Source organism: Paracoccus indicus, assembly GCF_003056335.1.
GTDB classification, from domain to species: domain Bacteria; phylum Pseudomonadota; class Alphaproteobacteria; order Rhodobacterales; family Rhodobacteraceae; genus Paracoccus; species Paracoccus indicus.
In genome coordinates, this window is the sequence record NZ_PYWA01000005.1 from 54,931 (window position 1) to 112,601 (window position 57,671).

General features: G+C 64.7%; 47 protein-coding genes and 4 tRNA genes (2 of these 51 only partly in view). 21 read left to right on the plus strand and 30 right to left on the minus strand.

Annotation, left to right across the window (positions count from 1 at the left end; genetic code table 11):
* On the minus strand, positions 1-376 hold the 5' portion of the coding sequence (locus tag DDE75_RS09450) for a hypothetical protein (RefSeq protein ID WP_108502147.1). 98 nt of this gene lie to the left of the window's left edge; the window shows 376 of its 474 coding nt (coding positions 1-376); the start codon lies at positions 374-376; its stop codon lies beyond the left edge, outside the window.
* A gap of 822 nt (positions 377-1,198) precedes the next feature.
* Here DDE75_RS09450 and DDE75_RS09455 point away from each other — a divergent pair.
* Positions 1,199-1,282: transfer RNA gene (locus tag DDE75_RS09455), tRNA-Leu, on the plus strand.
* Between the two features lie 35 nt (positions 1,283-1,317).
* On the opposite strand, the gene DDE75_RS09460 is transcribed toward DDE75_RS09455, so the two are convergent.
* The 3 genes from DDE75_RS09460 to DDE75_RS09470 all read right to left on the minus strand — a co-directional run bounded on the left by DDE75_RS09460 (position 1,318) and on the right by DDE75_RS09470 (position 4,155).
* Complete coding sequence (locus tag DDE75_RS09460; protein ID WP_245894699.1) at positions 1,318-2,046, minus strand: COG3904 family protein; 729 nt, start codon at positions 2,044-2,046, stop codon at positions 1,318-1,320.
* A gap of 7 nt (positions 2,047-2,053) precedes the next feature.
* A complete protein-coding gene (locus DDE75_RS09465; RefSeq protein ID WP_108502149.1) occupies positions 2,054-3,316 on the minus strand; it encodes a hypothetical protein in 1,263 nt (420 codons plus the stop codon).
* Positions 3,317-3,396: 80 nt separating this feature from the next.
* Positions 3,397-4,155 (minus strand): Crp/Fnr family transcriptional regulator, encoded by a 759-nt coding sequence (locus DDE75_RS09470; protein WP_211659323.1) that lies wholly within the window; start codon positions 4,153-4,155, stop codon positions 3,397-3,399.
* A gap of 775 nt (positions 4,156-4,930) precedes the next feature.
* Here DDE75_RS09470 and DDE75_RS09480 point away from each other — a divergent pair.
* Genes DDE75_RS09480 through DDE75_RS09490 form a run of 4 tightly spaced genes read left to right on the plus strand, consistent with a single transcriptional unit; the run spans position 4,931 to position 11,340 of the window.
* Positions 4,931-6,598: an IucA/IucC family protein gene (locus tag DDE75_RS09480; RefSeq protein WP_108502152.1), complete on the plus strand. Its 1,668-nt coding sequence runs from the start codon at positions 4,931-4,933 to the stop codon at positions 6,596-6,598.
* Positions 6,588-9,314 (plus strand): IucA/IucC family protein, encoded by a 2,727-nt coding sequence (locus DDE75_RS09485; RefSeq protein ID WP_108502153.1) that lies wholly within the window; start codon positions 6,588-6,590, stop codon positions 9,312-9,314. The genes DDE75_RS09480 and DDE75_RS09485 overlap by 11 nt, the downstream gene beginning before the upstream one ends.
* Entirely contained in the window at positions 9,311-10,540 is a 1,230-nt protein-coding gene (locus DDE75_RS17270; protein ID WP_162798968.1) for a DUF6005 family protein, read from the plus strand. The genes DDE75_RS09485 and DDE75_RS17270 overlap by 4 nt, the downstream gene beginning before the upstream one ends.
* Positions 10,510-11,340, plus strand: a complete 831-nt coding sequence (locus DDE75_RS09490; RefSeq protein ID WP_211659324.1) for a sugar phosphate isomerase/epimerase family protein — start codon at positions 10,510-10,512, stop codon at positions 11,338-11,340. The genes DDE75_RS17270 and DDE75_RS09490 overlap by 31 nt, the downstream gene beginning before the upstream one ends.
* Before the next feature lie 54 nt (positions 11,341-11,394).
* Here DDE75_RS09490 and DDE75_RS09495 read toward each other — a convergent pair whose 3' ends face one another.
* The 7 genes from DDE75_RS09495 to DDE75_RS09525 all read right to left on the minus strand — a co-directional run bounded on the left by DDE75_RS09495 (position 11,395) and on the right by DDE75_RS09525 (position 19,760).
* Positions 11,395-13,320 carry a TonB-dependent receptor domain-containing protein gene (locus DDE75_RS09495; protein WP_162798970.1) on the minus strand — a complete coding sequence of 642 codons (1,926 nt, stop codon included), beginning with the start codon at positions 13,318-13,320 and terminating at the stop codon, positions 11,395-11,397.
* A gap of 147 nt (positions 13,321-13,467) precedes the next feature.
* A complete protein-coding gene (locus tag DDE75_RS09500; RefSeq protein WP_108502155.1) occupies positions 13,468-14,400 on the minus strand; it encodes an MYG1 family protein in 933 nt (310 codons plus the stop codon).
* 115 nt (positions 14,401-14,515) lie between these two features.
* Positions 14,516-15,268 (minus strand): ABC transporter ATP-binding protein, encoded by a 753-nt coding sequence (locus DDE75_RS09505; RefSeq protein ID WP_108502156.1) that lies wholly within the window; start codon positions 15,266-15,268, stop codon positions 14,516-14,518.
* 3 nt (positions 15,269-15,271) lie between these two features.
* Entirely contained in the window at positions 15,272-16,159 is an 888-nt protein-coding gene (locus DDE75_RS09510; RefSeq protein ID WP_108502157.1) for an ABC transporter ATP-binding protein, read from the minus strand.
* Complete coding sequence (nikC, locus tag DDE75_RS09515; RefSeq protein ID WP_108502158.1) at positions 16,156-17,067, minus strand: nickel transporter permease; 912 nt, start codon at positions 17,065-17,067, stop codon at positions 16,156-16,158. Before nikC ends, DDE75_RS09510 begins: the two co-directional genes overlap by 4 nt.
* Positions 17,064-18,152 (minus strand): ABC transporter permease, encoded by a 1,089-nt coding sequence (locus DDE75_RS09520; RefSeq protein ID WP_108502159.1) that lies wholly within the window; start codon positions 18,150-18,152, stop codon positions 17,064-17,066. Before DDE75_RS09520 ends, nikC begins: the two co-directional genes overlap by 4 nt.
* Positions 18,153-18,161: 9 nt before the next feature.
* Positions 18,162-19,760 carry an ABC transporter substrate-binding protein gene (locus DDE75_RS09525; RefSeq protein WP_108502160.1) on the minus strand — a complete coding sequence of 533 codons (1,599 nt, stop codon included), beginning with the start codon at positions 19,758-19,760 and terminating at the stop codon, positions 18,162-18,164.
* 301 nt (positions 19,761-20,061) lie between these two features.
* Here DDE75_RS09525 and DDE75_RS17760 point away from each other — a divergent pair, with 301 nt between their 5' ends.
* Positions 20,062-21,918, plus strand: coding sequence for a Hint domain-containing protein (locus DDE75_RS17760; protein ID WP_108502161.1), 1,857 nt, complete (start codon positions 20,062-20,064; stop codon positions 21,916-21,918).
* Here the strand turns inward: DDE75_RS17760 and DDE75_RS09535 are convergent.
* The 5 genes from DDE75_RS09535 to modA all read right to left on the minus strand — a co-directional run bounded on the left by DDE75_RS09535 (position 21,915) and on the right by modA (position 26,630).
* The gene (locus DDE75_RS09535) at positions 21,915-22,790 is read right to left on the minus strand and encodes a helix-turn-helix domain-containing protein (RefSeq protein WP_108502162.1); all 876 of its coding nucleotides are present in this window, start codon (positions 22,788-22,790) and stop codon (positions 21,915-21,917) included. The two genes, DDE75_RS17760 and DDE75_RS09535, sit on opposite strands and share 4 nt — an antisense overlap.
* Before the next feature lie 1,108 nt (positions 22,791-23,898).
* Positions 23,899-23,988 (minus strand) — tRNA-Ser (locus DDE75_RS09540).
* 107 nt (positions 23,989-24,095) lie between these two features.
* Positions 24,096-25,169, minus strand: coding sequence for a molybdenum ABC transporter ATP-binding protein (gene modC / locus DDE75_RS09545; RefSeq protein ID WP_108502163.1), 1,074 nt, complete (start codon positions 25,167-25,169; stop codon positions 24,096-24,098).
* Entirely contained in the window at positions 25,166-25,870 is a 705-nt protein-coding gene (gene modB, locus DDE75_RS09550) for a molybdate ABC transporter permease subunit (protein ID WP_108502164.1), read from the minus strand. The genes modC and modB overlap by 4 nt, the downstream gene beginning before the upstream one ends.
* Positions 25,863-26,630, minus strand: coding sequence for a molybdate ABC transporter substrate-binding protein (gene modA / locus DDE75_RS09555; RefSeq protein ID WP_245894683.1), 768 nt, complete (start codon positions 26,628-26,630; stop codon positions 25,863-25,865). The genes modB and modA overlap by 8 nt, the downstream gene beginning before the upstream one ends.
* Before the next feature lie 329 nt (positions 26,631-26,959).
* Between modA and DDE75_RS09560 the strand changes: the two genes are divergently transcribed.
* The gene (locus tag DDE75_RS09560) at positions 26,960-29,407 is read left to right on the plus strand and encodes a glucose/quinate/shikimate family membrane-bound PQQ-dependent dehydrogenase (protein ID WP_108502166.1); all 2,448 of its coding nucleotides are present in this window, start codon (positions 26,960-26,962) and stop codon (positions 29,405-29,407) included.
* A gap of 66 nt (positions 29,408-29,473) precedes the next feature.
* Here the strand turns inward: DDE75_RS09560 and DDE75_RS09565 are convergent, their stop codons facing one another.
* On the minus strand, positions 29,474-30,355 hold the full coding sequence (locus tag DDE75_RS09565) for a LysR family transcriptional regulator (protein ID WP_108502167.1): 882 nt from the start codon (positions 30,353-30,355) through the stop codon (positions 29,474-29,476).
* A 93-nt stretch (positions 30,356-30,448) separates the two neighbouring features.
* On the opposite strand from DDE75_RS09565, the gene DDE75_RS09570 reads away from it, so the two are divergent.
* On the plus strand, positions 30,449-31,627 hold the full coding sequence (locus DDE75_RS09570) for an MFS transporter (RefSeq protein ID WP_108502168.1): 1,179 nt from the start codon (positions 30,449-30,451) through the stop codon (positions 31,625-31,627).
* A gap of 44 nt (positions 31,628-31,671) precedes the next feature.
* Here DDE75_RS09570 and DDE75_RS09575 read toward each other — a convergent pair whose 3' ends face one another.
* Positions 31,672-32,415, minus strand: coding sequence for an SDR family NAD(P)-dependent oxidoreductase (locus tag DDE75_RS09575; protein WP_108502380.1), 744 nt, complete (start codon positions 32,413-32,415; stop codon positions 31,672-31,674).
* Between the two features lie 206 nt (positions 32,416-32,621).
* Here DDE75_RS09575 and DDE75_RS09580 point away from each other — a divergent pair, with 206 nt between their 5' ends.
* The 4 genes from DDE75_RS09580 to DDE75_RS09595 all read left to right on the plus strand — a co-directional run bounded on the left by DDE75_RS09580 (position 32,622) and on the right by DDE75_RS09595 (position 36,316).
* Positions 32,622-33,317: a GntR family transcriptional regulator gene (locus tag DDE75_RS09580; protein ID WP_245894684.1), complete on the plus strand. Its 696-nt coding sequence runs from the start codon at positions 32,622-32,624 to the stop codon at positions 33,315-33,317.
* Positions 33,318-33,453: 136 nt separating this feature from the next.
* Positions 33,454-34,440, plus strand: coding sequence for a TRAP transporter substrate-binding protein (locus tag DDE75_RS09585; RefSeq protein ID WP_108502169.1), 987 nt, complete (start codon positions 33,454-33,456; stop codon positions 34,438-34,440).
* A 53-nt stretch (positions 34,441-34,493) separates the two neighbouring features.
* Positions 34,494-35,033: a TRAP transporter small permease gene (locus DDE75_RS09590; protein WP_108502382.1), complete on the plus strand. Its 540-nt coding sequence runs from the start codon at positions 34,494-34,496 to the stop codon at positions 35,031-35,033.
* The gene (locus tag DDE75_RS09595; RefSeq protein ID WP_108502170.1) at positions 35,033-36,316 is read left to right on the plus strand and encodes a TRAP transporter large permease; all 1,284 of its coding nucleotides are present in this window, start codon (positions 35,033-35,035) and stop codon (positions 36,314-36,316) included. The genes DDE75_RS09590 and DDE75_RS09595 overlap by 1 nt, the downstream gene beginning before the upstream one ends.
* Here DDE75_RS09595 and DDE75_RS09600 read toward each other — a convergent pair.
* Positions 36,268-36,852: a TetR/AcrR family transcriptional regulator gene (locus DDE75_RS09600; RefSeq protein WP_245894685.1), complete on the minus strand. Its 585-nt coding sequence runs from the start codon at positions 36,850-36,852 to the stop codon at positions 36,268-36,270. The two genes, DDE75_RS09595 and DDE75_RS09600, sit on opposite strands and share 49 nt — an antisense overlap.
* A gap of 182 nt (positions 36,853-37,034) precedes the next feature.
* Between DDE75_RS09600 and DDE75_RS09605 the strand changes: the two genes are divergently transcribed.
* A complete protein-coding gene (locus DDE75_RS09605; protein ID WP_108502171.1) occupies positions 37,035-37,598 on the plus strand; it encodes a carboxymuconolactone decarboxylase family protein in 564 nt (187 codons plus the stop codon).
* A gap of 143 nt (positions 37,599-37,741) precedes the next feature.
* On the opposite strand, the gene DDE75_RS09610 is transcribed toward DDE75_RS09605, so the two are convergent.
* From DDE75_RS09610 to DDE75_RS09625, 4 genes are all read right to left on the minus strand, one after another.
* Positions 37,742-40,006 (minus strand): adenosylcobalamin-dependent ribonucleoside-diphosphate reductase, encoded by a 2,265-nt coding sequence (locus DDE75_RS09610; RefSeq protein ID WP_108502172.1) that lies wholly within the window; start codon positions 40,004-40,006, stop codon positions 37,742-37,744.
* 103 nt (positions 40,007-40,109) lie between these two features.
* Positions 40,110-40,934: a lyso-ornithine lipid O-acyltransferase gene (olsA, locus tag DDE75_RS09615; RefSeq protein ID WP_108502173.1), complete on the minus strand. Its 825-nt coding sequence runs from the start codon at positions 40,932-40,934 to the stop codon at positions 40,110-40,112.
* Positions 40,931-41,716, minus strand: a complete 786-nt coding sequence (gene olsB, locus DDE75_RS09620) for an L-ornithine N(alpha)-acyltransferase (protein WP_472462635.1) — start codon at positions 41,714-41,716, stop codon at positions 40,931-40,933. Before olsB ends, olsA begins: the two co-directional genes overlap by 4 nt.
* Positions 41,717-41,859: 143 nt before the next feature.
* The gene (locus DDE75_RS09625; protein WP_108502174.1) at positions 41,860-42,039 is read right to left on the minus strand and encodes a DUF3553 domain-containing protein; all 180 of its coding nucleotides are present in this window, start codon (positions 42,037-42,039) and stop codon (positions 41,860-41,862) included.
* A 38-nt stretch (positions 42,040-42,077) separates the two neighbouring features.
* Here DDE75_RS09625 and DDE75_RS09630 point away from each other — a divergent pair, with 38 nt between their 5' ends.
* Positions 42,078-42,701 carry a histidine phosphotransferase family protein gene (locus DDE75_RS09630; protein ID WP_108502175.1) on the plus strand — a complete coding sequence of 208 codons (624 nt, stop codon included), beginning with the start codon at positions 42,078-42,080 and terminating at the stop codon, positions 42,699-42,701.
* A 15-nt stretch (positions 42,702-42,716) separates the two neighbouring features.
* Here DDE75_RS09630 and DDE75_RS09635 read toward each other — a convergent pair whose 3' ends face one another.
* From DDE75_RS09635 to DDE75_RS09655, 5 genes are all read right to left on the minus strand, one after another.
* The gene (locus DDE75_RS09635) at positions 42,717-43,982 is read right to left on the minus strand and encodes a glutamate-5-semialdehyde dehydrogenase (RefSeq protein ID WP_418304182.1); all 1,266 of its coding nucleotides are present in this window, start codon (positions 43,980-43,982) and stop codon (positions 42,717-42,719) included.
* A gap of 109 nt (positions 43,983-44,091) precedes the next feature.
* Positions 44,092-44,168, minus strand: a tRNA-Asp gene (locus DDE75_RS09640).
* Between the two features lie 27 nt (positions 44,169-44,195).
* A tRNA-Asp gene (locus DDE75_RS09645) sits at positions 44,196-44,272 on the minus strand.
* A gap of 145 nt (positions 44,273-44,417) precedes the next feature.
* Entirely contained in the window at positions 44,418-45,794 is a 1,377-nt protein-coding gene (locus DDE75_RS09650; RefSeq protein ID WP_162798971.1) for a PRC-barrel domain-containing protein, read from the minus strand.
* Positions 45,795-45,865: 71 nt separating this feature from the next.
* The gene (locus DDE75_RS09655; RefSeq protein ID WP_108502178.1) at positions 45,866-46,963 is read right to left on the minus strand and encodes an anhydro-N-acetylmuramic acid kinase; all 1,098 of its coding nucleotides are present in this window, start codon (positions 46,961-46,963) and stop codon (positions 45,866-45,868) included.
* Between the two features lie 60 nt (positions 46,964-47,023).
* Between DDE75_RS09655 and tyrS the strand changes: the two genes are divergently transcribed.
* From tyrS to glgX, 7 genes are all read left to right on the plus strand, one after another.
* Positions 47,024-48,280, plus strand: coding sequence for a tyrosine--tRNA ligase (tyrS, locus tag DDE75_RS09660; RefSeq protein ID WP_108502385.1), 1,257 nt, complete (start codon positions 47,024-47,026; stop codon positions 48,278-48,280).
* 113 nt (positions 48,281-48,393) lie between these two features.
* The gene (locus DDE75_RS17275) at positions 48,394-48,546 is read left to right on the plus strand and encodes a hypothetical protein (protein ID WP_162798972.1); all 153 of its coding nucleotides are present in this window, start codon (positions 48,394-48,396) and stop codon (positions 48,544-48,546) included.
* A gap of 163 nt (positions 48,547-48,709) precedes the next feature.
* A complete protein-coding gene (locus DDE75_RS09665; RefSeq protein WP_108502179.1) occupies positions 48,710-49,111 on the plus strand; it encodes a hypothetical protein in 402 nt (133 codons plus the stop codon).
* Between the two features lie 74 nt (positions 49,112-49,185).
* On the plus strand, positions 49,186-50,934 hold the full coding sequence (treZ, locus tag DDE75_RS09670; RefSeq protein WP_245894687.1) for a malto-oligosyltrehalose trehalohydrolase: 1,749 nt from the start codon (positions 49,186-49,188) through the stop codon (positions 50,932-50,934).
* The gene (gene treY / locus DDE75_RS09675; protein ID WP_108502181.1) at positions 50,888-53,128 is read left to right on the plus strand and encodes a malto-oligosyltrehalose synthase; all 2,241 of its coding nucleotides are present in this window, start codon (positions 50,888-50,890) and stop codon (positions 53,126-53,128) included. Before treZ ends, treY begins: the two co-directional genes overlap by 47 nt.
* Positions 53,129-53,255: 127 nt before the next feature.
* Positions 53,256-54,425: a sugar phosphate nucleotidyltransferase gene (locus DDE75_RS09680; RefSeq protein ID WP_245894688.1), complete on the plus strand. Its 1,170-nt coding sequence runs from the start codon at positions 53,256-53,258 to the stop codon at positions 54,423-54,425.
* The gene (glgX, locus tag DDE75_RS09685) at positions 54,418-56,484 is read left to right on the plus strand and encodes a glycogen debranching protein GlgX (RefSeq protein ID WP_108502183.1); all 2,067 of its coding nucleotides are present in this window, start codon (positions 54,418-54,420) and stop codon (positions 56,482-56,484) included. The genes DDE75_RS09680 and glgX overlap by 8 nt, the downstream gene beginning before the upstream one ends.
* Before the next feature lie 34 nt (positions 56,485-56,518).
* Here the strand turns inward: glgX and DDE75_RS09690 are convergent, their stop codons facing one another.
* Together DDE75_RS09690 and DDE75_RS09695 are read right to left on the minus strand one after the other, a co-directional pair.
* Complete coding sequence (locus DDE75_RS09690; RefSeq protein ID WP_108502184.1) at positions 56,519-57,586, minus strand: DUF1513 domain-containing protein; 1,068 nt, start codon at positions 57,584-57,586, stop codon at positions 56,519-56,521.
* Positions 57,586-57,671 carry the 3' end of an imelysin family protein gene (locus DDE75_RS09695; protein WP_108502185.1) on the minus strand. The gene runs 874 nt beyond the window's last position, so only the last 86 of its 960 coding nucleotides appear in the window; its start codon lies beyond the right edge, outside the window; its stop codon occupies positions 57,586-57,588. Before DDE75_RS09695 ends, DDE75_RS09690 begins: the two co-directional genes overlap by 1 nt.

A 57,671-nucleotide genomic window follows, 5' to 3' on the forward strand; every position in this document is an offset into this window, starting at 1 on the left:
CCGGGGTCAGATTACGGGTCGCGATGGCCATTCCCAACAACCCGGCCGCAAGTGGCAGTGTCCCGACGAACAGCTGAACATCTGCAGGCTTGCCGCGAAGCGATCGCAACCAGACCGCTTCGGCAATGGTCAGAAGAATGCCGCCGATGAGCAATATCGCAGACATCCTCTGCAGCTTGTCGCAGCGGCAAAGCCATCCGCCGATCAACACGGCGGGAATGCCAGAGAGTTCTCGTAGCGCCATGACAGCATCATACCGTCGACCCGTAAGGACATTGAAATAATTGCTAGCGACATAGGCCAGGACAATCAGCAACGAAGCACCGAACAGCAGTCCCTGAGCCTTGCTGTCTCGATAGGTATTAACGACCAGCAAAGCTATGATCAGGGATGTCAGATACCATAGATGAAAGTGACTGCCCCTCAGTATGGTCTAGAGGTTGATGTTTTCAGCACCCGACGTGGCAACCAAATGGGGCAGAAATAAAACGCTCGCCGCCACATAGGCATGCAGAGGCACTGAAAGCCTGTCGATGGTTATCTTCCCCTCATCTGCCAGATAATAGCCTGTCAGCATTAAGAAAGACGGAACGCACCATCGAAAGCAGCTGTTGATGATATCGCCACCGTCTGAGACAGCTCGGGGTATGGGCCCACATGCAGGCCTATGACCCCGATGGCCGCGATGAGCCTGAGCGCATCGACATTGCCATCACGGCCGCCGCCATGGGGCGCGGTGTGAAGCGGGGTAGTGTTGTTCAGCAAGGCAACTCCTGAAGCCGCCGCCCTTGTGGGAGGTCAACCGAACAGAACAATACTGCGCCGAGAATGAAGAACACCTGAACGCAAGTCGCGAATGACTCTCATACATAGGATGGCACGAATGCATAAGCCAAATCCGAGCTTGTGTGAATTCTCGATCGCAATCGGCCCCAGGATCCGCCAACCCACCATGAAGCTGCTTGGTTGAAGTGCAGACCGCTGGTGGCAGCGTCAGATCGCCATATGCTGGTGGACCCTTAGCCTCAGATATATGCTTTTGTGAAAACCGCCTTTGTAACTACCCATGTGTCTAAATTTGGTGACAGGGATCCGGGACCGCAGAACCGGGCCGCCACGCGCAAATTCCGCTAGCGGTGCCGAAAACTCTGTGCTAGGGCGTCCAAAGTACTGTGATGATTGATCAAAACAGTCGCGTGCGGGTGTGGCGGAACTGGTAGACGCACCAGATTTAGGTTCTGGCGCCTTTGGCGTGGGGGTTCGAGTCCCTTCACCCGCACCATCATCCCGACAGTCACATGACACCGTCTTGGGCCTTCAGCCTGCCGCAGGGGTCACCATGTTCAGCTCGCTCAGCTGGTCCGGGGTCAGGATGTTGATTTCGTCCGGCGGGGTGCGCAGGGCCAGCGGCATCAGGCGCAGATCGACGCCCATGTCGTCAAGGTAATCCATGACGCTGGCCTGCGCCCGCTGGACATCCGCCACCGCCATGAAGGCGGGCAGGATGGTGTTCTTGCCGAAGTAATGCTGGTGCACGCCCACGACCCCGCCATCCTCGACCCGACGCGGATCGCCGCCTGCCAGCACATAGGGGCATGCCGACAGGCAGACCGCGCCATCCCTGATCGTCGTCGACAGCCGAAGCGAGCGGATGCTGCGCCCGATCGCCAAGGCATCCGAGACCGAACCGCCCGAGCTGTCCAGCGCCACCTGCGTCGCCTGTGGGCGCGTCTGTTCCAGCCAGGCGACAAAGCGGTCGCCGTCGCCTGGCGCGATCTGGCCGGTGATGGTGATCAGGTCATCGTCCTCGGCAAACTCCAGCTGATCGGGCATCGGGCGCATGGCGGGCGCACCCGGTTTCGCGGGGTCCGATGGCCGCAGATCGGGGCGATAGGGGCGCACGCTCGGGCCGTCGGTCGATGGCGCGAACAGCCCCGGCGCGGCAGCCCCCTGAGACCGCCACATGTCGATGCCCACGATGGCCGCCCCCATCAGCACCTGCGACACCAGCACGGCCCGGATGACCCTCTGGGGCGAGGAGAACATCCCCACCTCAGCCCTCCTCGCGACGGGGGGGATCGTCGCGCAAGGGAGGCATGGCATCGGCGCGGTGCAGCAGATCCTGTGCGGCAAGGGCGGCGCGCAGCTCTCCGACGGTCATGCGGTCGTCGCTGTGACCCTCGCCCCGGCCCGAGCGGATGGCGGCCTGCACGACCATGATGATGAAAACCAGCACCGCGGGCAGCAGGTCAATGGAAATCGCCCCCGCCCAAGCCGGAACGAAGTTCCCCGCATAGGCGATGACCGCATCGGCGGCCGACATGGGGGTATAGAGCGCCTCGTCCGGGGCGGGCAGCGCGATGACCGCGCCCGCCGCATCGTTCAGTGTCTGCGCCCGCTGCGACACCAGGGTCAGGACCGAATTGATGGTGCTGGACTGCCCTGCCCGCATCTCGGCGGTCGAGCCGTCCAGTTCCGGCAGCACGACCGCATCGGCCAGATCCTGCGCCGCCCGCGACACGAGGGGCGCGGGGTTCAGCTGGCGCAGCTGAGTGATCATCCCCGCCAGTTCGACCGCATCTTCGGAAAAACGGACGGTGCGATCCTCCAGCGGGCCAGGCTCGACCGAGATGCCACGCATCTGGGACAGGATCGTGTTGCCTTGGCTGAAGGTGGTCTCGATGGGGTCGGCGGCCTGATCCAGCTGGGCTTCCAGCGCCTGCAGTTCGGCGCTTTTCTGGGTCAGGACGCGAAAGACCGCGCCGCGCCCCGAAAAGCCCGACAGGGTGCCGCCGGCTTCCTGCTCGGACAGATCCTGGAAGGATTGCCGTACGCGGGCCACGTCGCGGGCCAGCGATTGCCCCGCGACCGCGTTGGCATGCGCGCGCTCCAGCGAGGTCTGATAGTGCTGCACGGTGGTCGCCATATGCGTCTCGACCGCCGCGCCGCCTGCCAAGGCCGCTGCGTTCAGCCAGGATGACATGGCCACGATGGCGACCGATCCAAGCGCCATCGTCAGAAGCAGCCCCACGCGCGATGCCGCCGAACGCACCGTGGGCAGCAGGCGCAGCAGATAGGACCAGAAGACGAAGATCCCCACCGAGACCGCGATGGAATAGGCCAGCGCCGCAAAGGTCGTCCACATGCCCGGATCGTCCAGCAGCGTGCGCACCCCCAGGTAGGTGTAGATGCCCGAGGCCGCCGAAAGCACCCCAAGCGCCGTCGAGGTAAAGCTGTCCAGCCAGTCCAGATGGCGCTCCAGCTCTCGGGCATAGCGGTCACCGGCGCGATCAGGGGAAGGGCTTGGGGTTGGCATGCGCGCTCCGATGCTGGGGGTTCCGTGCCAGTTAAGCGAAATGCGGGCGATCTCTCAGCCCCCCGTCGCTCACTTCTGCGTCAGACGGCCTGATCGCGGGCGCAAATCGTCACGCCCTCCAGGATCACCTGATCGCCACCGGGGCGCGTCAGTCCAAGGCGTTCCCGGTCCAGAACCCGTATGGTGCCACGCTGCATGGCGACCACACCCTCGGCCCGCAGTTGCGCCAACGTGCGGTTCACGGTCTGGCGCGAACAGCCCGCAAAGCCCGCCAGTTCGTTCTGGCTGATCTGGACGGTGGGGCTCTGGTCGCTGGTCATGCCCAGCAGGTGGATGCGGACGCGATCCTCGGCGGCATAGAACATCGCCACGGATTGCTGTCGGTTGTCGCGGGTCAGACGGTCGTGGAAGATGCCCGCGAAATTGGAGAGGATCAGGTCGGCCGGCATGTGCTTCAGCACCAGCGCCGCATCGAACAGCATCACGGTCGTGTCGGGCAGGGTCGTACAGGTCGCGGCGCAGGTCAGGCCCGAAAACTGCTCGACCTCGCCCAGGACCTCTCCGACGCGGGCCAGATGGGCAAGAATGCGGTTGCCGTTGACGTCGATGAAGCTGACCTCGATGCGACCGCGCAGGATCAAATAGCCCCATCTTGCAGGTTCACCCTGCCTCAGGATCTCGGTCGGACGCGGAAGATGCTGGATCACGGTTTCAGACATCAGCAGCGCCATCTGCTGACGCGTCAGCCCCTTGAACAGGGCCAGAGGCGCATCGTCGAAATGATCCAGCCAGGCAGATGTATCGTGAGTGCGCCGCCCGACCGGGACGGGCGACGCCAAATCATGATGTTTGACCGCCTCGCGCACGCGTGGTCCCCTGTCTACAACCTTGCTGGAACGATTATAGCCCCGATGCCTGCCTGGATTGCAAGCTGTTGCCACAACGTTCCAACCGACAGGCGGTCAAACCACGCACCGATCGAGGCCAAAAACAGGTACGGGAGACAAATCGCAAACGTCCCGATCGGTGCTATACCCTTGTATAGCGACACTATCCCCATGAATGTCGGCTACGCGACATTCCGCCGAGAATATGTACAAATGGTTAACCAAATATTGCCGCTTTTGCCCGGACTGGCCGGATAAAAGGCAAGATCCTTGCGAATCGGCGCGGTATGAACCCACTTGGTAGCATTTTTAATGGCATGCACCAAGCGCGATGATCTGGAAAAGCAGTGATAGCGGACAGCTGTTCCCTCGTCGTCATCAGACTTCGTAAAATCGTGGTCACCCGTCTGGCCTGCGGGCAAGCGTTGGGCATCGAGATCCTGGGATCGATGTATCAGGGTTCACAAGATCCGCCTTTTTGAACAGGCTGTTCCCGGCCGCGATCCTTATTGTGGGTCGCGAGGGACAGCTGGGCTGAACCCCTGACGATCGGGAACGACCGCCGAAGCTAGTGGTGAAGATCGATGCAATTTCTGCGACTCCCATCAGGCATCTGATCCATCCAGCCCTACCTGTTCTGACACATTGCCCTTTTCTCGTCCGGGTTTTAGTTGACTATAATACTAAAGAATATTACCCCGCCCTCAAGCCAGCACCAGCCAGCCTCATGACGTCACTGCGGCACGCGCCGCACGAAACCGCCGAGGCTGAGATGCTGCATTCCGATCCCTGCGACCATGACGATCCCGAACGATTGGCCGATCTGGCCAGCCTGCGCGCCTTGCTGATCTGCGCAATCCGGGAATTGGGTGTGGACCCCGATGACATTGCCACCCCGCAGGGCCGACTGCAGATCCGCCAGCAACGCCACATGACGACCGGACTGGGCCGCCTGCAGTCGCTGACGCTGTATGGCTCGGCGGGTGCACGCGCCATTGATGCGGGTGATGCGCTGTCGCTGATGCTGGACTGGCTGGCCAAAACCCATGGCAGGGCTGCCAAACAGCTGATCGCGCGCATCATCAACAGCCGCGACCGGATTGCCGCGATGCTGCCCGCTCGCATGGCGGACCCGCAGGCCGCGTCCGACTTCCTGACGGCAGAGCAGGCGCTGATCTTCGGCCATTGGATGCACCCATGCCCCAAGGCCCTGACCGGCATGACCCCGCCCGAGGATCGCGCCATGACCCCCGACTGGCATGGTCAGTTTCGGCTGCATGCGCTTTCGGTCCGCTCCGATCTGATCGAGGCGACCGATCCCGACATTGCCCGTGATCTGCCCGGCATGCCGGCAGCGGCCGATCCCGGGCGGATCATCCTGCCGGCGCATCCGCTGACTTGGGACCGGGCGCGGAAGGACCCGCAGATCGCCGCGCTGCTGGCGCAAGGCGACATCCTCGACCTTGGGCCGATGGGGGATGGCTGGTGGGCGACCTCCTCGGTCAGGACGCTGTGGCGCGGGGATTGCCGCTGGCAGGTCAAGGTCTCGCTGCCGGTTACGATCACCAATTCGCAACGGGTGAACAAACGCCACGAGCTGCTGGCGGGCGCTGCGATGTCGCGGCGCATCGCGGCGCTGATGTCGCGCTTTGGTCCCATGCGGCTGATCGGCGATCCGCATTGGATGACCCTGCGCCTGCCGGGCCGTCCCGAATCCGGGCTGGAGGTGATCTTCCGCGACAACCCTTGGCAGGGCGGCCAAGTTCTGCAGGTCGCGGGGCTGGTGGCCGAGCCTCTGCCCGGGCGGGCATCGCTGCTGGCGCAGGTGACGGCGGGCCATGACGCGGGGCGCTGGTTCGACGCCTATCTGGCCTGCGCGGTCGCGCCCCTGGTCCGCATGTACGACGCCACCGGCATCGCCGTCGAGGCGCATCAGCAGAACGCCCTGCTGGACCTGTCCCACGGGCTGCCACGCCGCTGCGACATCCGCGACAACCAGGGCTTCTACGTGGCCGAGCCGATGGCCGACGACGAACTGCGCGCCATTCCTCAGCTGGTCTATCCCCGGTCCGAGGCCGAGGATGCGCTTGGCTATACCCTGATCGTCAACCAGGTCTTCGGCGTCATCCACCGCATGGCACTGGACGGCATCATGTCCGAGGCCGAGGCCCTTCACCGGCTGGCCGTACATCTGCGGGGACTGTGCGATCTGCCGGGGCATGGCGGACGGCTGGCAGGGCGCTGGCTGTCGGATGCCACGCTACCCGCCAAGGGCAACATGCTAACCCAGCTTGGCGGCACGGACGAGCTGCTGATCCCGGGCGAGCGTGCGCCGATGATCCGCGTGCCGAACCCTCTGCCTCATCACGCGGGGGTGCTTGCCGATGTCGCCTGAAGCCCGCACCCTGCGCCAGACCGTCGAGGCCTTGGCCTTCGAGGGCATCCTGACGCCCCACCCCGGCGGTTGGACCCTTGGCCGGTTGCCGATCCTTGCGCCCCATCGGGTGCAGATGACGGGCCGCGTCAGACTGCTGGCGGATCCGCTGGACGGTCGGGGGCTCCCGCTGACGCTGGACTATCTGGAACAGGCGCTGCGGCAGGCGGGCCATGATCCGGCGGCGCTGCTGAACGCCGCCCGGCGCAGTGCGCATTTCCTGACCGCCGCAGGAGCCCTGCCCAAGGGTCGCACGGACCTGCGCGCCCTGTCGCTGGAGGCTGCACTGTCCGAAGGCCACCCCTATCACCCCGGCTTCAAGGCCCGCATCGGGTTCTCGGACGCTGACAACACGGCCTATGCGCCCGAGTTCGGCGCGGTGATCCGCCCGCTGTGGCTGGGGGTCGATCCCGCCCTGATCACCCGAAGCGGCTCCGATATCGCCGCTGGTTTCGCCCCGGAAGGTGCGATGCCCGTCCACCCTTGGCAATGGGCGCGGCTGCGCGACGATCCTCAGGTCCGGCAATGGCTGGATCAGGGCCGCATCCGGGTGCTGGACCACCACGGCCCCGACATGCAGGCCACGGCATCACTGCGCACGCTGGCCGACCGTGACGGCGGCGACCACCTGAAACTGGCGCTTGGGGTCGGGGTCACATCCTCGGTCCGCGATCTGGTGCCTTGGTCGGTGGGCGTCGCGCCCGCGATCTCGGGGTGGCTGATGCGGGTGGTGGAAAGCGACCCGGCGCTGGCGGATCTGACCATCCTGCCCGAACATGGCGCGGCCATCGTGGGGCGTGACGTGATCGGCGGGCGTCTTGCCGCCATCCGCCGCAGCCCGCCGCCCGAAGATGCCGTGCCACTGTCGATGCTGTCGCTGCGCGACCCCGATGGCCGCGCGGTCATAGCGCCTTGGCTGGAACGCCACGAAGCGCGGGCCTGGGTCGCGCAGCTGCTGGCCGTTCTGCGCCCCCTTTGGCACCTGATGACCCATCACGGCATCGCGCTGGAGGCGCATGGCCAGAACATGCTGATCCGGCAGGACGACGGCTGGCCCACGGGCCTCGTCGCCCGCGATTTCAGCGAAAGCCTAGAATACGTCCCGCATCTGCTGGCCCGCCCCGACCTGATGCCGGATCTTGCCGCGATCGAGCCTGCGATGGCCGACGCCCCTGACGGCACCTATCACCGCATGGGCGCTGCCACCGATCTGCGCGATCTGGTGATGGATTGCCTCGTCACGCATGTGCTGTCCGATCTGTCGGACCTGCTGCACCGCGACGGCACCCTGCCCGAGGCCGACTTCTGGGCCATGGCACGCCTCGTCCTGCGCCCTGCGCCGGGCTTTGGCACCGACGATCACACCTATCCCGCCGAAAGCCTTGCCGCGCGCCTGCTGGGCGTGACGGCGACCCACCCTGCCCCCAACCCGCTGAGGACTGCTGAACCGATGGCCGATCTCTTTTACCTGGACGACCGACCTGTGGACCCGAAGGATCCCGCCCTGCCCGATCTGATGCAGGGCCGCGACCCCGAACGCAGCCGGATCGCGCTGCATATGTCGAACAAGGCCACATGCCTGTCGCACATCCTGCGGCTGCGGGATGCCGGGGCATCCTGCTATCCGGTCCACCCCGAGACGCCCGCCGAACAGGCCCGCCAGCTGGCATTGCGGGCGGGCTGCAATGCCATCGCCGATGATGCGGGCATCTCCGATCTGGGGCAGGATGCGCCCCATGTTCCCGGTGGCGTCCTGATCCAGACCAGCAGCGGCACCACCGGCACCCCCAAGGTCATCGCTCGCAGCTGGGCCGCCATCCGCACCGAGATCGAGGCCTATATCGCCGCCTTCCCGCAGGCCGCCGACATGACGCCGGTCATCGCCGCGCCGATAACCCATTCCTATGGGCTGATCGCGGGGGTAATGGTGGCGCAGGCCCGCGGGCATCGGCCCGTGGTTCTGGACAGCGCCAACCCCAAGGCCATCCTGCGCCACCTGAAAGCGGTGGACCGCCCCCTGCTCTATGCCGCGCCGCCGCTGCTGCACATCCTGTCGCGCTTTGCGGGCAAGGGCGGGCTGCATGCAGTCATGTCCTCGGGGACGGTGTTGCCGCAGGGGTGGTTCGACGACATCAAGAACGCCTGCGGCCACCTGTTCCAGCAATACGGCTGCTCCGAGGCAGGCTGCGTCGCCATCGCCGCCGCCCCCGTCAGCCCGCAGGACATGGGCCACCCTTTGCCGCATGTGCGGATCACGGCGGGGCAGGACAGCCCCGGTCCGGTGGTCATCGAAGGCACGGGCGATGACATCGCCACCGGCGATCTGGGCATCATCGACGACCGTGGCCACCTGATCTATGCGGGCCGCGCCGCCGAGGTGATCGACGTGGCGGGCGTCAACGTCTATCCCGACCAGATCGAGGCCGCCGCCATGGCCCTGCCCGCCGTCCGCGACGCCGTGGCCTTCGCCATCCCCGACCCGACCGCCACGCAGCGTCCGGCGCTGGCCTTCGTCGGCGAGATCACCCCCGAGGCGCTGGACGCCCATCTGGCGGCGACCCTCTCGCCCCGCCAGCGCCCCGCACGCCTGATCCCGATGGACCGCCTGCCGCGCGGCGCGAACGGCAAGATCGCCCGCCGCGATCTGGCCGCCACATTGACCGAGGTGCCCGCATGAACCAGCCCGCCCGCATCGCCTCGCCCGAGGCCGTCCTGAGCACCATCAAAGGCATCCTTGCAGGTCCCATGGCCAACCCCCGCATGGCCGCCTTCGGCCCCGAGGCGCGTCTTGGCCACGATCTGGGGCTGGATTCCGTCGCCCTGATGACGCTGATGCTGCATCTGGACGAAGCCGGGATCGAGATGGCCGAGGATACCTTCGACCGCGCCCCCGGCATGACGGTCCTGGCGCTGGCGCAGGCCTTGGCTGGCGTCGCCCCGGCCGAGGAAGAGCCGCTGGACATCAAGGTTCACTGCGTCGTCAGCTGCCTCTCGCAGGCGTTGAAGGACAAGGGCGGCATCGATCACCGGCCGCTCTATATCGGGCTGTGGGACGGGCAGGTCGTCGTCGATGACCGGATGCGCCTGTCCTATCACGCGCAGGACATCGACCACGGCTTCTATCTGGACTGGGCACAGCGGCTGTTCGGGCTGCGGGTGACGCGGTGGTATGACGATGCCGCCCCCAAGGCCGACAATCTGATGCGCCTTCAGGATCTGCTGGCCGATTGGCGGCCCGGCACCTATGTCATGCCGATGGTGGACATGTTCCTGCTGCCGACCCGCGACAACAAGTTCGCCCAGGACCCCTTCCCCCATTACGCCCTGCTTGAACCGACCGCCGATCCCGCCACCTTGATGATGCGCGACCCCGATTTTCGGTGGGAGGGTCCGGTCCCCGCCACCGACCTGCGCGCGGCCTTCCTGCGCGACAGCGTCGCGGGGGGCTATGTCTTCGACAATGCCGATGCCCATCCCGCCAGCGACGCCGATATTCAGGCCATCTTCGCGGCGACCTTCGATCCCGATACCGTCCCGCTGATCGAGGCGATGCGCCGGATCGTGCAGGCGCATGCCACCTTCCTGCCCCGCGCCGACCTTGAAAGCGCGCTGCGCGAACTGCCGGTCATCGCAATCCGCAAATACGCCTATGAACATGCGCTGGCGATCTTCGGCGATATCGAGGGTGCGGATTACGACGCCTTCGAGGAATGCTGCGACCGGATCGCGGCGCTGCACGGTGGGTTGAACGCCGCCCATCTGCGGGCCGTCGCCTATGCCCGTGGCGGCAGCGCCGAGGATCTGGCCCGCGTCATGGCCGATCTGGACGCGCTGAGCACGCTGGAACGCGGCATCAAGGCCACCGTGGCCGAATGGCACGCCCGCTGGCGGGACGGCCTGTGATGCGGGTCCACGCCTGTTCCGTCGCGCTGAGGCATACCGAGGTCTCGGCGCAGGATCTGGCCCAACAGGTGCTGGGCGCGGGCTTCGACGGGGTCGAGATCTGGGCACCCCATGCTGAGCGCATGGCCGATGACTGGGCCGCCCTGCCGCTGCGCCCCGTCGTGCCGATGCTGTCGGGCTATCTGCCGTTGGGCACCCCTGCCTTCGACCGCGATCAGGCACGACGGCTGGTCGCGCTGACGGCCCGCTGGAAGGCTCCGCGCCTGCGGCTGTTCGCGGGAGGCCTTGGGTCGGCGGATGCCAGCGCCGATGATCGCAGCGCCATCCTGCGCGATCTGCGCGCGGTGGCCGATATGGCGCAGGACCACGGCATCCGCATTGCGATCGAGACGCATCCCGGGACGCTGGCCGACAGGCTGCCCGCGACGCTGGCGCTGATGGAACAGATGGACCACCCCGCCATCGGGCTGAACGTCGATATCCTGCATGTCTGGGAGGGCGGCGCCGACCCCTTGGCCGCCCTGCCCGCACTGGTGCCCCATCTGTTGCATCTGCACCTGAAGAACGTGACGGGCCGCGACAGGCTTGGGGTCTTTGCACCGGGCAATATCCACGACCCGCAAGGCAGCCGCGACGGCATCTGTCCGTTGTTCGACGGCGTGCTGGATTACGATGCTATCCTGCGCGCCCTGCCCGGTGATGCCGATGCCTCGCTGGAGTGGTTCGGACCTGCGCCCATGGCAGTGATGCGGGCCGATCTGGCACGGATCAGGCAGAGGATGACCCGCAAAGCTGCCTGAAAAACAAAGGGGCCCGGCAAACCGCCGGGCCCCCTTTCGCTTGCATGCCGTCTTTCAGAAACGAACCTGCGCGGACAGGCCGATGCTGCGGCCCGGCTCTTTCTGACCCAGCACTTCCGCAAAATCGCCGCCATAGCTGGCGCGATCGATGTAGTCGCGGTCGAAGAGGTTGTTGACCTCGGCCCGCAGCGTCAGGTTGTCGTATTGCGCAGGCTCGTATTCGGCGAAGACGTCGACGACGGTATATCCCGGCCAATCGGCCGAGGCATCGACCCCCACGCCGTCCTCGTCCAGCGTGTGCTGGATGACGCCGCCCAGTTCCAGACCGGCCATGACCTGATGGCGCGCCTCCAGCGTCAGGATGCGGCCCGGCACGGTGCCGAGGTCCAGCAGGTCATAGGTGGTCGCATCGCCGCCATCGACCTCTACATCGGTGTCACTATAGCGCAACGTGGCATAGCCGCCGACCCAGTCCTGACGCGCCGACAGACGGAAGCCCTTGGATTCGACGTCATGCACGGCCAGCTTCTTGCGGGCGTCGTTCAGGCGGGTGCGGAACAGCTCGGCTCCCAAGGTCGTGTCGCCGGTGGTCCATTCGGCCCCCAGGACGACGTTGTGGGCGCGAGTGTGGCGCAGGTCGTCGTAGGCATCAGCCGTTTCGTAAGCCTCATAGAGGTCATAGACCGCGGCCAGCGGAGTGCCCCCGAAGACGGTAGAATAGGCGGCGTTCAAGGCCAGCGCGTCGGTGGCGTGCCATGTAAGGGCGGCATTGGCGCTGGCGCCCTCGGTGTCGACGGACTGACCGCCTGCGCCGGTGAAGCGGTTCCAGTCATAGCGCAGACCGGCGCTGTAATCGAACTGGCCATGCGTGCCACGCGCCTGCGCGAAGGCACCGGTATTGGTCACATCCTCGCGGAAGCTGCCTGCGGCCCCACGGAAGACGCCCTCGTAGGTCGCCTTGCTGCGGGCATGATCCAGACCCGCCGTGACATCCATCGTGCCAAGGGCAAAGTGGTTCTGCGCCTTGATGGTCAGCGTGTCGGCATCGCCCTGGTTGAAATCGCCAGAATAGCTGCCGTCGGTGTTCAGATCATAGGTGTCCAGATCGCTGCGGGACTGGGTGACAAGAAACTCGGGGTCGAACAGCCCGTCGGCAGACAGGCGGCGCAGGTTCAGGGTTTGGGTCGTCTGCTTCAGCGCATAGCGGCGCGCCTCGTTCGTGCGACCGACCACTCCGCCAAGGTTGGCGCGATAGGGGCGCAGGGCGTCGTCCTGCACCTGAAGGGCGCCGAATTCGGCCCGCCAGTCGCCCATCTCGGCGCCCAGCTTCAGGGCATAGCTGTTCAGATCCGCGCCGGTGTGATCGACATTGTCGCCCGCGCCGTCCTCATAGTCATTGCCCGTGGCGCGCTTGGCATAGACCAGCGCATCGATCGGACCCTGACGACCATAGAGCGTCACCGACCCCTCGGTCGTATCGCCGTTCGAGGCATAGCCGGTGCTGACCTGTCCGCCATAGGTCTGGCCGTCCTCCAGCATGTCCAGCGCGGATTTCGTCTCGTAGGCGATACTGCCCGCCAGGGCGCCAAAGCCCGCATCCGCAGGGGCCACGCCCGCATCGACGCGGGCGGCCTTCAGCAGGCCCGGGTCGATGACATTGGTGCCGGTGTGGTGGAACATGCGGTTGTTCTGCGCGGCGCCATCGACGGTCACGGCCAGCTGCTGCTGATCGATGCCGTTGACGAAGACGCGTTCGGTCAATGCGATGCCACCGCCGACGATGACACTGGGTTCGGCACGAAAGACATCCTTCATGGTGCCATTGCGGGCATCCTCCAGCTGATCGGCCGTGACGGCGACCTGGCTGGCGGCATCCGCATCGGCCTGAAGCACGATGGGCTTCAGGACGACGGGGTCGGTCGCGGTCTGCGCGGTTGCGATTGCGGGAAGGAAGGCAGTGCCAAGCAAAAGCGCTGCCATGCTGTGTCTGGGCATGGGTCGTCTCCATCGGGGTGCGGGAACGGCTGGCGATGGCGACGAGGCGCGCGGGCTTGCTGATAGGATCGTCTTAGTGGCAATGCCCCGCTGTGTTAAGTGCATTTTTGCAGGTGGCCGATCTTGCAGACCCTAGACCATGGCGGCCTCGGCTTCGGCCACGGCCAGATCCGCCAGCTGCATGATCGCCTCGCGGGTTTCGGCCACGGCGATGAAGCGACCGTTGTGGCAGAACTTGGCGCCCTTGACGCCCGAGGCTTCCTCCAGCGCCTCGTCGGTCAGGCCGGCCCATGCGGCGGGCAGATCGGCGCGCAGGTCGAAACCGTCCTCGGCCAGGCGGATGCCGGTCAGGGTCCACCCGTCCGAGCGCGGCGTCGCCACGAACAGCAGGTGATCCGCCCCGGCCTTCAGCACCGCCGAGCGGAAGGGCATGCCCATCGGCAGCTCCAGCACCCTGCCCTCGCCCGCGGCCTCGATGGCGGCCATCACCATGGATTCCGCGCGCAGCTTGGAGGCCTTGCGGTGAATGCGGGCCTCGACGAAGGCGCGGGCGATCTGAAGGGCTGCGTGGAAGGCGCGGTCGTCGGCGTCGGGCGACTGGTCGTCGAAGACGGGCTTCAGGCTTTCCAGCAGCGCGGGCAGCGTCAGGTCCGACAGCATCGGCCCCGCGGTGGATGTGGCCAGTACGCCGTTGTCGACCAAGTCGATGGGCAGCACGAAGCCCTGATCGAAGGACCGGAAAACATCGGCGCGGTGATCCTCGGGGATGTCCAGCGCGGCCAGGTAATCCATGCCGAAGTGGCGCCAGACCAGCCCGAAGGAGCTGAGCGGCTGACCATCCTCGCGCAGCGGCGCGTCGGGCTGGTGGTGGTCGAAGATCATGCGGTCGGCATCATGGTCGCGGCCCACGTCATAGATGACGCGCCCCTCGGCCGGGGTGGTCAGGTCGCGGTCGCGGGTGCGGATCACCGCAGCCTCGGGGAACAGCCGGGTCAGGATGACGCTGGACAGCAGTTCATCGGCATGAAACGCGCCGGAGTGGGTGACAAGCTGAGTGACGGTCATGGGATCGGTCTTTCGGGTCTGGCGCGTGGGCGCGATGAAACGGCATCACCGCCCGGACCTTCAGGACCGGACGGCGTTTGCGCGGCTCTTAGCGCGAAACGGAGGGTGATCTCAATCAGGCAGGCTGATAGCCGCCTGAGGCGCGGATCAGGTGGCGGGTGTAATCCTCTTCGCCCGCACCCCGGCGCAGGGCATCGACCGACATCACCTCGACGATGCGACCGTGCTGCATGACCGCCAGACGGTCGCACATATGCCCCACGACCGACAGATCGTGGCTGACCATTACATAGGTCAGACCATGTTCGGCCCGCAGATCGGCCAGCAGGTTGAGGATCTCCGCCTGAACGCTGACATCCAGCGCGCTGGTCGGTTCGTCCAGCAGCAGCAGGCGCGGTTCGGCGGCCAAGGCCCGCGCGATGGCCACGCGCTGGCGCTGACCGCCCGACAGCTGGTGCGGATAGCGGAATCGGAAGCCCTTGCCCAAGCCGACATCGTCCAGCAGCTTGGTGATCCGCTTGTCGATATTGTCCATGCCTTGCAGGCGCAACGTTTCTGCCAGCACGGCGTCCACGGAATGGCGCGGGTGCAGGCTGGCATAGGGGTCCTGAAAGACCATCTGCACCGTCTTGAAGAAGGCGCGGTCGCGGCGGTCGGCCTTCAGCGGCTTGCCGTCCACCGCGATGTCGCCCGACCATGTCGGAATCAGCCCTGCGATCGCCCGCAGGATCGTCGATTTCCCGGACCCCGATTCCCCGACCAGGCCAAAGCTTTCGCCTTGACGGACCGAAAATTCGGCCCCTTTGACCGCGTCGACGCGCTCGGGCGGCTGACCGAACCAGACGTTCAGATCCTTGACGTTCAGCATGGCTTACAGCCCTCCGGGCAAGTCGGTGTCGGCATGGGGCATCAGGGTTTCCCCGTCGCGCCAGCTGTCCTGACGCTGCAGCACCGGCAGGCGATCCACCGGCGCCTCCAGCCGCGGCAGGCTCGACAGCAGCCCTTGCGTATAGGGGTGACGCGCCTTGTGCAGATCGCGCGCCGCCAGCGTTTCAACGATGCGCCCGGCATACATGATCAGCACGCGGTCGCAGAACTGTGCCACAAGGTTCAGGTCGTGGCTGACGAAGATCAGCCCCATGCCCCGGTCGCGCACCAGCCGGTCCATGATGTTCAACACCTCGGTCCGGACCGAGACGTCCAAGGCGCTGGTCGGTTCGTCCGCGATCAGGATGCGCGGATCGGGGGCCAGCATCATGGCGATCATAATGCGCTGACCCATGCCGCCCGATACCTCGTGCGGATAGGCGTTCATGACGCGTTCGGGGTCGCGGATCTGCACGGCCTCCAGCATTTCCAGCGCCTTCTGGCGGGCGGCGTCGCGGGGGGCCTTGGCGTGCAGGCGATAGGCTTCGATGATCTGCTGGCCGACGGTCATCACGGGGTTCAGGCTGAACTTGGGATCCTGCATGACCATGCTGATGCGCCCGCCGCGGATCTGGCGCATCTGTCGGTCGGGCAGGTTCAGGATCGACTGCCCCTCCAGCGTCATCGAGGTCGCGGTGACCTGACCGGGGGGGCGGACCAGGCCCAGGATGGCGCGGCCCGTCATCGACTTGCCGCTGCCGGATTCACCCACCACGCCTAGGCGTTCGCGGCCCAGATCGAAGCTGACCCCGCGCACGGCCTGAAAGCTGCCCTGACGGGTCGGGAAGGTCACGCGCAGGTCGCGCACCGACAGAAGGGGGGCGTCGGTCATGACTTGTCTCCTTTCGGATCAAGGACGTCACGCAGCCCGTCGCCCAGCAGGTTGAAAGCGATCGAGACGGTGAAGATCGCCAGGCCCGGCATGGCCGCGACCCACCAGAAATCCAGGATATAGGTCCGCCCGTCCGAGATCATCGCCCCCCATTCCGGCATCGGCGGCTGCGCGCCAAGGCCCAGAAAGCCCAGCCCCGCGGCCGAGAGGATGATCCCTGCCATATCCAGCGCCACCCGCACGATCAGCGAACTGACGCAAAGGGGCCAGATATGCCGGATCAGTAGGCGCAGGCGACCGGCCCCCTGCAGGCGTGCGGCGGCGATGAAATCGGCGTGGCGGATGGTCAGTGTCTCGGCCCTTGCCAGACGGGCATAGGGGGGCCAGGCGGTCAGCGCCAGCGCCAGCACCGCGTTGCCGATGCTGGGACCAAGTGCCGCCACGAAGGCCAGCGCCAGAATCAACTTGGGAAAGGCCAGGAAGATGTCGGTCACGCGCATCAGCACCTGATCGACCCAACCGCCTGCAAAGCCTGCGACGGTGCCGATGAACAGCCCGATGATCGGCGCGATCAGCGCCACGGTGCCCACGATGAAGAGCGTAATCCGCGACCCGTGGATCAGGCGGGACATGATATCGCGCCCAAGCCCGTCGGTGCCCAGCCAATGGGCCGCCGATGGGGGCTGCAACCGCGCGCCCAGATCCTGCGCATAGGGGCTCTGCGGCGCCAGCAGCGGTGCAAAGATCGCCATGCCGATCAGCAGGACCAGGATGATCAGCCCCACCATGGCCAGCTTGTTCGACCGGAAGGTCAGCCAGCCCTGATAGATGGCCCCAAGACGCGCCTGCCTGCGGGTTTGGGGGGCGTCCGACAGCAGCCAGTCGCGACGGGATATGGTGTTGCTCATTTCGACCTCGGGTCAAGGACGCGGTACAGCAGGTCGCTGAAGAGGTTCAGGACGACGAAGCAGACGCCGACGACGACGGTGCCACCCAGGACCGCGTTCATGTCGCCGGACAGAAGCCCGCGGGTGATATAGCTGCCAAGACCGGGCCAGCTGAAGATGATCTCGGTCAGGACAGATCCTTCCAGCAGCGATCCGAAGGACAGGGCGATGACCGTGGTCAGCGGAATGGCGATGTTGCGGAAGGCGTGACGCCAGATGACGGCGCTTTCGGACATGCCCTTGACGCGGGCGGTGATAACATATTCCGCCGACAACTGCTCCAGCATGAAGCTGCGCGTCATGCGGCTGATATAGGCAAGGCTGTAGTATCCCAGCAGGCTGGCCGGCAGGATGATGTGACTGAAGGCGTCGCGGAAGGCCGCCCAATCGCCCGCCAGCAAGCTGTCGACCAGAATCATGCCGGTGACGCTTGGCACCATGCCGTCATAGATGATGCCCTGACGCCCCGGCCCCCCGACCCAGCCAAGGATGCCATAGAAGATCAGCAGGCCCATCAGGCCCAGCCAGAAGATCGGCATGGAATACCCGACCAGCGCCACGACGCGGGCCACCTGATCGATGATGCCACCCTTGCGCGCAGCGGCGATGACGCCCAGGGGGACGCCTACGAAGATGCCGATCAGCGTTCCCAAAGTCGCCAGTTCGAATGTGGCGGGGAAGACGCGCTTGATATCGTCGGCCACGGGTTGGCCGGTCGATATGGACCTGCCGAAATCGCCGGTCAGCACATCGCCGATATAGCCGAAGAATTGTACCACCAGCGGGCGATCCAGCCCCATGGCGACATAGGCGGCGTCATATTGCGCCTGCGTGGCGCGGTCGCCCACGACCTTCAGCACCGGATCGATGGGCATGACACGGCCGATGATGAAGGTCACCAGCAACAGGCCCAGCAATGTCAGCGACAGCGACAGCAGTGTCCCCGCGATGCTGCGGGCGCGGCGGCGGCGCAGGGCGTTGCGGGCCGAGGGGTCGGGACGGCTTGCGCCGGGGGTGTTGCCCCCGGCGCCCGTGTTTTCGGTCATGGCCAAGGCTTATTCGCCCTTCGTCACCTGACGGTAGATGACCGAGGTCACCGCGCCGCCGCTGAACCAGTTTTCGACATTGTCCTGCAGGCCCGCCTGCTCGATCCGTTGGAACAGCGGGATGATCGGAGCCTCGGCCTGGTATTGCGCCTGGATGTCCTTGTACATCTGGGCGCGCTTCTCGGCGTCCTTTTCAAGGGTGGCGGCGACGGTGGCCTCGTTCATCTCCTCGGGGACGGCGTATGCGTTGCGCCAAGCCAGAAGACCGACGGCCTTTGCCTCGTCGCTGTTGTCGGGGTTGAAGGCGAAGGTCGCGGCATTGGTGTTCGGGTCGGAGTAATCCGGACCCCATTCACCGATGAAGATCGGCACTTCGCGCGCGCGATAGGCGTCCAGAACCTGCGCCCCGGTCATTTGCTCGATCTCGAGCGTCAGGCCGGCCTGCGCCATGGATGCCTGCAAAGTCTGCGCGACGTCGATATATTCGCGCAAGTCGCGGATGCGGGTGGTGATGGTGCCCCCCTCGATGCCGGCATCGGCCAGGATCTGCTTGGCCTTTTCGACGTCATAGGTCCAGGGCTGATCCTCCAGCACGCCCAGATAGCCAAGCGGCAGGAAGGCCTGATGGGTGGTGAACTGGCCCTTCAGGAAGCTGCCGGTGATGCCTTCGTAATCGACCAGATATTTCATCGCCTCGATCACGGCGGGGTTGGACAGCAGTTCGTTCTTCTGGTTCAGACCCATGTACATCATGCGCCCGCGCGGTTCGTCCTGGATCTTGACGCCCTCGACCGAGCCGATGCTTTCGACATCGGTGGGCGTCAGGTTGCGGGCGACGTCGATGTCGCCCTGTTCCAGCAGCAGACGTTGCGCGCTGGATTCTGCCACGTTGCGCACGATCACGCGCTTCATTGCGGGCGCGCCCTGCCAATAGTCTTCGTAGGCGGCCAGCTGCACCGCCTCGTTCGGGCGCCATGCGGCCAGGGTATAGGCACCCGAGCCTGCCTCGTTGGTGTTCAGCCAGCCGTTGCCCATGTCGCCGTCCTGTTCATTGGCAAGGACGGTCTCCTTGTCGATGATGCTGGCGATATTGGCGGTCAGGCAGTTCAGAACGAAGGACGGCGCATAGGGCTTGTCCAGGGTCAGCGTCAGCTTGTTGCCGTCGGCGGAGATCTTCTCTTCGGCGTTGGCGGCGGTGAAGCCGAACTGCGTCAGGATGAAGGCCGGCGTCTTGTCCAGCTTGACGGCGCGCTGCAGCGACCATGCGGCATCCTCTGCCCGAACGGGATTGCCGGAATGGAAGGTCACGCCCTCGCGCATGGTGAAGGTGATGGACAGGCCGTCTTCGGACACCTCCCAGCTTTCGGCAAGGCTGGGCTTGAAGCCCGCGTCCATGTCCAGCGGATCGAAGTCGACCAGCCGGTCGTAGGTGTTGTTGTTCACATCGTTGCCCGAGAACTCGAAGGTCTGGGCCGGATCAAGGCTGATGATGTCGTCGATGGTATGGGCGACGACCAGCGTATCGGCAGGCGTCTCGGCATAGGCGGCGGGCGACAGTGCAAGGGCGGATGCCAGCAGCACGGCGCGCGTGGTCATTTTCAATGTCATGATTGTTTCCCTGAAGGTCGTGTTTGCGTCCCGCTTCGGGCGGGCTTCATGACGTGCAGGTTGGCGCAAGGTCACCTGCCTTGCAAGTGTCCTGCACGATCCGCGGGCAGCGCGTCCAACCGAAGCCGACACAACCCTTAATTGTTCATACATATAATGGGTTACGCATGCGGCATCGTCGAAAAACCGCCACGGGGCCTGCGGAAATTCTTGATCGATGCAGGCATCCGAACCAACATGGCCTGGTTAATGGTGATCTTGCGAATGGTAAAATGTCTGCTCAAATCTGGGAAATTTGCAAATGGCACTGACCATCGTTGATCCCGCTACGGTTGAACTGGAACATCTTGCTGCCGTGGATGTGAAATTCTCGGGGGCGCATATCGGCGGGGGGATATATTTCAGCGCCAACCACGATCCTGCCCCCGGAGGAGGCAGCAAGGCCATTCCGCAGCGCAGCCTTGACGGCGAGGTTGAAGAGCACAAGACCAACGAGTTTGAATTCACCCTGCGCGGCGGCACCGCCCCCTGGGACGATTATCGCGACGACACCGACGGCGACGGCACCCTCGATTATGTCAAGGCCGGCTTCGACATCGGCCTGCAGGTCGGCCACAGGCTGGAATCGACCGGCCTTTTCTATGATGGACCGGCGGCGCCGCTGCTGATCGCCAATGATCCGAACGATCTTGTGGGGACCGTCACCATCACCGGCTATCCGGCGGCAAGCGTATCGCAGAACGGCCAGGACGGCGTGCTGCATCAGACCAGCGGCGATCTGCTGCCCGGCGGCTATACCGAACAGGACGTCGGCGGAGACATCGGCGGTTATTTCACCATCCTCGGCGCCGAGGCCGCGGGCGGCATGAGCGGATCGGGCAACTACCTGGATTTCGATCCCGACGGCGACGGGCAGTCGCAAACCTATCTGATCGGCGCCGTGGCGCGCGCGGGCACGGCCACGCTGCCGGACGGAGAAACGCTGTCGCTGGTGCAATCGACGTCGTTTTCCCCCCATTACGAGGATCTGGCCCAATCCATCCTGTCGCTGACCGGCACCAATATCCGTGTCGCCGATGATTTCCCGCGCATGACCTTGCTGTCGGCACAATCGTTAGGGGCCACCACGACCACGGTTCAGGGCCAGTTCTTCAACGAGGATATCTATGGCGGCGTCAATGACGACACGCTGTCGGGCGGGGATGGCGACGATTTCCTGACGGGCGCGGGCGGCGACGACCTGCTGGACGGCGGCAACGGGGAAGACACGCTGCAAGGCGGCGCCGGATCGGATACCTTGACGGGCGGCGGAGGAGCGGATGTGTTCCGCGTCGCCGCCGGGGGTCAGAGCATGATCACCGACCTGTCCAGCACGGATGGTGACGTCATCGACCTCAGTCCGCATTTCGATACCCTGGACGCGGTCATCGCCGCAGCGACCGAAAACGACGACGGATCGCTGGTCATCGCCCTGCCCACCTTATCGGGTGGCGGCAGCCTGATGCTGCCGGATATGACCATTGCCGGTCTGAACGACATCAACATCAATGTGGTCTGCTTCTGCGCCGACACCATGATCCTGACCCCGCAAGGCCCCCGCGCCATCCAGACTTTGCGCCCGGGCGATCTGATCACGACCCATGACGGGACGGCACGACGCCTGCGGGCCATGCACAGCCGCACCCTTGGCGCATCCGAGGTGGCGCTGCGCCCGAACCTCTGGCCGGTGCGGATCGCCGCGGGCAGCCTGGGGTCCGGGGTGCCTGCGCGGGATCTTGTCGTCTCGCCCCAGCATCGCATCCTGATCGACAGCCCCATCGCGCGGCGCATGACGGGTGATGCGACCCTGATCCCGGCCAAGGCGCTGCTGGCGATGGTGGGCATCGAACAGCCACGCCCTGTCGGACCGGTCACCTACCTGCACCTGGTCTTCGACGATCATCAGGTCGTCTGCGCCAATGGCTGCTGGTCCGAAAGCTTCTATCCCGGGAAGCAGGCGATGGGTTCCCTGCCCGACAGCTTGCGGCATGAATACGCGATGATCTTCCGATCGGACGAAAGCCGCCGCGCCGCGCATCGCCTGACGCAAGGCGCCAAGGCCAAACGGATGGTGGCGCGTCACATTGCCAACAACCGGGCCATGCAGGCCCGGGCCTAGGGCCAGGAGGCGAAGGTGTTGTCCGGGCTCTGCGGGCCGGGGTCGCGTCGTTGGCGGTTCGGGGAATACCCGGTCATCCGCTTGTAGAAGCGGCTGAAATAGGCGGGATCGGAAAAGCCCAGGTTCTTGGCGATATCGGCGATCTGCATGCCTGAATTCGTCAGAAGGACATTGGCCTCCTGGATGATTCGGGCGTGGATCAGCGCCAAAGGGGCCCGTTCGGTCGTCTTGCGCAAGATCGCACTCAGACGCTCGGGCGAGATCTGCAACTCCTCGGCATAGCGGGCAATGGGCCATTGCGCGCGAAGGTTCCGTTCGACCATCTGCAGAAAGCGCGTCGTGATCATGCGGTCGGAGGACTGCGCCGATTGATCCAGGGGCCGCGTCAACCGCCAGATGTCGATGCTGAGCACGGCGGTCAGATGGCGCACCACGTCGATGTGACCGGGCTGTTCGGCCTCCAACTCGGCGTGCAGACGCTCGAGGCAGCGGTGAAAGCGGTCCGCCTCGTCCGGCTCCAACCGGCTGGAAACGAATGGCAGGCTGACGATGGACCGCAGGCTGTCGGCCATGGGCCCGACGGCGATGGCCTGGGCAAGAGCCACTTCCGAAAGCGACAGGATCACGCCGCGGGTTCCTGCCTGCATGGTGATCGCAGTGCCGGCATCGGCAGGAAGCCAGATCATGCACGGAGCATCGAAGGGGACCGGACCCGATTGCAGGTGGACCATCCCCTGCCCCGACCGCAGCGAGATGGCCCGATGTCGCTTGTCACGGAAGGACCTTGCGCCGGAAGTCAGCTGGCTGTGGATCGGCAGAACCTCGACTTCGGGTGATACGGCCGTGCCGTTCAGTTCAGCGTTGTTGATCATGCCCTATGGTCGCCCCGGTCCAATGTCTGTTTCAATTCGGCCTTCGCGCGTGACGAAACGCGCAAGCAAGGCGACCGCAACGCGACCGCGCCATCTTGCCGATGCCTCCAATGCCCCCGCTGGATTCCCTGCACACTGCGGGGAATCGCTGCAAGTAGTTACTAATATGTATGCACCAAAATCAATGTATCGCCCCATCACGAGCGATCACACCTGATGAAAAAGACAGTCACGCGCGGCATCATGTCGGATCGACATCTGGTCACCGCCATGTCCGACAGGTCGTAAATCCCATGGAAGGGTGACGGCGCCTTGCGGTACGGTTCGGCCCTGGCTGAGTTTGCCGCCCGCTGATCGGCGGGACGACGGTATTCGGATATCTATCAAGCTATGCGTTAGGCGCCGCATATTCCATGCTGCAAAACGATTGCCGGTTACACCGCTTCAAGCTTCGGTTCATCTTATAGCGTCAAGATGCAGCGGCAATCCTACTGGGCTGTGTCCGAAGTGCCGCCAAGTTGAAACGATTGTCAGATGCTCCGTTTCACCCATGATTTACAGTAAAGGTTCTGTACAGCGCAGACTTCCAAGCACAGGGTGTCAACGTAGCATTGTCTTTCCCTAAGCTTGAGCCAACTTCCTAAAATCATGTGCTGGAACAAGTTTCCACCGAACGAGAGCTAGCTATCTGTCCAAGGCAGCACCTCGCCACCGTAACACCTCAGATCTTACGCCATATTGTTCGCGCAGCATCGAATCCCCTTGGTCGATACGAATTGGTCTACGCAGGTCGCCTGCAAAGCGGGCGATAAATTTTGTAGACAGCTGATACGTCAAACGAGTTTTCCGAGTTTGCTGCGACACGAAGTTTGCTACTCGTGGCAAAGAAAGTCACCTGTCTGTGAGACAACCTGACATCAAACGAACCATTGGGGTTTCTACTCGCCAAGGAAGTAGCATGCGCCTTGCATACCCCTGCGGTCATTGCGGGAAATGAAAAACCGAGGAAGATCGAGGAATTGCGCCATCGCCGAAGCGACACGGTTCGCAATTCAAACGCACCAGAGGCCGCAAACAACTCTCAGTGCCTATCGATACAGATGTTGGGTGGCGGAGACGAAGGGATTCGAACCCTCGAGACCCTTTCGGGCCTGCACCCTTAGCAGGGGTGTGCCTTCGACCACTCGGCCACGTCTCCGCTGATCCGTATATGGATGTCGCCAAGGGGTGACAAGGGCATTTTTGGCATATTTCCAATCTCTTTCGCCAGTTTTTCAGGCAAGCCTTGCGTACTGTCCGATCTACCTAGCCGCGGTCTGTCACGGCCACCGATTTGACGACGGCGTGCACGGCGATGCCAGGGGCCAGCGCCAGTGCCTTGGCCGATCGCGCGGTGATCCTTGCCAGAAGGTGATCCTGGCCGACGGCCAGTCGAACCAACACGTCGGGGCCGGTTCCCGGCGCTACGCTTCGGACATTTGCCGACAGGACGTTCAGGGCCGAGATCCCCTGCGGCCTTGTCAGGGACAGCATCACGTCACGGGCATGGATGCGCAGGCGCAGCGTATGGCCGGGCGCTGCATCCAGATGAGGCACCAGCAGTTCGCCCAAGGGGGTCGAAAGACGTGTCAGGCCGTCCGCGTCATGCGCTTGGACCCGGGCAGCGATGACCGAGCCTGCCTGCCCCTCGCCCAGATGGGCCGCAGTGTCCGGGTCCGACATCAGGCCTTCCAATTGCCCGGCCTGCATCACCTTGCCGTCCCGCAGGATGACCAGCGTGGTGGCCAGGCGGGCGACCTCGGGCATGGCATGGCTGACATAGAGGATGGGAATCCGCGTCTGATCGCGCAGGCGTTCCAGATAGGGCAGGATCTCGGACTTGCGGGCCTCGTCTAGGGCCGCCAGCGGTTCGTCCATCAGCAGCATGCGCGGGCGCGACAGCAACGCGCGACCGATGGCGACGCGTTGCTTTTCGCCCCCCGACAAGGCGCCGGGGCGACGCTGCAGAAGATCGCCGATCCCCAGGAGCGAGACGACATCCTCGAAGCCGATCCTGTCACCGTGGCTCGCGAACCAGCGGCCATAGAGCAGGTTCTGCCGCACGCTCAGATGCGGAAACAGACGGCTGTCCTGAAAGACATAGCCCAGCCCGCGCCGATGCGGCGGCAGGAAGCGGCCGGTAGCGCTGTCCATCAGATCGCGCCCGTCCAAGGTGATCCGTCCCGCTTCTGGTCGCAAGAGCCCCGCAACCGCATTGATGACCGATGTCTTGCCCGACCCCGAACGCCCGAACAGCGCCGTGACGCCCGCCTGCGCCTGAAAGTCGACGTCGAGCGTGAAGCCCGGAAAACGGTGACGGAGTGCGACAGACAGGCTCATGTCCCCGCGATCCTTCTGGCGATGGCACGCGCGACCCATTCGGACAGCAGCAGCGCGATCATGGCGATGGCCACGGCGATGGCGACAAGGCGCAGGGCGGACGCCTCTCCGCCCGGGACCTGCAGGAAAGAATAGATGGCCGAGGGCAGGGTCTGGGTCTGGCCGGGAATGTTGCTGACGAAGGTGATGGTGGCGCCGAATTCGCCCATCGCCTTGGCAAAGGCCAGAATGGCCCCGGCGATGATGCCGGGCAGGATCAGCGGCAAGGTTACCGTCAGAAAGACCCAGAGGCAGTTGGCACCCAAGGTGCCGGCAACCTGTTCCAGCCGGGGATCGACCGCCTCGATCGCCAGGCGGATGGCGCGGACCATCAGCGGAAAGGCCATGATCGCCGCCGCCAGCGCCGCCCCCGTCCAGCGAAACGCCAGCACGATGCCGCAGCAGTCGTCCAGAAACCCGCCAATGGGACCGCGCCTTCCAAAGCCCGCCAGCAACAGGTACCCCGTGACCACGGGCGGCAGGATCAGCGGCAGATGGACCAGCCCGTTCAGCAGTTGCTTGCCCCAGAATTGCCGACGCGCCAGCAGATAGGCCACCGCGATGCCAAACGGCAGGCTGACGACCGTCGCCCAAAGCGACACCTTGAGCGACAGGGCAACCGCCTGCCATTCCTGCAATGTCAGGCCAAGGGTATCATTCATCCCGGTCGATCAGGGTGAAGCCCTGTTTCTTGAAGACCAGCCCCGCATCGCGGCCCATCAGGTGGTCCAGAAACGCTTGCGCCTGCGGATGGCCGCCTGCGACAAGGGCTGCGGGATAGATGATGGGGTCGTGGGTGTCGTCGGGAAAGCGTCCGAGGACGGCGACCTGCGGCTCGGCTGCGGCATCGGTGGCATAGACCACGCCCAATGGCGCCTCCTGGCTGGCCACCAGCGCCAGCGCAGCGCGAACATTGTCGGCTTGCGCGACCTTGGCCGCCACGCCATCCCAAAGGCCCAGTGATTCCAACGCCTGTTTGCCATAGACACCCGCAGGGACGGAATCGACCAGTGCCATCGCCAGCTTGCCCTGACCCAGCAGCCCGGCAAGATCGAACCCCGGCCCCAGATCGACCGGGTCGGCCCCCTGCCCGCCGATCAGCACCAGGCTGTTGCCCAGCAGATCGACGCGACTGTCGGCGGCGATCAGGTCCTGATCCTGCAGCAGGTCCATCCAATCCACCGCTGCCGAGATGAAGATGTCTGCCGGTGCCCCCTTCTGGATCTGCTTGGCCAGCGCCGAACTGCCCGCATAGGACACCACGACCTGATCCTGAGCCCCCGCGTTCCAGTCGTCTGCAACACGGTCCAGTGCTGTCTTCAGGCTGGCCGCCGCGAAGACGGTGATCTGTTCGGCACGAAGGGGCGCGGCGAACGCCAGGGCGGTGATGAGCCCGAAGGCCAGTTTCGTCGCAAGGGGCATCGGCATTCCTGTCGGCGTTATGTTCCGGCGACCATAACACTCGATCGCGTGTCGGGTTGCAATCCGTTCCCCACCGGAACCGAAGCTCACGCAACCGTGTTGAAACCAAGGCACCCAGACCTGCCATGAGGCGCCTTCCGGCCATGACGGGGCGGGGCCGATTGATTGCGTTACATATCCATGAGGTTTAACAGGCCCGCAGGTTCGGCATGCAACGGTACATCATCGCGGCGTGATCCGGACCTTTTCTGATTTTCATGAATCGCATCCGGCACCCCTCCTCCTCTTTTCGTGCCCGATGCCGATATGGACAAAAAAGGAAGATCATCATGATGGTCTCATTCATGTCCTGCATTCTTGGATTGCTTGGTTTGGCGCTGGCCGTTGGCGGCACGAAACTGGCAATGCTGGGAGGCAGTCTCTACTATGTCATCACGGGGGTCGCGCTGCTGGTCACCGCCCTTCTGATGTTCTGCCGCAAGGCGGCCGCGCTGTGGCTTTACGCGGCCATCGTCGTGGGAACCCTGGCTTGGGCGGTCTGGGAAGTCGGCTTCGACTGGTGGCAACTGGCCCCGCGTGGCGGCATCCTGGTGCTGATCGCACTGATCCTGTGCCTGCCGGTCTTCCGCCGCGGCCTTGGCGAACGCACCGAGGTTGGCGCGCCGCGTGCGGCATCAGCCCTGCCCGTGGCCGCAGCATCGGTCGTGTCGATCGTGGTTGCTGGCTATTCTCTGTTCCAGGAACCCAGCCGCATCATCGGCGGGCTGCCGACCGAGAAGCTGACCACCGAGGCTAATACCGGCAACCCGATGGAAGACGGCGAATGGCACCAGTACGGCCGCAGCAACTATGGCCAGCGCTGGTCGCCGCTGGAACAGATCACGCCCGCGAACGTGGCCGATCTGGAACTGGCGTGGCAATATCAGACCGGCGACGTCAAGCGTCCCGACGACGTGGGCGAGACCACCTATCAGGTCACCCCGCTGAAGGTCGGCGACAGCCTCTATGTCTGCACGCCGCATAACATCGCCATCTCGATCGACGCGAAGACCGGCAAGGAAAACTGGCGCTTTGACGCGAATTCGGGGATGAACCCGGATCGTCAGCACCAGACCTGCCGCGGTGTCACCTATTGGCAGGCCCCCGAAGTTGCGGCCTCCCCCACCCCGGCGGAACAGCAGCCTGGCACTGATGATGCGGCAACCCCTGCCGATGCGGACCAACAGGACGCACCCAGCGACGATACCGCGATGCGGGCCGCTGCCGCTGCGGAATGTCTGCGCCGCGTCTATCTGCCCACCGCCGATGCCCGCCTGATCGCGCTGAATGCCGACAACGGTGAGGTCTGCAGCTTCTTCGGTGAAGACGGTACCCTGCGTCTGGAACGCGGGATGGAATACAACCCGGCGGGCTACTACTATTCGACCTCGCCCCCGGTTGCGGTCGATGGCAAGCTGATCATCGGCGGCGCCGTCAACGACAACTTCTCGACCAAGTCGCAGTCGGGCGTCATCCGCGCCTTCGACATCGACACGGGCGAGCTGCTGTGGAACTGGGACAGCGGCGCCCCCGAGGACACCACCCCCATCGATATCGAGGGTGGCGAGCGTTACACCACCAATTCGCCCAACAGCTGGTCGGTGTTTTCCGCCGATGAGGAGTTGGGCCTTGTCTATATCCCCACCGGCAACCAGGTTCCCGACCAGCTGGGCATGAACCGCACCCCGGAAGTCGAGGCGCGTTCCTCGGCCATCGTGGCGCTGGACATCGCGACGGGTCAGGAACAGTGGATTCGCCAGACCGTGCATCACGACCTGTGGGACATGGACGTTCCCGCCCAGCCGGTGCTGATCGACCTGACGCGCGACGGCGAGAGCGTTCCCGCCCTTGTCGGCCCCACCAAGCAGGGCGACATCTGGATCCTGGATCGCCGCACCGGCGAGCCGCTGAGCCCGCGCGACGAACTGCCCGCGGCACCCAGCAAGATCCCCGGCGAGGATGCTTCCCCCACGCAGCCCATCTCGGCGCTGACCTTCCGTCCCGACCGTCTGACGGGCGCGGACATGTGGGGCGGCACGATGATCGACCAGATGATGTGCCGCATCCAGTTCCACGGGTTGGACTACGAAGGGCAGTACACGCCGCCCTCGCTGAACGGCACGCTGGTCTATCCGGGCAACTTCGGGACCTTCAACTGGGGTTCGGTGGCTGTCGATCCCGAACGCCAGGTGATGTTCGGCATGCCGACCTATCTGCCCTTCACCTCGCGGCTGGTTCCGGCCAGCGAAATCCCCCCGAAGGGCGCGGATGAGAAGGCCAGCGAACAGGGGTTGAACCGCAACGAGGGCGCTGCCTACGGCGTCTTCATGGGTCCCTTCCTCAGCCCGCTTGGCGTGCCCTGCACGGCCCCGCCCTGGGGCTTTGTCGCCGGTGCCGATCTGAACAGCGAAAGTGTTGTCTGGAAGCACAAGAACGGCACGATCCAGGACATGACGCCCCTGCCCCTGAAGATCAAGCTGGGCGTTCCGGGCATCGGCGGTCCGATGATCACCCGTGGCGGCGTCGCCTTCCTGGGCGCGGCGGTGGACGACTATCTGCGCGCCTATGATCTGACGACCGGCGATCAGTTGTGGGAAACCCGTCTGCCCGCAGGCGGTCAGTCCACGCCCATGACCTATGAGCAGGATGGCGAACAATATGTCGTCATCGTGGCCGGTGGTCACGGCTCGGTCGGCACCAAGCCGGGCGATTACATCATGGCCTACAAGCTGCCCTGATTTCCCCGCACTGAAAACCCGAAATGCCCGGTCGAAGGACCGGGCATTTTTCATGTCGGGCTGTCGTCAGACGATACCCTCCAGCCAGTCCAGGAAAACGGCCAAACGCCGCAGTCCCGAGCAGCGCGTCAGGTAAAGCGCGGTGACATCCAAGGGATCGGCCAGCAGATCGTCGGTGAACAAGGGGACCAGCCGACCCGCCTCCAGATCCTCGGCGACCATGAACTGCGAAAAGCGGGCCACGCCCATGCCGCCCAGCACCAGTTGCCGCACCGCCTCGCCGTTGCCTGCGGTGACGGCGGTGCGCAGGATCACCGGCTCGGGCAGACCACGAAAGCGCAGGGTATTGATGTGATCGGGGGACTGGAATCGCACCTGATCCAGCCGGGCCAGATCGGTGGGCGCCTTTGGCCAGCCCATACGATCCAGATAGGCAGGCGCCGCCACCAGCCGCCATGGCGCGCGCCCCAGCCTGCGTTGCAGCATGGCACTGTCGGGCAGCGGGCCGAAGCGGATCGCGACATCGGCATGGGCGCCGATCAGATCGACCGGTGTGTCGGTCATTTCCAGCGTCAGATCGACCTGTGGATAGGCCCGGCGGAACTGCTCAAGACGCGGTGCCAGCACGTGCAGCACGAAGGGCACCGGCGCATTCACCCGCAACGGCCCCTGCGGGCTGCGGCTGTTCGACGCCAGCTCGGCCAGGGCTTCGGTGCGTTCCAGGATGTCGCGCGCAGCCTCCAGCAGGTCGCGGCCCTCGGGGGTCATCTCGATCAGCCGCGTCGTACGGCGCAGCAGGGCCACGCCCAGCTGCCCCTCCAGCCGCGTCACCGTCCGGCTGAGCGTCGATGGCGCCACCCCAAGCCGCCGCCCCGCTTCGGCAAAGCCACCGTCCTGAACCACGGCGACGAAGGCGGCAAGATCGCGTGTCTGGGGCAATTCGTGCATCTGGCGCAATGATCCTTTGCCAAGCTGTCCGTTCACGCAAAAGCCTAGCGCTGCCATCTGGGTCGGGAAAGAGAAAACCCACAGGAGTGTCCCATGCCCCTTGCCCTTCTGGCGCTGACCATCAGCGCCTTCGCCGTCGGCACGACCGAATTCGTGATCGTCGGCCTGATCCCCACCATTGCCGCCGATCTAGGTGTCTCGCTGCCCTCGGCGGGGCTGCTGGTCAGCCTCTATGCGCTTGGCGTGACCATCGGCGCGCCCGTTCTGACCGCATTGGCCGGGCGCATGCCCCGCAAGCGGCTGCTGCTGTCGCTGCTGATGCTGTTCATTGCGGGCAACGCCTTTGCGGCCTTCGCGCCGGGTTACGAGAGCCTGATCGTCGCCCGCTTCCTGACCGGCTTGGCGCATGGCGTCTTCTTCGCCATCGCATCGACCATCGCCACCAGCCTTGTGGCGCGTGATAAGGAAAGCTCGGCCATCGCGCTGGTCTTTCTGGGCCTGACCGTGGCACTGGTGACCGGCGTGCCCCTGGGCACCTGGATCGGCCAAAGCTTCGGCTGGCAATCGACCTTCCTTGGCGTCGTGGTTCTGGGCCTGATCGGGCTGATCGCCTCGGCCCTGCTGATCCCCGGCGATCTGAGCCAAGGCACGGCCCCGGGCCTGAGGGCGCAGATGCGCGTCCTGACCTCGCCCCGCTTGCTGCTGGTCTATCTGATCACCGCTGTCGGATACGGCGGAAACTTCATCGCCTTCACCTATCTGGCCCCGATGCTGACGCAGGTGACGGGCTTTGACGCAGGCGCGGTCAGCCTGGTGATCCTGCTTTACGGAGCCTCGGTCGCCATCGGCAACGTGGTTGGCGGCAAGCTGGCAGATCGCATGGGCGCAGTGCCTGCGCTGACGGTGATCTTCGTCGGACTGACGGCCGTCCTGCTGGCGCTTGGACTGACGCTGACATCCCCGGTCGGTGCCGTTGCCGCCATCGCGATCTGGGGTGGCTTCGCCTTCGCCAATGTGCCGCCCCTGCAAGCCTATACCGTGCAGATCGCGCGGCAGGTGGCCCCCGACGCGGTCGATGTCGCATCGGGGCTGAACATCGGCGCCTTCAACCTCGGGATTGCCTTCGGAGCCTGGGCGGGCGGCATCGCGGTCGAGGGCATCGGCCTTGCCGCGACCCCCTTCCTTGCCGCCGGGGTCGTCGCAGTCGCCGTCATGTTGATCCGGCTGGCGGGGCAGCTTGACCGCGCCCCTAACCCTTTACCGACCCGGTAACCAAACGGCCCTTGCCCTGCCAGCGTATGGCAGGGCTTCGGCGCTTAGCTGAACAGCATTCCGCCATTGATGTCGATATTGACGCCCGTCATGAAGGCGCTGTCTTCCGATGCCAGGAAGGCCACCGCATTGGCAATATCGTCAGGAACCCCCTGACGCTTGACCGGAGCGGCAGCCTCGAACCCGCGGCGCGCCTGATCCGGCGTGAAGATATTGTGGAAATCGGTGTCGATCATGCCGGGGCAAAGACCGTTCACGCGGATGTCGGGGCCCAGCTCCTTGGCCAGGCTGCGCGTCAGCGTCATAACCGCCCCCTTCGAGGCCGCATAGGCCGCCGATCCCGCACCGCCCCCATCGCGCGCTGCCTGGCTTGCGATATTGACGATGGCGCCCTTCTGCATCTGCGCGACGGCCGCCTTGGTCATCAGGAACACGCTGGTCAGGTTCAGCTGCAAGACCTTGTTCCAATGCTCCATGTCCATCTCGCGCAGGGTCTTGCGCGCAACCAGCCCGCCCGAGTTGTTCACCAGCACGTGCAAACCGCCGAAGGTATCTACCGCCGTCCGGACCAGCGCCTCGACCTGCAGCGGGTCCGTCAGATCGCCCGGAACCGCCACGGCATTCCCCCCGGCATCCCGGATGCAGGCCACGACCCTTTCGGCGCCCTCGGCCGAGGCGTGATAGTTGATGACCACATTCGCCCCTTCGGCGGCCAGCTTGATGGCGCAGGCTGCGCCGATATCGCGCCCTCCTCCGGTCACGATGGCGGTTTGTCCCTCAAGTCGCATGGCATCTTCCTTTCGTTTCCGCGTCCGGACCAGCCAGACGATCCGGGGCCGAATATGGACGGGTTCGCGCAAGGGGTCAATTCTTGTATCCAAGTTTGTATCCAAGGTATTTCCGCGCTGACCGCACCTGCGCTGCCCGCAACCAAGGAATGACTGGCGATGCCGCCTCCAAGCGGATTATAAGACCCTGACCCCAAGGAATGCGCATGACCAGGATGATCACCCCGACCCAAGACAAGCGTGGCATCGTCGATGAGATCGTCGATTTCCTCTATGCCGAGATCACCAGCCTGCGCCTCTTGCCCGGCACGCGCATCTCCGAGCCGGATATAGCCGAGCGTTTCGGCGTATCCCGCCAGCCCGTCCGCGACGCCTTCCGGCGCCTGGAAGCGATGGAGCTGATCCTCGTGCGGCCCAAGAAGGCAACCGAGGTGCGCAAGTTCTCGGCCCTGGCGATCGAGAAGAGCCGTTTTCTTCGCGCCGCCGTCGAGGCCGCCGCGTTGCGCGAAGCGGCCAAGAAATGCGGGAAAGCCGATGGATTTCAGTTGGATGCCTGCATCGCCATGCAGCACAGGGCCTTGGCGCAGAATGATCATGCGGGCTTTGGTGTGCTGGACTATGAATTCCACCAGCAGATCTGCCAGATCGGTGGCGTGCCCTATGCCTTCGACGTGATCCGCGCGGAAAAGGCCAAGGTCGACCGCCTGTGCGTTCTGGGCCTGGCCAAGGAACGGCGCATGCCCGAACTGATCGCCGACCACGAGGCCATCGCGGCCGCGATCAAGGCCAACGACCCCGAAGCCGCAGCCAGTGCCGGGATGCTGCACCTGTCGCGTCTGGACGAAACCATCGCCGCCATTCGCATCAACAACGCGGCCTATTTCGAGGACGATCGCAGCTGAGTTCGCGATGCAGGCGGACGTGCCGGCACGACACCCTACGAATCATCTTGTATCCAAGATTGAAACCAAACATGCTGTTCCCCAGCCTCGGGCGTTTGAGGAGACGCCCGGCAGATGTCATCAAGGGTGGAACCGCATGACCATGCTCGCTGGTATCACCCGCACCACCGCCATCGTCGCGCTTTCGGCGGGCTTTGCCACGGCCACCACGGCGCAGAACCTGCGCGGCTGGAACATCCACGTCGAGGATTACCCCGTCTCGATCGCGATGGAATCCGTCGTCGACGAGATCACCGAAAAGACGGAAGGCGAGGTCACCGGCAAGGTCTTCCACAACGGCGTCCTGGGCGATCAGCCCGATGCCATCCAGCAGATACGCCTTGGTGCGCTGGACTTTGGCGAATTCAGCCTTGGGCCGATGGGTCCGGTCGTGCCCGAAACCAACGTCGTCTCCCTGCCCTTCATCTTCGCCTCGGTCCCAGAGATGTATCGCCTGATGGACGGCGAGGTCGGTGATGCCATCGGTGCCGGCATGGAGGCCAAGGGCATCAAGGCGCTTGGCTGGTATGCCGCCGGGGCGCGCAGCTTCTACAACTCGGTCCGCCCGATCAACACGCCTGCCGATGTCGAGGGCCTGAAGATGCGCGTCATGTCGAACGATCTTTTCGTCGACATGATCTCGGCGATGGACGGCAATGCCACCCCCATGGCCTTCGCCGAGGTCTATCAGTCGCTGAAGACCGGCGTCGTGGACAGGGCCGAGAACAATCCGCCCAGCTATGAATCGACCAATCACTACGAAGTGGCCAAATACCTGTCGCTGACCGAACACCTGATCATCCCCGAATGCCTGTGCATGTCGCTGAAGACATGGGACAAGCTTAGCCCGGACCATCAGGACATCGTCATGGCCGCGGGTCGCGCCAGCGCCAATTATCAGCGCGAGCTTTGGGCCGAACGCGAGGCCGCCAGCCTGGAAACCGTCAAGGCCGGCGGAACCGAGGTGAACACGGTCGAGAACAAGGCCCCGTTCCAGGATGCCATGACCCCCGTCTATGACGGTTTCCTGCAGGCGAACTCCGAACTGACCGATCTGGTCGCCCTAATCCGCGACGCCCAGTAGTGCCGCAAAGGGGGGCTGCCTTGGGCGGTCCCCGCCTTTCGAAAGATCCGATGATGAGACAAGAACCGATCCTCTACCGGCGGGTCGAACAGGGCTTGGACCTTGTTCGAATGCTGTGCATGGGCGTGGCCTCGCTGGCGCTCGTCGTGCTGATCCTGACCTTCGGCTGGCTGGTCTTCGGCCGCTACGTGCTGAACGTGACGCCCACCTGGGTCGAACAGCTGGCGCTGCTGCTGATCTGCCATATCGCCTTTCTGGGCGCCGCCGCAGGCGTGCATGAGGACACGCATATCGGCGTCACGCTGTTTCGCGACATGCTGCCGCTGCCGGTGCAGAAGCTGGTGATGATCGGGATCGACTTCGTGCTGGCAGGGTTCGGGGCGCTGATCCTGCTGGCCGGGTTGGAACTGATGGCCTTCGGGATGGACACCGTGCTGCCGATGCTGGGACTGCCCGAGGCGGTCCGCACTGCCGCGATCACAAGCCTTGGGGGGTTGATGATCCTTTTCGCGGGCCTTCGCGGCCTGCTGCGCATCCTGCGTTTCGGGGCCTGGTCGCCCCAGGACGATCCGCTCGATCAAGGGGTCATGTAATGGGATTGGCGATACTTCTGGGCATCTTCGCCGCCGGCGTGGTCGTCGGCATGCCGGTGGCCTTCGCAATGGGACTGGCGGCCGCCTCGGCCTTCGCGTTCGAGGGCTTTCCCGCCGTCATCACCTTCCAGCGCGCCACGGCCGGTGTTTCGGTCTTTTCACTGCTGGCCATTCCCTTCTTCATCTTCGCGGGCGAGGTCATGCTGCACGGCGGGATCGCCCGGCGGCTGGTCCGGCTGGCCTCGGCGCTGGTCGGGCACCTGAAGGGTGGATTGGCGATGGTCAACATCTTCTCGTCGATGCTGTTCGGCGGGATCTCGGGGTCTGCCGTGGCCGACATCTCGGCCTTGGGTTCGCTTCTGGTGCCGGTGATGAAGGAACGCGGCTATCGCCCCGATTTCGCGGTCAACGTGACGGTCACCAGCTCGATCGCAGGAATCGTCATCCCGCCCAGTCACAACATGATCATCTATGCCGTGGCGGCGGGGGGCGGCATCTCGATCTCGGGGCTGTTCCTTGCGGGCGTCATTCCGGGCATGCTGATGTGCGTCTGCCTGGCGGTCGCGGCCTATGTCCTGTCGATCAAGCACGATTATCCGGCCGAGCCTTTCCCCGGCTGGAAGGCCGTGGGCCGGTCCGCGGTCGACGCCCTGCCGGGCTTCATGACGGCGGTGATCATCGTGGGCGGCACCCTGTCGGGCATCTTCACCGTCACCGAATCCGGTGCTTTCGGTGCCCTCTATGCCCTACTGCTGACGGTGTTCTATTACCGCAGCCTCAGCTTCAAGGCCTTCCTTCAAGCCGTGACGGGGGCGGTCCGGACCACGGCCATGGTGATGATCCTGATCGCCTTCGCCAGTTCCTTCGCCTATCTTCTGGCGCTCTACCAGGTGCCCGAACAGCTGTCGAACCTGCTGGTGACCATCTCGGACAATCCGATCATCATCCTGCTGATGATCAACGTGATCCTGCTGCTGCTTGGAATGATCATGGACATGGCGGCGCTGATCCTGATCTGCACGCCGATCTTTCTGCCCATCGCCAAAGGACTGGGAATGGACCCCCCGCAATTCGGCATCATGCTGCTGATCAACCTTGGCATCGGACTTTGCACGCCGCCGGTCGGGACCTGCCTCTTCGTCGGCTGCGCCGTCGGTCGTATCAAGATGGAGCAGGCGCTGAAGTCGATCTGGCCGTTCTACCTGGCGATCTTCGTGGCGCTGATGCTGGTGACCTATGTGCCCGCGGTCTCGCTCTGGCTGCCCTCGGTGCTGCTGGACTGAGGCAGGCGCCCGATCTCGGCGGCAAGATCCTGGCACAGATCGTGCATGCGCTGCGGGTCGGTCTCGCGCTGCGCCTGCACCTTCAGGCCGAAGATATAGGTCTGAACGCGGCGGGCCAGCCGCGCGGTATCGACCGAGGGCGGCAATTCGCCCTTGGCCTGCGCCGCACGCAGGGCCGCGCCGATCACCTGTTCGACGCGGTCCAGATGCGCGGTGATGAAGGAACGCAGATCTCCGTCCTGCGGTACCTCCAGCAGAGATTTCACCAGCATGCAGGCCGTCGAGGGGCGGCTGCAGGGCGTCAGCTCCGACAGCCCCTCAAGATGCCGCTGCAGGGCTGCAAGGGGCGAGGGACTGGACTGGATCATCGCCTGCATCTCGGCGGTCATGCGCCCGGCATAGCGGTCCAGCGTGGCGCGAAACAGCGCCTCCTTGCTGTGGAAGGCCGCATAGATCGAACCGGGCTTCATGTTCAGCGCTGCCTCTAGGTCCTTTAGCGAGGTGGCATGATAGCCCTTCGCCCAGAAAAGGGTCATCGCCGCTTCCAAGGCGGCCTCGCGATCATATGAAGCAGTGCGTGCCATGACCCCGATGTAAGGCGGCATGGGGCCCAAGCGCAATGCCATCACGATTATTTTGAGCGATCGTTCAAATTACATCTTGAGCAATCGTTCAAGAATGACCAGTTTGACTGCATCACTCAAGGAAAGGCCACAAGATGACCAAGTTCGAACGTCTCGACGAAACCAACGCCCCCGCCGCCTCGGTCCCGCTGATCGAAAAATCGAAGGCCGCCTTCGGTCGCCTGCCCGGCCTGCACGCCGTCATGGCCCAAGCGCCGTCGCTGCTGGACGGATACCAGGTGCTGCACCGCCTGTTTGCCGAGGAAACCTCGTTCGACGCCGAGGAAAAGACCGTCGTCTGGCAGTCGATCAACGTCTATCACCAGTGCCACTATTGCGTTCCGGCCCATACCGGCATCGCGAAGATGATGAAGGTCGACGACCAGATCACCGACGCCCTGCGCGATGAGACGCCCCTGCCGACCGACAAGCTGGAGGCGCTTCGCACCTTCACGCTGAAGATGACCGACAGCCGCGGCAACCCGACCGAGGCCGATCTGGAGGCCTTCTATGCCGCGGGTTATGGCGAACAGCAGGTGCTCGAGATCGTGCTGGGCATCGCCCAGAAGGTCATGAGCAACTATACCAACCATCTTGCGGACACGCCGGTCGACGCCCCCATGCAGCAATTCGCCTGGACGCCCAAAGCGGACCGCTGATCCGATCACCTGACGACAGGGCGGTGGGGCAAGGCCTTGCCGCTTTGTCATCATCCCGGTCCAATCAGCAGGAAAACGGCCCCGGAGTTTCCTCCGGGGCCGTTTCATATCACATGCCCTGCGGCGATCACCGATGGTTCAGCTCAGCCGCACTTGGAATGGCCGCAGCTGGGGCAGGTCATGCACCCCTCGACCATCCGCATGCCGAACTGGCCGCAGCTGGGGCAGGACGGGCCGCGAGGAGCCTCGCCCACGGCCATGACTTCGGCCTTGGGATCGGTCTTCAGGCCCAGACCTTCGCCGGCCAGGAAGCCGGTCTCGATCAGGTGGCGTTCGATCACGCCGCCGATGGCCGCCAGGATCGAGGGCACATAGCGCCCCTGCATCCAGGCACCGCCGCGCGGATCGAAGACCGCCTTCAATTCCTCGACCACGAAGCTGACATCGCCGCCGCGACGGAAGACGGCCGAGACCATGCGCGTCAGTGCGACGGTCCAGGCGTAGTGCTCCATGTTCTTCGAATTGATGAAGATCTCGAACGGGCGGCGATGGCCGGACTGAACGATGTCGTTGATCGTGATATAGATCGCGTGTTCGGACCCCGGCCACTTCAGCTTGTAGGTCGCGCCTTCCAGGGCGGCGGGACGGTCCAGCGGCTCGGTCAGATAGACGACATCGGCGCCGGTATCGGCCTCGGGGGCCTCCTCGGTCTTTTCGCTGACCGACAGGACCGAACCCGTGACGTCGTTCGGACGATAGGTCGTGCAGCCCTTGCAGCCCAGATCCCAGGCCGACATGTAGACGTCCTTGAAGGCTTCGAAGCTGATGTCCTCGGGGCAGTTGATCGTCTTCGAGATCGAGCTGTCGACCCATTCCTGTGCGGCCGCCTGCATGGCGACGTGATCCTTGGGGGCCAGGGTCTGTGCGTTCACGAAGTAATCGGGCAGTTCGGCGTCGCCCTTCAGATCGCGCCACATCTGGACGGCGTAATCGACGACCTCTTCCTCGGTCCGCGAACCGTCCTTCTGCAGGACCTTGCGGGTATAGGCATAGGCGAAGACCGGCTCGATCCCCGAGGACACGTTGCCCGCATAAAGGCTGATGGTGCCGGTGGGCGCGATCGAGGTCAGCAGCGCGTTGCGGATGCCGTGCTTGGCGATGGCGTCGCGCACATCCTTGTCCATCTTGGACATGAAGCCCGAGGCCAGGTACTTCTTGGCGTCGAACAGCGGGAAGGCGCCCTTCTCCTTGGCCAGATCGACGGATGCCAGATAGGCCGAGCGTGCGATGGCCTTCATCCAGGCGCGGGTCTGCTCGACCGCGTCATCGGCGCCATAACGCAGGCCCAGCATCAGCAGCGCGTCGGCCAGACCGGTGACGCCCAGACCGATGCGGCGCTTGTTCTGTGCCTCCAGCGCCTGCGCCTCGAGCGGGAATTTCGAGGCGTCGACGACGTTGTCCATCATGCGGATCGCGGTGCGGACCAGATCGTCCAGCGCCTCGGGGTCCAGTTCGGCGGCATCGGTGAAGGGGTTCTTGACCAGACGCGCCAGGTTGATCGAGCCCAGCAGGCAGGCGCCATAGGGCGGCAGGGGCTGTTCGCCGCAGGGGTTGGTCGCCGCGATCGTTTCGGCATAGGACAGGTTGTTGGCCTTGTTGATCCGGTCGATGAAGATGACGCCCGGCTCGGCGTAATCATAGGTCGCCTTCATGATCCGGTTCCACAGGTCCAGCGCCTGAACGGTGCGATAGACCTTGCCGTCGAACTTCAGCTCCCACGGGGCATCGGCACGGACGGCGTCCATGAAGTCGTCGGTGACGAGGACCGACAGGTTGAACATGCGCAGGCGGGCGCTGTCCTGCTTGGCCTCGATGAACTGTTCGACGTCGGGGTGGTCGCAGCGCATCGTGGCCATCATCGCCCCACGGCGCGACCCGGCGGACATGATGGTGCGGCACATGGCGTCCCAGACATCCATGAAGGACAAGGGACCGCTGGCATCCGCCGCCACGCCCTTGACCGCCGCGCCGCGCGGGCGGATCGTGCTGAAGTCATAGCCGATGCCGCCACCCTGCTGCATGGTCAGCGCGGCTTCCTTCAGCATGTCGAAGATGCCCGACATGCTGTCCGGCACGGTGCCCATGACGAAACAGTTGAACAGCGTGACCGAACGACCCGTTCCGGCACCTGCCAGGATGCGACCCGCGGGCAGATACTTGAAATCCTCCAGCGCCGAGAAGAACTTCTCTTCCCACTTCGCCGGTTCCTTTTCCACGCGCGCCAGATCGCGCGCGACGCGGCGCCAGCTGTCCTCGACCGAACCGTCGACCGCCTGCCCTTCGGCGTCTTTCATCCGGTATTTCATATCCCAGATCTGTTCGGCGATCGGCGCGGCAAAGCGGGTCATCTTGGCATCCTTATTGTGTTCGGCGATTGGAGCTACACCATATATGGTGTGATTTGGGGTGGTTTATACCCAAGATGAACCAAGGGCAATACGGCGAAAATGACTATTTTAAGACCTGTTCCGACCGCACCGCGACTTCTGCCTTGGACGACAGGGACTTACGCGTTTCACCTAGAATTGGCAGCGGATCTCGCAGACAAACGACCACCGACCCCTGCCGCTTGACTGCCAGCACGTTCAGCAGATGCGAGCCCAGATCCATGTCGGCCCACCAGGCATAGAATCGCGGATCCTCGCCGGCAGGCGCGCGGTATATCGCGGTCATCGGCTGGATGGCCAGATCCTTCGGCAGGTCCTCGGCCAGAAATCCTTGGAACAGGGTCGCCTTGAAGGGCAGCACCCGCAGACCATCCGAGGATGTGCCCTCGGGGAAGAACAGCAGCCGGTGGCCGGCCCGCACGCGGGTGGCGAACTCGGCCGCCTGCTGCCGGGCCAGGCGCGGGTCGCGGACGACGAAATGGGTGTTCGTCACGCGGGTCAGGATGTTGATGCCGGGCCAGCCGGCGACCTCGGACTTGGCGACGAAGAAGACCGGCATGGCGGCATTCATCACCAGGATGTCCAGCCAACTGGAGTGATTGGCCACGACCGCCCCCGGCCCGCGCATGGGCCGACCCTCGCGCGACCAGCGGATGCCGAAGCAGATCAGCACAAGGCGGCAGACCAGCTGCACATGCGGGCCGGTCCAGGGGCGGCGCATGCCGTGGATCAGCCGCTCTGCCCCGCGCAGGGGCAGCAGCGTGATCACTCCGATCAGCAGGACCATGACGGCGGGCAGCATGCGGCGCAACACGCGCAGCCATGCCCGCAAACCCTTCGGTCCGGGCAAGGGTCGGGGCGGACTGTCGCGCCAGGTTGCCTGCATCATGGCGTCTGCCGACGGCCTTCGTAAAACTGCTTGTGGCGCGGCGACATCAGCGAGGTGTCCATCATCAGGAAGACATCGGTGGTGTTGAAGGCGCGATCGACGAAGGCACCCTCGCCCACCAGACCGCCGACGCGCAGATAGGCCTTGATCAGCGCGGGCATGCCGACCATCGCCTCGCGCCGGTCCAGACGGTCGGGGGCGATCAGGTCCATGTCGACGAAACCGGCAGGCTGCGCCCGGGCGCGCAGTTCGGGCGGCGCAAGGTGGTTGTGATGCAGCCAGCTGAGCGAGGGTGCCAGCATCGCGACATCCGTGCCGTGAAAGCTGGCGACGCCGAAGAGGATCTCGATCTTCTTCTCCAACACGTATTCCGACAGCGCGTTCCACATCAGGAACATCGCCGAACCGCCCCGATAATCCGCATGGACGCAGGATCGGCCCAGTTCCAGCAAGGGACGACCGCTGTCGCGAAGGGGCGTCAAGTCGTATTCGGTATCGCAGTAAAAGCGCCCGAAGTCCCGCGCCCGATCGCTGGTCAGCAGGCGATAGACGCCGACGACATGATCAAGGTCATCCTCGCTGCGGCGGGTGTCTATCAGGCAGAGATGATCGACCACCGGATCGAACTCGTCGCACTCCAGCCGGGCATCGTGATCGACCATCGGTCCGGTGCCGCCCAGCTCCTCGACGAAGACGCGATACCGCAGGCGTTGTGCGGCCATCAGGTCACGCGAGGTTTCCGCAAGACGGATCTGGAAGAAGGACGGTTCGGCGCGATTCACGGGGCCTCGGCTCTCATAGGGTTGCGCCTGTCTAGGAAACGCGGGGCATCATTGCAACATGGCAGCCCGCCGATCACCCCTGAAGGCAAGGTTACGCTTGCGTCACGCAACCCAAGGTTGCAAGGTTTCCCCATGAAACCAAATCAGATCCCGTTGAACCGCACGATGGACAGCTGCACGCGCTTGCCGTCGATGACCTGCTTGCCGGCCTCGGCGAAGTTGATGGTGATGCGGTCGCCGATGCGGGACTGGACCTGCCCCTCGCCCCATTCGGGTGCACCGGGGTGACGCACGATCATGCCGGGTTCCAGTATCTCATTCACCGGGAAAACTCCTTCAGATACAAGGATGATAGACAATCATGACGGTCGATACAACGCGGATCGCTGCGGGCGATCTGGCCGCCTTGCTGGGATCGCGCCTCTGCCACGACCTGGTTTCGCCCCTGGGCGCCATCGGCAACGGGGTCGAACTGCTTGAGATGTCGCCGGATTTCCCCGACATCGCACAATCCCCCGAAATGCGCCTGATCGCCGAGGCGGTTGCCGCCGCTCGGTCGCGCATCCAGGGATACCGCATGGCCTTCGGCATGGCCTCGGGCGATCAGCGCATCCCGCGTGCGGAACTGTCGCGGCTGCTTGACGGGGTGGCGGCGCAGGGGCGTTTGACCATCACGCTGGACGCCGAGGGCGATTTCGCCCGGACCGAGATCAGGCTGGTGATGCTGTCCTTGATGTGTCTGGAAAGCGCCATGCCTTGGGGTGGGCGCGTGATGGTGCTGCGCAATGCGCCCGGCTGGCGGCTGGTGGCCGATTGCGACCGCGCGCGGGTGGACCCGGACCTCTGGGCTTGGCTGGACGGCGGATCGGCCCGCACGCCCGCAGCATCCGAGGTGCATTTCGCCATGCTGGCCGAGGCTGCGCATTCCGCAGGCAAGCGCCTGACCCATGAATTCGACGAGAAGGGCGGCGAGATCAGCTTTTGATCCCGCCGCGCCCGGTCAATTGCGAATGGTCCCGTCGCCCGTGACCAGATACTTGAAGCTGGTCAGCTGCTCGGCACCCACCGGCCCGCGGGCATGCATCTTGCCCGTGGCGATGCCGATCTCGGCGCCCATCCCGAATTCCGCCCCATCCGCAAACTGGGTCGAGGCGTTGCGCATCAGGATCGCGCTGTCCAACCCCGCGAAGAAGCGTCCCGCCACGGCATCATCCTCCGTCAGGATCGATTCGGTGTGCTGGCTGCCGTATTCGCGGATATGGGCGATGGCCTCATCGACCCCATCCACCAGCTTGGCGGCGATGATCATGTCCAGGAACTCGCGCCCGAAATCGTCGGGCTGGGCGGGAACGGTGCCGGGGATCTGAGCCAGCTCACCCTCGGCGCGGACCTCGACGCCCGCTTTCAGCAGATCCTCGATCAGCACGGGACCGTGGGCGGCATGGAACGCCCGGTCGATCAGCAGGCATTCCGCCGATCCGCAGATGCCGGTGCGGCGGGTCTTGGCATTCAGCACCACCCGACGCGCCTTTTCCAGATCGGCGGCGCCATCGGCATAGACGTGGCAGATGCCTTCCAGATGCGCAAAGACCGGCACACGCGCCTCGCGCTGGACCAGACCAACCAGCCCCTTGCCACCGCGCGGGATGATCACGTCGATCAGCCCTTGGGCCGCCAACATGGCGCTGACCGCCGCGCGGTCGCGGGTCGGCACCATCTGGATTGCCGCTTCGGGCAGACCGGCGGCACGCAGACCCTCGACCATGCAGGCATGGATCGCGGCACTGGAATTCAGGCTCTCGGACCCGCCGCGCAAGATCACCGCATTACCGGATTTCAGCGCCAGCGCCCCCGCATCCGCCGTTACGTTCGGGCGGCTTTCATAGATGACGCCGATCACGCCGATGGGCGTGCGCACCCGTTGGATATGCAGCCCCGAGGGCCGATCCCATTCGGTGATGACCTGCCCCACCGGATCATCCTGTCCTGCCACGTCGCGCAGACCTTGGGCAATCGCCTGCAACCGCGCCGGGTCCAGCCGCAGCCGGTCCATCATCGCATCGCTGAGACCCTTGTCGCGGCCGAATTGCAGGTCCTGTTCGTTGGCGGCCAGGATCGCGTCGGTCCGGGCGATGACGGCATCGGCGGCGGCCATCAGCGCGTCCCGCTTGGCTGGTGCAGGTGCCTGAGCCAGTTCGACCGCGGCCTTGCGGGCCGCCGTGCCAAGACCGTCGATCAGTTGCTGCGCCTTTGCCATATCCGTCATCTTCATCCCCCTGCGCGATCGCGCGTGAAAACCATGCAGCACGAATGCTGCACCCCCGCGGGGGCGACCGTCCGGTCAGGCTGGCAAATTTTCGGGAAAGGTGAAGAAATGGCGCGGTTGACGGGGCTCGAACCCGCGACCCCCGGCGTGACAGGCCGGTACTCTAACCAACTGAGCTACAACCGCGCATATCTTCGGACGACAGATGAGTTGTGGCGCGGTTGACGGGGCTCGAACCCGCGACCCCCGGCGTGACAGGCCGGTACTCTAACCAACTGAGCTACAACCGCCCAACTCATCCACTCCAGCGTTCGTCCTCTGGAGTAAGGCGGTGTCTACTGACAGCGGGCGACCCCGTCAAGGCCGCCCGTGAAGTTTTTCTGAAATATCCGCGAATATTTTGAAGACGTTGATATTTCTCAAGGAATTGTCGGATTATTCGCTCGCCTGATGCTCGGGCAGTTCCTCGATCTGGTCCGAGGGGGTGGCGATATAGGCGCTCAGTTCGCCGTCCTCGTTCTTCTGGAACGACAGGTCGTCCAGCGAAAGCGCGACGTCCTTTTCACCAAGGCCGAGGAAACCGCCTACACCGATGATCGCGGCCTGCGCTTCGGCATCGAACATCGAGATCTCACCGACCTCCTCATCGTCCGAGCTGTAGACGGGCGTGCCGTCCATCCCTTCGGCCATCACCTCGTCGGCGTCGACCAAGGTGCTGCCTTCGCGCAGGGCGATGGCATTGACGCTGGCCTCGACCTCGCCTGCACTGGGGGCGACGTTCTCAGCGGCCTGATCGGCTGCGGCTTCATCGGTCGCCTCGGGTGCGACAGTTTCGGCTTCCATCGGCTCCGCGGCCGCCTCGTCGGCCTCGGGTTCATTGGCCATCGGATCCGAGGCGGGCATGGCCTCGGTCGGTTCGGTCTGCGACCCTGCGGCAGGGTCCGCGGTACCATCCTCGACGGGTGCCATCATGTCGGCAGAGGGTTCGGCCTCGGAAGCATCTTCGCCTTCGGGGGCCTCGGGGGCCTCGCCCATCTCGTCTTTGGCACCCTCGGCTCCGACAGCTTGTTCGCCTTGGGCCTCGTCCGCAGCCTCGGTCTGCATGGCATCGGCGGCATCCGCAACGGGCTGTTCGGCCTCGGGCTGCTCGGCTGCCATATCCGCACCGGCGTCGGCCTCGGTTTCTTCCGTCGCTTCAGCGGTGGGTTCCTCGGGGGCCTGATTTTCGGCCTCGGCTGCGGGTTCCTCGGCGGCCTCGGCCTCGGAACCGTCTTCCGCAGCAGGCTCGTCCATCTCTGCTTCGTCGGCCATCGGCTCGGCATCGGCCTGCTCTGCCTCAGGCTGCTCCTCGGCATCGGCAGCGGCATCTTCGGCGGGCTCTTCGGCTGCGGCTTCCTCGGTGGCGGGTTCGGCGGCAGTCGCCTCAGCCTCGGCGGGCTCTTCCGCCTCCGCGTCATTGTCCATGCGTTCGACCGACAGCTCTGCCGTTTCGGCTGCGTTGATGGTTACTTCGGCTTCCGCTTCGGTCACCTCTGCCTGCATCTCTTCTCCGTCGGGACCCATGATCTTGGGGGCGCAGTTCTCGACGGTCACTTCGGGGGCGGCCTGGGTGACGGTGACGGTGGGCTCGCCGCCTTCTTCCTGGGGCATGGTGACGGTCACGGTCGGCGGCGTCTGCGTCACGGTGACGGTCGGGGCACATTGCTCGACGGTCATCGCGCCCTGTTCGGCGCCCTCCTCGGAGTCCTGCGCGAAAGTGGGTCCGCTCAGCAGTGCGACGGCGGCGGCGGTTCCCAACAGATGTCTGACCATCATATCCTCCTTGATGATACGGGTGCCCAAGGGCATTCCCGTCCCAACCGCCGAAGATCGAGGAGGGTTCCCTAGCCGGGATGGCTGATGCGTCCGCCGCAGACGGGTGCGGGCACCCCCGTCGTCATCGGACCCGAGATCGGCAGCCCGCGCATCACCCGAACCGCCATCCAGCCGAAGGCCTGCGCTTCCAGCATGTCGCCGTCCAGGCCGACGGTTTCGACCGGGTGGACCGGGATGCCCAGATCGCGGCTCAGCGCGTCCATCATGGCGGCATTGTGGCGTCCGCCGCCGCAGACCAACACCTGCGAACAACCGGCAGGCAGCCAGCGCATCCCCGCCGCAACCGACCCCGACATGGCGGCAACCAGGGTCGCCGCCGCATCCGCAACGTCCAGGTCTTCGACCGCGCGGATCAGGTCGGCAAACTGGTCGCGGTCCAGCGACTTGGGCGCGGGGCGCGTGAAATAGGGGTGCGACAGGAAATCCGCGATGATGCCCGCATCGGGGCGCCCGCCAGCGGCCAGCGCGCCGCCCTCGTCTCGGGTCCGGCGCAAGCGACGGCGCATCAGGTCGTTCAGCGGCGCATTGGCGTGGCCGGTGTCGAAGGCCACGCAGGCGCCGTCGGCCTGGGGCGCGGAGGCCGTCGGGTCGACCCAGCTGATGTTGCCGACACCGCCGAGGTTCAGGAAAGCCACCGGCGCGGCGGGCAGATGCCCCTGCCCCACGGCCCATTCCGCGCAGGCCCAATGGAAGAAGGGCACCAGCGGCGCACCCTCGCCACCCTGTCGGACATCTTCGCTGCGGAAGTCCCAGACCACGGGGCGACCCAAGGCACGGGCCAGCTCTGCCCCGTTGCCCGCCTGATGGGTGCCACGACCGCGCGGATCATGCGCCAGCGTCTGGCCGTGAAAGCCCACGACCTGCGCCTGCGGGAAACGGCGCGCAAGATCGGCGTGACTGTCCTGCACCAGACGCGCGGCTTCCGGCACGCAGGGCGCGTCCTGCCACGACCCAAGCGCCGCGTGCAGCACCGCCGCCTCATTGTCGGAAAAGGCGCGGAAGGCGCTGTCGCCAAAGGCGCCGATCCTTTCACCGTCGGTCTCGATCATCGCCGCATCCACCCCGTCAAGCGAGGTTCCCGACATCATCCCCAAAGCCCGGATCATCGCGCCTTTTCCTTTTTTGCCGCAGCCTGTATATCGCGAGCGTTCAAAAGGATGAAGCCCATGACCTATCAGCCCAAATCCGACTTCCTGCGCGTGATGACCGAGCGCGGCTATCTGGCCGACTGCACGGATTACGAAGCATTGGACAAGGCACTGCTTGCCGGGCCGGTCACCGCCTATATCGGCTATGACGCGACGGCGGCCAGCCTGCATGTCGGCCACCTGCTGAATGTCATGATGCTGCGCTGGTTCCAGAAGACCGGAAACCGTCCGATCACCCTGATGGGCGGCGGCACCACCAAGGTGGGCGACCCGTCCTTCCGCAGTGACGAACGCCCGCTGCTGGACGATGCGGCGATCCAGTCGAACATCGACGGCATGCAGCAGGTCTTTGCCCGCTACCTGGATTACGGCGACGACGGCGCGCAGATGCTGAACAACGCCGAATGGCTGGACGGTCTGAACTACCTGACCTTCCTGCGCGACATCGGGCGGCATTTCAGCGTCAACCGGATGCTGTCCTTTGAATCCGTGAAGTCCCGTCTGGACCGCGAACAGTCGCTGTCCTTCCTGGAATTCAACTACATGATCCTGCAGGCCTACGACTTCCTGGAGCTGAACCGACGCTATGGCTGCCAGTTGCAGATGGGCGGCTCGGACCAATGGGGCAACATCATCAACGGCATCGACCTGACGCGCCGCGTGGACGACACGCAGCTCTTAGGGCTGACCTCGCCCCTGCTGACGACCAGCGACGGGCGCAAGATGGGCAAGTCGCAGGGCGGCGCCGTCTGGCTGAACGGCGCGATGCTGTCACCCTATGAATTCTGGCAGTTCTGGCGCAACACGACCGATGCCGACGTCGGGCGCTTCCTGAAGCTCTATACCGAACTGCCGGTCGAGGAATGCGACCGCCTTGGCGCGCTGGAGGGATCCGAGATCAACGAGGCGAAGCTCCGGCTGGCCAATGAGGTCACGACCCTGCTGCACGGCGCCAATGCCGCTGCCAGCGCCGAGGCGACCGCGCGTCAGGTCTTCGAACAGGGCGGCGCGGGCGGCGACCTCGAGGTGGCGCTGCTGCCCGCAGGAACCGCGACCGATGGCCTGACGGTCATTCAGGCGCTGGTCCAGTCCGGCATCGTCGGATCCGGCAAGGAGGCCAAGCGCCTGATCGCCGAGGGCGGTCTGCGCATGGACAACGAGGCCGTGACCGATCCCCAGACCGTGGTTCAGCCCGCGGCGCTGGAAGCCGGCATCAAGGTCTCGGTCGGGAAGAAGAAGCATCGCATGCTGCGACTGGAAACGCCGGCCAGCTGACGCAAACTTGAGGAAATCACCGCTCTGACCCTGCGTCAGGGCGGTGGCATTTTGACTGACCGATCAATAAGTGATCCTCGGGGCAGAAAAACCCAACCCTAGGATATGGAATCATGACCAAGACCGAACAGAAGCCGCTCAGCATCGAAGATCGCAAGCGCAGCATCGAGGCCGAAGCCGCCTTGGAACAGATGTATGGATACTACGTCCGCGAGGATGCACCGCGCCTGGTCATCAGCGAGCTGGACGCGCGCAAGGCCGCCTGATCGCAGGCCGCCATCGTGACGACCAAGGGGCCCCTCGGGGCCCCTTCGCATGTCGGCACATCTTCGCCCATCGCCCGAGGCCAAAATTAACGTGATCGTTCAGCGCCTTGCCTTGGAAGCGCTACGGGCATTCATGTCGGCAACCAGATGATGGAAGAATACGATGAAACCCACCACCACCATGATTGCCGCGCTTTCGACGATCACCATGATCGCCACCACCCCCGCGCTGGCCGACAAGCCGCATGACGACCAGGCCAGGAAACGACCGGCCCACATGCAGTCCCACAAGATGCATCAGGACAACGACCGCCACCGTGCATCGGGCCATGACAAGTCCGGGCACCGCGCTGCGGATCACGACCGCAAGGACAGCCGCCGCCCACGCATCGGCGACCACTTCTCGCGCAGCGGGTTCGAGCATGTCCGCGACCCCGGATCGCTCGGCCTCGAACGAAGCCGCCGGTGGGAATATTACCGCAAGGGTTCGGATGTCTATCGCGTGGACAGCGATACGCAAAAAGTTTTGGCAATCATCGACATGCTGAAGATATTCGGCGGCTGAGGCCGCCCCGTTTGCTTTTTGTCTATCACCGGAACGGCTTGGCCCCCAAAGTCATTATCTGACAGGATGAGGACATGGGGGGTAGCATGCTGGATCGGTTCTGGGGGCCCGAATTCGCGGATGGTGAATGGCTGATCAGGCTATGGGCCCCCAAGGCAGATCGCGTTCAGGTCATCATGGGCCAGACCGCCCATTCCATGAAGAAATCGCCGAATGGCGTCTGGACAGCCCGTCTGACCGCCGCCCCCGGCAGCAGCTATCTTTTCGACGTCGATGGTATCCGGATGCCGGACCCCGCCAGCCGGTTGCAGACGGGCGGTGTGGATGAGGCCTCGGTCCTGACGCTGCCCGACAACGACACATGGCACTGCGACTGGCAAGGCCGCCCGTGGTCCGAGGCCGTCATCCATGAACTCCACATCGGCACCTTCACCCCGCAAGGCACCTTCGCGGCGGCACAGGCCAAGCTGGACCAACTGTCCGACATGGGGTTCACCGCGATCCAACTGATGCCCGTCGGGCAATTTGCGGGCGACCGGGGCTGGGGATATGATGGCGTCCTGCCCTATGCGCCCCATCCCGTTTATGGAACGCCAGGCGATCTGAAGCGGCTGATCGACGCGGCGCATGATTGCGGCCTGATGGTGCTGCTAGATCTGGTGATGAACCACTTCGGGCCATCCGGCGCGTGGATCCACCACAGCTCGCCCGATTTCTTCGACGGCGGGCGCAAGACCCCATGGGGTCCGGCCATCGATTTCAACCAGCCGGCGGTGCGCAGCTTCTGGACCGATTGCGCGCTGCATTGGCTGCGCGAATACCGCTTCGACGGGCTGCGGCTGGATGCGGTGCATCAGATTCAAGGGCCGGGGGCGGATGGTTTCATGGCCAACTTGGCCCGCCAGGTGCACAGCCTGTTCCCCCGTCGCCATCTGGTAACCGAGGATGAGCGCAACACCCCCGACCTGCGCCAGATGGGCTATGATGCCAGTTGGAACGACGATTTCCATCATGCGGTCCATGTGGCCCTGACGGGCGAGGATGACAGCTATTACGCCAGCTTCGCCGCCGATCCGGTCGAAGACATGGCCACTGCCCTTCGCCGCGGTCATGTCGAGGAAGGCCAACCCCGACCCCCCGCCACCCCACGCGGTGCGCCCTGCGATCATTTGCCGGTCACCGCTTTCGTGAATGCCATTCAAACGCATGATCAGATCGGCAACCGGGCATTCGGCGACCGTCTGATTACTTTGGCCGACCCGCGGGCGGTGGCTGCGGCCTATGCCCTGCTGCTGGTCGCGCCCTATATTCCGATGGTCTTCATGGGCGAAGAGCGCGGCGAGACGGCGCCCTTCCAATTCTTCGCGGATTTCCAAGGCGATCTGGCGCAAGCGGTCCGCGACGGACGGGCGTCCGAATTCGCGGGCATCGCTGCCTTGGGGCAATCGGTCCCCGATCCCCTGTCACCCGCGACCTTCCAAGCCTCGAAACTAGGCTGGCGCGATGACGCCACCGCCCGATCGTGGATCGAACTCACGTGCGAAGCGCTGCGTTTTCGCGCCGATCACGTCGTGCCGCTGATCAAATCGCCCCGATTGCATGCCGATGTCACCCGACCCGCCCCTGGACTGATCAGGGCCGAATGGCAGTTTCAGGCCGGAACGCTGGCCTTGTCGCTGGCTTTTGGCCAGCCTGACCCGAACCCCATCCCCGACGCGACTTTCCGCGCGGGACTTCCCCAAGCAGACTTCGCACTGACAGCAAAGGCCATTCACCATGACGCCAAGCATTCCGACCGCCACCTATCGCGTGCAACTGCGTGACGGTCTGGACTTCAAGGCCCTAGAAGCGCGGCTTGGCTATATCGCGGGTCTGGGCATCTCGCATCTCTACCTCTCGCCGATCTTCACGGCGGCCAGCGGTTCGACGCATGGGTATGACATCACCGATCCCTCGCAGATCGATCCCGCTTTGGGGGGAATCGAGGGCTTTCGCGCGCTGGCGCATTCCGCGCGGGACCACGGTTTGGGGATCATCCTCGACATCGTGCCGAACCACACGGCATTCTCGACCGAGAACCCCTGGTTGGCGGATGTGCTGCGGCGTGGGCCATCCAGCCGCTATGCCCCGCATTTCGACATCGACTGGCAGGCCGGGCCGCTGATCCTTCCGTGGCTGCCCGAACCCTTCGAAAAGATGCTGGCCGATGGCGCCTTCAGCGTCTCGGACGGCATGTGGCGGATGGGGGATCTGGCCATTCCCCTGACCGAAGGCACGACCGAGGGCGAGTTGCGCGACCTGCATGAGGCCCAGCACTGGCGGCTGGCCCACAGCGATCTTGACCGCGACGGCATCACCCACCGACGCTTCTTCAACGTCACCGGCCTGATCGGCATGCGGGTCGAGGATCCGCGCGTCTTTACCGACACCCATGCGCTGATCCTCGACCTGGCGCGGCAGGGTCTGGCGCAGGGCCTGCGGGTCGATCACATCGACGGGCTGGTCGATCCGGCAGGCTATCTGCGGCAATTGTCGCGCGAACTGCCCGACACGCCGATCTGGATTGAGAAGATCCTGGTCCGCGACGAGACCCTGCCCGCCGACTGGCCCACCGCCGGCACCACAGGGTACGAGGCCGCGCGCCTGATCGCACGCATGCTGACCGATGTTCGTGGCCTGACCGATCTGGACGCCAACTGGCGCCGTGTCACCGGCAACGATCGCAGCTTTCATGCCGAGCTGATGCAATCCAAGACGGACATTCTGGACAACGAACTGGCCGCCGAGCGCCGACAACTGGCTGAGATGGCCGCGGATGCCTGCATGGGCTCGACCGTGGCCCAACCCGGCCCCGAGTCCCTGCGCGAGGCCGTGACCGCCCTGCTGATCGCCATGCCCCGATACCGCAGCTATGTCTTCGACGGGCAGGCATCGGACCAGGATCATGCGCTGATCGCGCAGGTGGCGGATCAGGCGGCGGAAGGGCTGCGGTCGGATACCGTGCTGCGGATGCTGCAGGATATCATCTGCGCCCCCGAAACCGAGGCGCAGCACGCCTTTGTCACCCGTTTCCAACAGGTCTCGGGGGCGCTTCTGGCGAAATCGCAGGAAGATACCGCGGGCTTTCGCTGGACGCGTTTTCTGGCGGCGAACGAGGTCGGTGCCGAACCCGACGAACCCACCATCACTGCTGACGAGGCGACGGGCTTTCTGGCCGCCGCCAGTCCGACGGGCATGGTGCTGACCTCGACCCATGACACCAAGCGGTCCGAGGATTCGCGCATGCGACTGGTGGCCATCAGCCATCTGCCGCAGGATTTCGACGCCCTTGTGGCGGATGCAGCCCGACTGCCTTGCGCCGATCATGTCACCCCCGACTGGCAATGGTATCTGCTGCAATCGGCGCTTGCGATCCACGGCGCGGAGAATGCGGGCGACCGCTTGGCCCAGCACATGGAAAAAGCCATGCGCGAGGCCAAGCTGACCAGTTTCTGGACCAACCCCGATGAAAACGCCGAGGCCGCAGCCGCTGCCTTCGGGCATGCCGTCATCGACCGCTGGCAGTCCGAGCCGCCGCAGGCGTTGCAGCGCCTGATCGCAAGGGCGCAGTCGCTGTCGCTGGCACAACTGCTGTTCAAGATGGTCATGCCGGGCTTTCCCGACATCTATCGCGGAACCGAGGATCAGTTTCTGGCCCTGACCGATCCCGACAACCGCCATGCCGTCGATTGGGATCACCTGGCATCGCTGCCCCAAGGCACGGGTTTCGGTGCGATCAAGGCCCGCTGGACCCGCGATCTGCTGCACCTGCGCCGGCAGGAACGGCAGTTCCTTGAAAAGGCCGGCGCAGGCGCGCAGATGACCGAAGGTAGCGTCGCGATCACCCGCGAACTGGGCGGACGTCGTTTGACTGCGCAATGGGTGGATGACGCAGCAACCACCCCATCCGGACAACCGATCCTGTCGTTCACGGCGGATGACGGCTCGCGGGCCACCTTGGCTTGGGTGCAATCATGACTTGCACCTGTTAACATATGACAACTGCAGGAACAGAGGCCGCGGATCGGAGTTTCCCAAGTATCCGGACGCGGTCATCCACAAGGACACCGGGTCCGCTTTCCACATTGATCCAAGGATTGCCGCCGTGTCCTCATTGCCCAAGAACCGCGAATTCAACGCGTCCCCGGTCCCTCAGGACTGCGCCACCATCCTGCTTGCCGGCGGCAAGGGTACGCGGTTGCACGATCTGACAGCCAACGACAGCAAGCCCGCCGTGCCTTTCGCGGGACGCAATCGCATCATCGATTTCGCCATGGCCAATGCCGTCCGCTCGGGCATCCGCAACATGCTGGTCGCCACGCAATACGCCCCCCAGACGCTGCACGACTATCTGCCCGCGCGGTGGGGTGCGAAATTCGAACGCGACGGGTTGCAACTGCGCGACGGTCGCGGCCGATACCTGGGAACGGCCGATGCCCTGCGGCACAATTGGGATCAGATCGTGGCCAGCCCCTCGGACGAAATCCTGGTTCTGGCTGCCGACCACGTCTATGACATGGATTACGCGGCGCTTCTGGCACAGCACCGCCGGACGGGCGCCGTGGCGACGGTCGCGGTCGATGTGGTGCCCCTGTCGCAGGCCAGCGCCTTTGGCGTGATGCAGGCCGATGCGGAGGGGCAGATCACCTCGTTCCTCGAGAAACCTGCCCACCCCCCGGCAATGCATGGCGACCCCAGACGGGCGCTAGTGTCGATGGGGGTCTATGTGCTCTCGCGCCTGTGGCTTCGTGACGTGCTATTCAACAGCCATCCGCAGGCGATGGACTTCGGCCATGATGTCATCCCACTGGCTGTGGCACAGGGCGGATCGGCGGTCTACAAGCTGCCGGCCGGGCCGGACGGGCATACCTATTGGCGCGATGTTGGCACGCTGGACGCGCTGCGTCTGGCACAGCTGGACTTCGTGCATGGCAATCCCGCCCGCCTGCCCCGGCAAGGCTTGGTGGCGGATTGGCATCTGGGCAAGGGCAGCATCGCCATGATGGGGGCGGTGGTCTCGCAAAGCGCCGATCTGACCAATACCATCGTGGCGCAGGGCTGCTATGTCCCCCCGGGGCTTGTCACCGGCCAGGATGCCGAGGAGGATGCGACATGGTTCACCCGCACCCCGGCAGGCACCGTGCTTATCACGCAGGCAATGCTGGATCGACGTGCGGTACTGCGGATCCCGCGCAGCCGAATGCGCGTTGCCCCCTCGTTCGGACACCCCGGCTTCGAACGATCGTCCCCTTTGAAAGACAAGCACCATGCGTGACATGACCACCCCGCCCCTTTTCGATCCGACCCTGGCGCGGTCCGACATCCTGGGGGCGGAGTTTCTGGGCGAGGGAACGAACTTCGCCCTCTTCTCCGAAAACGCGACCAAGGTCGAGCTTTGCCTCTTCGATGAAACCGGCCAGAACGAATTGCACCGCCTGACCCTGCCCATGATGGAGGGCGGCATCTGGTACGGCTATCTGCCCGACATCCTGCCAGGGCAGGTCTATGGATATCGCGTGCATGGTCCCTATGCCCCCGAACAGGGCCACCGCTTCAACCACCACAAGCTGCTGCTGGACCCCTATGCCCGCGAGTTGCGCGGAGAGATCATCTGGGACGACGCCCTGCATGGATACACCATCGGCAAGGATGACCTGTCCTTCGACGAACGCGACAGTGCGCCCTTTATGCCCAAGGCCGTGGTTGTGGACAGCCAGTTCGATTGGGACAGCGACCGTGCCCTGCGCACCCCCTGGCCCGAAACCGTCATCTACGAAGCCCACGTCAAGGGCATGACCCAATTGCATCCCGACGTGCCGCAGGACCTGCGCGGCAGCATCAAGGGACTGGCCTCGGATGCAGTGATCGACCACCTAAAGCGCATCGGCGTCACCACGATCGAGCTGTTGCCCATCCACGCCTTCGCCAACGACCGCTTTCTGGCCGAGAAGGATCTGTCGAACTATTGGGGTTATTCCACCCTGTCGTTCTTCGCCCCCCACGCCCCCTATCTGCAGACCGGCCAGATCAAGGAGGTCAAGGAGGCCATCCGCCGCTTCCACAAGGCAGGACTCGAGGTCATTCTGGACGTGGTCTTCAACCACACCTGCGAAGGCAACGAACTGGGCCAGACGCTGTCCTTCCGCGGCATCGACAATGCCTCCTATTACCTGCTGTCGCCCGACGACAAACGCCACGGGTTCGACACCACCGGCACCGGCAACACGCTGAACCTGTCGCATCCGATGGTCTTGCGCATGGTCATGGACAGCCTGCGCTACTGGGTCGAGGCGATGCATGTCGACGGTTTCCGCTTCGATCTGGCCTCGACCCTGGGCCGCGAGGGTTACGGCTTCGAACGCGACGGGTCGTTCTTCAACGCCATCCGGCAGGATCCCGTGCTGTCGGGCATCAAGCTGATCGCCGAGCCTTGGGACATCGGCGACGGCGGCTATCAGGTCGGCGGCTATCGCTGGCCCTTCCGTGAATGGAACGACAAGTTCCGCGACGACACCCGCGCCTTCTGGCGTCGCGATCCGGGCCTGCTGCCGGTGATGTCGGAACGGCTTTCAGGCTCGCCCGTGCAGTTCAACCACAGCCAGCGGCCTGCGACCTCCAGCGTGAACTTCGTGGCGGCGCATGACGGCTTCACCCTCTGGGATACGGTCAGCTACAACGACAAGCACAATGAGGCCAATGGCGAGGGCGGGCGCGACGGTCACGACCACAACCTGTCCGACAACATGGGCGCCGAGGGTCCAAGCGACGACCCGATGGTCCAAACCGCCCGCATCCGCCGTACCCGCGCCATGCTGGCCACGGTGATCCTGTCGCAAGGCGTCCCGATGATCCTTGCGGGCGATGAGATGGGCAACACCCAGAACGGCAACAACAACGCCTATTGCCAGGACAACGAGATCTCCTGGCTGGACTGGGACAAGGCACGCCCCCAGATCACCACCGCGGTCGCGGCGTTGACGGCATTCCGGGAAAGGCACCGGCTGGCGCAGGCCCGCTTTGCCCTGCCCCCCGATCAGCCCCACCCCGACCATCCCGTCACCTGCTGGCTGCACCCGCGCGGCGATGAGATGACGCAGGACGACTGGTCCGACGAGGGCCTCTGCTGCATGGGCATGCTGCTGAAGGGCAGCGGACCGGATCATGTGCTGATCGTGGTGAATGCCGGGGATGACGCCGAATTCGCCCTGCCCGAGGGTGATTGGAAGATGCAGATCGACACGGCCAGCGACGATGTGGCCTGCGATGTGGCGGCATCAGGCGTGGTGCCGGTCCCGTGGCAATCGGTGCTGGCCTTTACTCGCCCCGCAGAATGACCTGCTGCGCCGCCCTCTCAGGGCGGCGTTTCCTTCAAAGGCTGACCAGATGGTTGTCCCAAGCCAGGTCATGCACCGCCGCATGATCCGGACAGATCACGCCACCCATGCCATCGGTAAAGGCCAAGCCGTCGCCCGATCTGGCGACGCCGCAGACATCCATGCGGCGCATGATCGTGGGGCCGTCCTCGCTATCGGGGTCGAAGATATGCGCCGCCCCGCCGCGCGGCCCGGTGATCGCCACTTGGCCGCCGTCGCCCGAAAAGGAGACCGACCCGGCATAGCCCTGCAGGGCGCGTTGATCCGCCCCATCCGCCATGCGCAGGCGCGGGGATTGACCCGCCTTGTGCAGCATCAGCAACGGGATCACACGGTCCGGATCACCCTCCCACTGCAGGGCGGCGGCGACCATGCCGTCCTTGCGCGCCGAGATATGGCGGATCGAGGCCTGCGCCATCTCGGGCGGAAGCGTCACCTTCTCGGTGATATGGCCATCGTCGATATAGACGAGGCTGGGGTGCATGTCGTCTAGGTTCAGCTTGTCGCGGTCGCTGTCGGGATGGGTGCGGATGCCGCCATTGGCCACGACCAGCGTTTCGGTGCCCGGCAGGCGAATGACCTCATGCGGGCCGATGCCGCCGGTCGGGATCTCGGCCATGCGGGTGTAACTGCGGCGGGCATCCCAGATGCCAAGAACGCCTGCGCCGGTGGCATAGTCGTTCTCGGTCGTGACCAGAACGTCACCCCCCTGCAGATAGGCCCCGTGGCCATAGAAATGCCGCCCCTGCGGCGATTCCAGCCGCTGGACGACCCGCCCGCTGGCGCAATCCAGAACCAGCGCGAAGGTGCCGGGTCGGCGGGCAAAGGCCACGGCCTCGGCGCGTGTCGAATGGGCGGCGGCGGCATGGCCACGGTCGGGCAGATCGACGCGAAAGGCGATCTGCGCCGTCGCGGTCAGACCGCAGAGCGCATAGCGGCCCGCGCGGTCCTTGGCCGCCGCCAGAAACGAGGGGTTGCCCAGATCGGCCCAGCTGGCCGCCGGGATCAGCGCCCCCGCCCCCGAGGCCGCGATGCTGGCCAGAAAACTGCGGCGGCTGACCATCAGTCGCCATCCGCCGCATTGAAGCCCGCCTGAATGCCAAGCGCGTCGCCCAGCTCGGCCTGCGCATGGGTGATCGCCTCGCGGA

Bases quoted from the DNA above. Each gene is read 5' to 3' on its own strand.
- nikC (WP_108502158.1), bottom strand. From the start codon at position 17,067: ATGAGCAACACCATATCCCGTCGCGACTGGCTGCTGTCGGACGCCCCC.
- DDE75_RS17270 (WP_162798968.1), top strand. From the start codon at position 9,311: ATGAACCAGCCCGCCCGCATCGCCTCGCCCGAGGCCGTCCTGAGCACC.
- glgX (WP_108502183.1), top strand. From the start codon at position 54,418: ATGCGTGACATGACCACCCCGCCCCTTTTCGATCCGACCCTGGCGCGG.
- DDE75_RS09585 (WP_108502169.1), top strand. From the start codon at position 33,454: ATGACCATGCTCGCTGGTATCACCCGCACCACCGCCATCGTCGCGCTT.
- modB (WP_108502164.1), bottom strand. From the start codon at position 25,870: ATGAATGATACCCTTGGCCTGACATTGCAGGAATGGCAGGCGGTTGCC.
- DDE75_RS09480 (WP_108502152.1), top strand. From the start codon at position 4,931: ATGACGTCACTGCGGCACGCGCCGCACGAAACCGCCGAGGCTGAGATG.
- DDE75_RS17275 (WP_162798972.1), top strand. From the start codon at position 48,394: ATGACCAAGACCGAACAGAAGCCGCTCAGCATCGAAGATCGCAAGCGC.
- modC (WP_108502163.1), bottom strand. From the start codon at position 25,169: ATGAGCCTGTCTGTCGCACTCCGTCACCGTTTTCCGGGCTTCACGCTC.
- DDE75_RS09690 (WP_108502184.1), bottom strand. From the start codon at position 57,586: ATGGTCAGCCGCCGCAGTTTTCTGGCCAGCATCGCGGCCTCGGGGGCG.
- DDE75_RS09650 (WP_162798971.1), bottom strand. From the start codon at position 45,794: ATGGTCAGACATCTGTTGGGAACCGCCGCCGCCGTCGCACTGCTGAGC.
- DDE75_RS09490 (WP_211659324.1), top strand. From the start codon at position 10,510: ATGGCACGCCCGCTGGCGGGACGGCCTGTGATGCGGGTCCACGCCTGT.
- DDE75_RS09535 (WP_108502162.1), bottom strand. From the start codon at position 22,790: ATGATCAACAACGCTGAACTGAACGGCACGGCCGTATCACCCGAAGTC.
- DDE75_RS09600 (WP_245894685.1), bottom strand. From the start codon at position 36,852: ATGACCCTTTTCTGGGCGAAGGGCTATCATGCCACCTCGCTAAAGGAC.
- treZ (WP_245894687.1), top strand. From the start codon at position 49,186: ATGGGGGGTAGCATGCTGGATCGGTTCTGGGGGCCCGAATTCGCGGAT.
- DDE75_RS09575 (WP_108502380.1), bottom strand. From the start codon at position 32,415: ATGCGACTTGAGGGACAAACCGCCATCGTGACCGGAGGAGGGCGCGAT.
- DDE75_RS09630 (WP_108502175.1), top strand. From the start codon at position 42,078: ATGACGGTCGATACAACGCGGATCGCTGCGGGCGATCTGGCCGCCTTG.
- DDE75_RS09580 (WP_245894684.1), top strand. From the start codon at position 32,622: ATGACCAGGATGATCACCCCGACCCAAGACAAGCGTGGCATCGTCGAT.
- DDE75_RS09665 (WP_108502179.1), top strand. From the start codon at position 48,710: ATGAAACCCACCACCACCATGATTGCCGCGCTTTCGACGATCACCATG.
- DDE75_RS09595 (WP_108502170.1), top strand. From the start codon at position 35,033: ATGGGATTGGCGATACTTCTGGGCATCTTCGCCGCCGGCGTGGTCGTC.
- DDE75_RS09560 (WP_108502166.1), top strand. From the start codon at position 26,960: ATGATGGTCTCATTCATGTCCTGCATTCTTGGATTGCTTGGTTTGGCG.
- DDE75_RS09610 (WP_108502172.1), bottom strand. From the start codon at position 40,006: ATGACCCGCTTTGCCGCGCCGATCGCCGAACAGATCTGGGATATGAAA.
- DDE75_RS17760 (WP_108502161.1), top strand. From the start codon at position 20,062: ATGGCACTGACCATCGTTGATCCCGCTACGGTTGAACTGGAACATCTT.
- DDE75_RS09605 (WP_108502171.1), top strand. From the start codon at position 37,035: ATGACCAAGTTCGAACGTCTCGACGAAACCAACGCCCCCGCCGCCTCG.
- modA (WP_245894683.1), bottom strand. From the start codon at position 26,630: ATGCCCCTTGCGACGAAACTGGCCTTCGGGCTCATCACCGCCCTGGCG.
- DDE75_RS09590 (WP_108502382.1), top strand. From the start codon at position 34,494: ATGAGACAAGAACCGATCCTCTACCGGCGGGTCGAACAGGGCTTGGAC.
- DDE75_RS09460 (WP_245894699.1), bottom strand. From the start codon at position 2,046: ATGTTCTCCTCGCCCCAGAGGGTCATCCGGGCCGTGCTGGTGTCGCAG.
- DDE75_RS09525 (WP_108502160.1), bottom strand. From the start codon at position 19,760: ATGACATTGAAAATGACCACGCGCGCCGTGCTGCTGGCATCCGCCCTT.
- DDE75_RS09655 (WP_108502178.1), bottom strand. From the start codon at position 46,963: ATGATCCGGGCTTTGGGGATGATGTCGGGAACCTCGCTTGACGGGGTG.
- DDE75_RS09520 (WP_108502159.1), bottom strand. From the start codon at position 18,152: ATGACCGAAAACACGGGCGCCGGGGGCAACACCCCCGGCGCAAGCCGT.
- olsA (WP_108502173.1), bottom strand. From the start codon at position 40,934: ATGATGCAGGCAACCTGGCGCGACAGTCCGCCCCGACCCTTGCCCGGA.
- tyrS (WP_108502385.1), top strand. From the start codon at position 47,024: ATGACCTATCAGCCCAAATCCGACTTCCTGCGCGTGATGACCGAGCGC.
- DDE75_RS09485 (WP_108502153.1), top strand. From the start codon at position 6,588: ATGTCGCCTGAAGCCCGCACCCTGCGCCAGACCGTCGAGGCCTTGGCC.
- DDE75_RS09500 (WP_108502155.1), bottom strand. From the start codon at position 14,400: ATGACCGTCACTCAGCTTGTCACCCACTCCGGCGCGTTTCATGCCGAT.
- DDE75_RS09505 (WP_108502156.1), bottom strand. From the start codon at position 15,268: ATGCTGAACGTCAAGGATCTGAACGTCTGGTTCGGTCAGCCGCCCGAG.
- DDE75_RS09570 (WP_108502168.1), top strand. From the start codon at position 30,449: ATGCCCCTTGCCCTTCTGGCGCTGACCATCAGCGCCTTCGCCGTCGGC.
- DDE75_RS09495 (WP_162798970.1), bottom strand. From the start codon at position 13,320: ATGGCAGCGCTTTTGCTTGGCACTGCCTTCCTTCCCGCAATCGCAACC.
- DDE75_RS09510 (WP_108502157.1), bottom strand. From the start codon at position 16,159: ATGACCGACGCCCCCCTTCTGTCGGTGCGCGACCTGCGCGTGACCTTC.
- DDE75_RS09465 (WP_108502149.1), bottom strand. From the start codon at position 3,316: ATGCCAACCCCAAGCCCTTCCCCTGATCGCGCCGGTGACCGCTATGCC.
- treY (WP_108502181.1), top strand. From the start codon at position 50,888: ATGACGCCAAGCATTCCGACCGCCACCTATCGCGTGCAACTGCGTGAC.
- DDE75_RS09635 (WP_418304182.1), bottom strand. From the start codon at position 43,982: ATGACGGATATGGCAAAGGCGCAGCAACTGATCGACGGTCTTGGCACG.
- DDE75_RS09565 (WP_108502167.1), bottom strand. From the start codon at position 30,355: ATGCACGAATTGCCCCAGACACGCGATCTTGCCGCCTTCGTCGCCGTG.